Genomic DNA, 57671 nt, shown 5'->3' with positions numbered 1-57671 from the left:
TCCAGGCGAAACGCTGGCGACGGCAGTTGGAGTCCTGGCGGTTCATCGGCTGGCCCAGGGGCCAACAGATCGCCGCCACCCCCACCGACGCCGGCACCGGCTCGACCGGCACCTCGATGCCGCGCTGGCTGTCGCGATTGCTCAGCAAGTCGTGTACCTGCAGCATCAGCGGCGCCGCCGAGGCCAGGCCGAACTGGCCCGGCACCGGGGTGCCGTCGGGGCGGCCGATCCACACGCCAATCAGGTAACGCGGGCCCACGCCCACCGACCAGGCATCGCGAAAGCCGTAGCTGGTGCCGGTCTTCCACGCCAGTTGCGGGCGCTGCACCAGTTCGGCATGGGGGTCGCGGTCCGGCCGGGCCAGGCCGCTGAGGATGCGCCGGGTGATCCAGGCCGAGCCCGGCGACAGCAGGCGGCGCTCCACCAGGGGATCCTGGGGTTGCAGGCGAATCTTCGCGCTGTTGCCGCCACGGCCGAACGCGGCATAGCCACCGACCAGGTCCTCCAGGCGGCTGCCCGCGCCACCGAGGATCAGCGACAGGTTCGGCTCGGCCAGCGGCGGCAGCACCAGCGGCATGCCGCCCATGCGCATCTGCGCGGCGAAGCGTTTCGGGCCGTAGGCCTCGAGTAACTGCACCGCCGGCAGGTTGAGCGACAGCGCCAGCGCCGAGCTGGCCGACACCGGGCCGCTGAAACCCATGGAAAAGTTGCCGGGACGGTAGTCGCCATAACGCCGGGGCACATCCTGCAGCAGCGATTCGGAATGAATCAGGCCGTCGTCCATGGCCATGGCATAGAGGAACGGCTTGAGGGTCGAGCCCGGCGAGCGCAGGGCATGGATCATGTCCACATGGCCGAAGCGGCGCTCGTCGCTCAGGTCGATGGAGCCGAGATAAGCGCGCACCGCCATGCTCTGGGTTTCCACCACCAGCAGCGCCGCCGAGGTGCGCTCGGGCAGACGCGCGCGCCAGCCCATCAGCAGGTCTTCGAGGCGGCGCTGCAGGGCGGCGTCGATAGTGGTACGGATCAGCGGCGGGCTGTCCGGCGTGTTCAGGCGCCGGGCCAGCAAGGGCGCCAGTGCCGGCTCCTGGCGCGGCGCCAGCAGCAGCGGCTCTTCACGGGCCTCGTCGATACGCTGGGCTGGCCACACCTGGTATTCGGCCAGTCGCTGCAGCACCTTGTCCCGGGCGCGCTGGGCACGCTCGGGATGACGGTCCGGGCGCAGGCGGCTCGGCGCTTGGGGCAGGACGGCGAGCAGCGCAGCCTCGGCGGGGGTCAGGTGCTTCGGCGACTTGCCCAGGTAGGCCCAGCTTGCCGCGGCCACGCCCTGCAAGGTGCCGCCGAACGGCGCCCGGTTGAGGTACAGCTGGAGGATCTCGGCCTTGGACAGGTGCCACTCCAGCTGCGCCGTGCGCCACAGTTGGCGCAGCTTGCCGGCCAGGGTGCGGTCGTGCGGGTCGAGCAGGCGCGCCACCTGCATCGACAGGGTGCTGCCGCCGGACACCACCCGCCCACCGCGCAGGTTGAGCCAGGCCGCCCGGGCCAGGGCCATGGGGTTGACCCCTGGGTGGTGATAGAACCAGCGGTCCTCGTAGGCGAGCAAGGCTTCTAGATACAGCGGCGAGACCTCGTCCGGGCCGACCGGGTAGCGCCAAACGCCGTCGGCGTCGGCGAAGCGCCACAGCGGCGTGCCGTCCTCGGCCAGCACCACCCGCGCCAGGTCGTCGCCCGGCATGGGCAATGGCCAGATGCGGTCGGCCAGCCACAGCAGGGCGATGGCCGCCAGCAGGGTGACGGCGCCACGCCGCAGCAGCTTGAGCAGACCTGGGCGCGCTAAGCTTGGCATCGGGAACCGACCGGGTCAGATGATGGCCAAAGGCTGGGAATCGCCGATTCGTTGATCAGGAAGCGACTATGCATGTAGAAGGTTTTTTCGAGTGGCTGGGCCAGGTACTGGGTTCGGTGATCCGTTTCATCGTCGACGGCCTGAGCGGGTTGTTCAACCTGCTGGCCAACGCCGGTGGCAATTTCATCGACGGCCTGGCGCGCACGCTGGGCATGGACACCTCGCTGGTCAGCATCCTGGCGCTCGTCGTTGGCCTGATGCTGCTGTACTCGGCGGTGCGCGCGTTCATGCGGGCGTCGATCATCCTCGGGATCATCTGGGCGTTGCTGGGGTTGTGGGTGTTGAGTTGGGTAGTGCATTGAAAACCCTGTAGGAGCGGCCTTGTGCCGCGAAAGGGCTGCGTAGCAGCCCCGGCGATTCTCGCGTTGACGTCGAGATCGGGGGGCCGCTGCGCGACCCTTTCGCGGCACAAGGCCGCTCCTACATCGGGCGTGTGGACTCAGCGGGCGCGTACCACCATTTCGCCCTGGCTGTCGCCGATCGCCTGCAGGTTCGGCCGGTACATCGACTCTACCTGCGGCGGCGGGATGCGGTAGCTGCCCGGGGTCACCGCGCGGGCCAGGTACAGCAGGTGGGTGGTGCCGTAGCTGTCGAGCTTGAGCGCGGCCACGTAGCGGTCGTCACGGTATTCCTGGTGCACCACGCTGGCGTTCTGCATCGACTCGCGCCACTGCTTCACCGCGCTGCTGGCGTTGTCCAGGCTGGCGGCGCTCTGCGCCAGGTTCTGGTTTTCCAGCTCCAGGCCCGCCGGCAGCAGATCGACCACCAGGGCGTCCGGCACCTGGTCCTGGGCCTTGAGCGCCAGGTGCACCAGCACCAGGTCGCCGCTGCGCAGGTTACGCACATCCAGCGCCTGGCCGTTCATCCCCAGGTACTCGCGGCGGATCTCCATGCCGTTGCCGCTGGCGGCCGGGGCCTGGCGCGGGTAGCCAGACAGGGTCAGCTGCTGGTACAGGGTGTCGCCACTCTGGTTCTGAAGGGTCAGCGGCGAGGCCAGCAGCGGGCCTTCGAGTTTCATGCCCGAGTCGTTGTTGTCGAACTCACGCACTTCACCGGCGCTGTCGAAGCGGGCTTTCCAGTTGCCCTCCGGCTTGCCCAGCAGGCCACGGCCGGCGAGGAACAGCGCGTTGCGCTCCTGGGTAGACAGCCAGCGGTTGGCGGCCAGCTCGTCGGACAGGCCGAACAGACGCTGGTCGACCTGGTTGCCGGCGAGGTTGTTCTCCTGCAGCAGGGCAAGGATCAGCGCCTGGTCACGCAAGGCGCTGCCATAGTCGGCCATCCAGCCTTTACTGCGGGTCACGGCCAGGCCAGCCTGCAATGCCTGCTGCGAACGCTGCTTATCGCCCATCTTGTCCAGCGCCACCGCCAGTTGCACCAACGGCAGGCCGGAGCGAGCGTCGGCGCGGCGCTCGAACAGGCTGCGCAGGGCGCCCAGCGGCGCCTGTTGGCTGCGCGCCAGCACCAGGCCGGCGTAGGCCTGCACGGCGAAACGGGTGTGGTCGGCGTTCTGGCTGTAGTCGACTTCGATCAGGTTGCGCTCCTGCACATACCGCAGCAGGCGCTCGCTGGCCTTCTTCAGCACTTCGGCCGGTACGCCGTAGCCTTGCTCGCGAGCACGCAGCAGGAAGTCGGTGACGTAGGCGGTCAGCCAGTACTCTTCCTCGCTGTCCGAGCTCCACAGGCCGAAGCTGCCGTTGTAGCGCTGCATGCCCAGCAGGTGCTCGATGCCCATCTCGATCTTGCGCTTGCGCACATCGGCCGGCTCGCCCTTGATGCCCAGGCGCTTGAGGCTGTCGGCATCGGCGTACAGCGACGGGTACAGGCCACTGGTGGTCTGCTCCAGGCAGCCGTAGGGATAGGCTTCCAGGGCGCGGATCTGCTCGGCCAGGTTCAGCGGCGGACGGCTCGACAGCGCCAGGCTCGCTTCAAGGCCCGCGGGTTCGAACTCGGCCAGGTCGCTCTCCGGCAGGCTCCAGGGTTGGTCCTTGAGGGCCACGCGGTAGTGCTTGAGCATCGCCGGGTAGGCCGGGCGCACGCCCAGGGTCCACTCGCGCTCGAAGGTGTTGGCTGGCTCGCCCGGCAGTTGCAGGCCATTGACCTGCACCCGCACCTTGCCCTGGCCCAGGCCGCCCTGGGCCTGCACCGGAATCATCAGCGTGGTGCGCTGGCCTTCGGCCAGGCTGAAGTTCTGCTGGGCACCGCCGACCAGGCTCAACTGTCCTTCGGCGCTCAGTTGCACGCTCAGTTGCTGGGCACGGCCGGACAGGTTGGCCAGGTCCAGCGCCAGGCTGGTACGGTCGCCACCCGCCAGGAAGCGCGGCGCGGACAGCTCGGCGATCAGCGGCGCGGCGACCACGGTCTTGCCTTCGGCCATGCCGAAGTGTTCCTCGGTCCAGGCCTGGGCCATCAGGCGCAGTTCACCGTTGAAGTCGGGGATCTCGACGGTGGCCTGGCCTTCGCCCTTCTCGTCGAGGGTCACCGGCAGGCTCTGCTGGGCCACGATGGTCACCGTGGTGTTCGGGCGCTTGCCACCCTTGGCCATGGCGGCGTCACCACCGAAGGCAAGACTGGCCAGGCGGCCCTGGCCGGCCTCGATCAGTTGACCGTAGATGTCCAACTGGTCGGCGCCATAGGCCTTGCGGCCGAACAGGCTGGCGAACGGGTCGGGGGTCTTGAAATCGGTGATGTTGAGGATGCCCACGTCCACGGCGGACAGCAGTACGTGCACCTGCTTCGGCACGCTGCCGTCGGCGTTGACCGCCTTGAACTTGACCGTCAGCGGCTGCTTGGGTCGCATCTTCTCCGGCGCCTGCAGCGACACGGCCAGCTTGCGCTCGGCGCGGTCCAGCGGCAGGTGCAGCACGCCCACGGCGCGTTTCGGCGTGGCATTGGCCTTGCGCTCGCCCGGGCGGATCACCAGGGCGCTGATGTACAGGTCGTGGCGCGCCCACTTCTTGTCCAGCTCGACATCGAAGGTCTTGCCCTCGGCGGGTACGTCGATCTCCTGCCACCACAGCGGGCCATCGGCGGACTCGATCATCAGGTAGCCGCTGCCAGCAGCCGGCGGGGTGACGGTGACCTTGGCGGTGCCGCCTTCCTTGTAGGCCGGCTTGTCCAGGGCGATCTTGACCTGGTCGGGGCGCACGGCGCCGCCCTCGGCGTTGTCCTGGGCGCGGTAGCCAGCCCAGAAGCGCGCGCTGGAGACCAGGCCGGTCTGCGGGTCTTCCACCTCGACGCGGTACGGGCCCCACTCCACCTGGAAGTTCAGCTTGGCGGTGGAGCCGGCCTTCACACTGACGGTCTCCTCGGCCTGGGTGAGGAATTTTTCGTTGTAGTTGTAGCTCCAGCCGTCGCTCTGCGAGTAGTTCCAGTAGTAGTCGCGGCGCTCGCGGATCAGGCGCACCTTCAGGTTGTCGGCGGCCAGTTTCTTGCCGTTGCGGTCGGCCACCAGGAACTCGAATTCCACCGGGCCGTCGCCGTCGGTCTCTTCGCCGTCGAACAGGCCGCGCAGGCCCGGCAGGCGGTCGGCGGGCCAGATCGGCTGCTCCAGGCGCCGGGTGATCGGCCGGCCGCCGGACTCCTGCAGGCTGGCCTGCACGGTCAGTTGCAGCGGCGAGCGGGCTTCGGCCCAGCGGCTTTCGATATCGATGCGGGCCTTGCCGTTCTGGTCGAGGGTGACTTCGTCCAGTTCCAGGTCCTGGTTCAGGTCGGTCTCGGTGACCGCGCCGAACTGGTAGCCCGGCAGCGCCTTCACCGCTTCGCGCAGCGGGCGCACGTAGGCCTGGCCGCTGAGACGATTGCCGGCGGCCGGCGCGCCGTAGAGGTAACGGCCATTGACCTGGATGGTGGCGGTCTCATCCGGCGCCAGCGGCGTGCTGCTGCCCTTGAGCTCCAGCGCCAGGCGCTCGGGGAGGAAGTCCTCGACGAGGAACTCGTAGACCTGCTTGCGGCCACCGCCCAGGTCCAGCAGCAGTTGCCAGCGGCCGGTCGGGGCCTCGGTGGCCAGTTGCAGCTGGTACTGGAACAGGCCGTTCTTGTCGGCCTCCCAGACGAACTTGCGGCTGACCTGTTCGTCCGGGCGGCGCACTTCCACGCTCACCGGCTGGGCCTTGACCGGCTTGCCGTCCTGGTCGCGCAGCAGGCCGTTGAGCAGCACGGTCTCGCCCGGGCGATAGAGGTCGCGTGGGCCGAAGATAAAGAACTGCAGCGGGTTGGCCTGGGGCCCGGTGATGTCGAACTCGGCCAGGTCCAGGGCGGCGGTGTTCAGGCGCAACAGGGTGGTGTGCACGCCCTGGGTGGCGATCAGGGTATCGGCCTTGGCGGTGATCGGCAGCTGGGCATGGCCATCGCCGTCGGTCTTGGCCTGGGCCAGCAGCTTGCCCTTGTCGTCGTGCAGCTCGAGGGTGACGTCCTTGAGCGCCTTGCCGCCTTCCAGGGCCTGGGCGAACACGTCCAGGCGGTCGCGGTAGCGGTGGGCGGAGACGCCGATGTCGCTCAGGGTGAACAGGGTCGCTGGCTGCGAATAGTCATAGGTACCCGAGGCGCGCATCACTGCCAGGTACACACCCGGCTCCTGCAGCGGCTTGATCCCGGCAATCGGCAGCAGCACGGTCTCGCGGGTGTTGCGCGCGGGGTTGAGGTCGAAGCGGCCGCTGTAGACCAGCTCGGCCATCTCCAGGGTTTCCTTGGACTGGTAGTAGTACAGGCTTGAGTTGCGGCCCCAGTTGACCAAGAAGCTGGAGAGCATGTCCGGCTTGATGCGGAAGAACTCGACATCGACCTTGTCGACGTTCAGGGCGATCACCGGCAGGCCTTCGGCCAGGCGCGTGGGCAGCAGTGAACCGCGGCTGGCGAAGCCCACGGTGGGCTGCATGTCGCGGGTCTCGAAGCGACTGACCGATTCGGCTTCAAGCTGATTGCCGTTGACCGAGAGCAAGCCCTTGTCGATGGTCAGGACCATCTTGCGCTGCGGTTCCAGGTGGCGCAGGCGCAGCTCCATCTGGTTGTCGGAGAGTTCCCAGGCACCGTCGACCTTGCCCTTGACGGTGTCGACCAGGTGCAGCTTGGCGGCGAAGTCCTGGTTGGCGTCCAGCGGCGCGGAGACGCTGACCGACAGGGTGCTGGCGCCGTCGAGCTGGACTTCCGAGACGTCCAGCACGGTCAGCTCGCGGCCGGCGTAGCGCTTGGCGAGCACTGCCGGGTCTTCGCGCTTGGCCGCCTTGGTTTCGGCGGGCGCGACGGCGGTGGCGGCATCGGCAGGCGCCGATGGCTTGTCCGGCGTGGAGGAATCACAAGCACTGAGCAGGGCCAGCGCGCAGGCCAGCAACAATCCTTTGTTGAGCATTTGAGAGAGAACTCTTCGGCAGCGTGTACGTGAGGGGGGCAACTATAGCGCAACGTCGCGGGGCTTACCTGGCGATACGCGGCAAGTGAGACCCTGTTCGCGCCGATTGGTTGCCGGGCCGGTACAATCCGTTCGGCAATCGCGGGGCAAGCCCGCTCCCACGTGATGAAGTGCACTTGCGTGGGAGCGGGCTTGCCCCGCGATTGCCCAATTTGCATCCCCCGCTGGAGCCCGCATGTCTTCACTGTCCACCGCCTGGCGCGACCGCCCCACCCACCACAAGGTCTGGGCCCTGGCCGCGCCGATGATCCTGTCCAACATCTCGGTGCCGCTGGTGGCGCTGGTCGACAGCACGGTGATCGGCCACCTGCCCCACGCCCACCAGTTGGGCGCGGTGGCCGTGGGCGCCACCCTGTTCACCTTCATGGCCGGGCTGATGGGCTTCCTGCGCATGGGCTCCACCGGCTTCGCCGCCCAGGCCGCCGGCCGCGCCGACGGCGCCGCGCTGCGTCAGGTGCTGGTACAGGGGCTGCTGCTGGCGCTGGCCTTCGCCCTGCTGATCGGCCTGCTCGCCCTGCCCTTCAGCCAGCTGGCGCTGCACGCGATGCAGCCCAGCGAGGCGCTGCATGCCTCCACCGAGGCGTTCTTCCACACCCGCCTGCTCGGCCTGCCGGCGGCGCTGGCCAGCTACGCCCTGGTCGGCTGGTTCCTCGGCACGCAGAACGCCCGGGCGCCGCTGGCGATCCTGCTGACCACCAACCTGCTGAACATCGCCCTGAACCTGTGGTTCGTGCTTGGCCTGGACTGGGGCGTGGTCGGCTCGGCACGGGCCTCGGTGATCGCCGAGTGGTGCGCCGCCCTGCTCGGCCTGGCCCTCACCCGCCCGGCGCTACGCGCCTACCCCGGGCATATCGCCTGGACTGCGCTGAAGCGCTGGCAGGCCTGGCGGCCCCTGCTGGCGGTGAACCGCGATATCTTCCTGCGCAGCCTGGCGCTGCAGCTGGTGTTCCTGCTGCTGACCGTGCAGGGCGCACGACTGGGCGAAGCCACGGTGGCAGCCAATGCCCTGCTGCTCAACGGGCTGATGCTCACCGCCTACGCCCTCGATGGCCTGGCCCATGCGGTCGAGGCCCTGTGCGGGCATGCCATCGGCGCCCGTGATCGCGGTGCCCTGAAGCGGGCGCTGGTGGTGGCCTGCGGGTGGTCGTTGATCGTCAGCCTGGGGTTTGCGGTGCTGTTCCTGCTGGGCGGCCATCTGTTCATCGACCTGCAGACCGATATCGCCAGTGTGCGCGAGGCGGCGTATCCGTACTTGCCTTATCTGGCGGTGCTGCCGTTGGTGGCGGTATGGAGCTATCTGCTCGATGGGTTGTTCATCGGCGCCACGCGGGCACGGGAGATGCGCAATGCGATGTTGGTGTCGGTGGCGATCGCGTTGCCTGTGGCGGTTGTCATGCGAGGGTTCGGCAACCATGGATTGTGGCTGGCGTTTCTGGGGTTCATGGCGTTGCGGGCGGGGACGCTGGGGTGGGTGGGGTGGCGGTTGCAGGAAAAGGGACGTTGGATTCAGTGACGTTGGGGCCGCTTTGCGGCCCTTTCGCGGCACGAGGCCGCTCCTACATGGGATCGCGGTCTTCTGTAGGAGCGGCCTTGTGCCGCGAAATGAGGGCGCAGCCCTCACCTGCCGGGTTACAGCCACACACAATCCCAATGTGAATACTCACCAGCACGCTGAACCAGCCCGGCACGAATGGGGTTGGCGATGATATAGCGGGCAGCGGCCTTGACGTTATCGTCTCGACGCAAAGCCCGATCATGAAAGCCGGGTTGCCAGACACGTTGACGATCCACTCCGACACGAAAGAGTGCGCAACTGCTTCAGGATTTGAACACACGCATCAGACTGCTCAAACTGCCTTGCCTGAGTTCGACCAGCCAGTGCAGGTGATCAGGCATGAGTACCCAAGCCAAGGACTGGCAAGTGCCTTCCTGCTCGCTCAAGCGAAGTTGCTGGATAACTGCCCTGGCGAAACGCAGGTCAGTAAACAGTGCAGTGCGATTGCGGGTAGTGGTTGTAAGCAGGTACGGACGACCTGCCTCTGAAAAGCGCCCTCTACGCAGGCGGTGGTTACCTTGATGCACCATGAGTCACTCCCTTGAACATTGCATTCAAAGGTAGTCGCATGGGGCGGACAGCTTTTGAAGAAAGCGTTTCAGATTGTGCTTTCGGTGAGGCCCTTTCCGGCCGGTCCGACGCCTCGGCAAGGCCGCTCCTACAGGGGTGTGCATTCTCCCTGTAGGAGAGGCCTCGTGCCACGAAAGGGCCGCAAAGCGGCCCGGCGTTTATGAAGACAGGTACGAAGACCGGGTCAACCCAAGCCGCAACGCATCAAGGAACTGCGTGCGCTCGCGCGCGCTGATCCGTGCGCTGGCCACCTTGTCGCGGTAGTGGGTCATCAACTCCTCCGGCGACAGGTGCACGTAGCGCAGCATGTCCTCGATGGTGTCGTGGGTCTCGATGCCGGCGTGGTACACGCTGCCGTCGGCGTTCTGGTAGATGTTCACCGAGTCGGTGTCACCGAACAGGTTGTGCATGTCGCCGAGGATCTCCTGGTACGCGCCCACCAGGAACACGCCCAGCAGGTAGTCCTCGCCTTCCTTGACCGCGTGCACCGGCATGCTGGTCTCGATGCTCTGCTCGTCGACGTACTGGTTGATCTTGCCGTCGGAGTCGCAGGTCAGGTCCTGCAGCACGGCGCGGCGCAGCGGCTCTTCGTCCAGGCGGTGCAGCGGGATGATCGGCAGCACCTGGCCGATGGCCCAGGTGTCCGGCAGGCTCTGGAACACCGAGAAGTTGCAGATGTACTTGTCGGCCAGCTTGTCGTTCAGCTCGTCCAGCACCTGGCGGTGCGAGCGCTGGCGGGCCTTGAGCGAGTTGTGCAGGCGGCGGCACACGGCGAAGTAGCACTGCTCGGCCAGGGCCTTTTCAGCCAGGGTCAGCTTGCCGTCGGCGTACTGCGCGGCCACGTCGCCCATGTAGTGGGTGGCGCGCCAGTAGGTCTCGGTGACCATCTCGATGTCGGTGGGACCGAGCAGGTCGGCCAGCCACTGCACGGTCTCGGGCAGCGACTCTTTGTTCTCGATGGTCGGCATCTCGTCGTTGTGGCTTTCGACGTCGGTCACCTGGATCACCAGCATGGCGTGGTGCGCGGTCAGCGAGCGGCCGCTTTCGGAGAAGATGTGCGGGTGCGGCAGGCCCTGCGCGTCGCAGAACTCCTTGAGCATCCCGACCACCACGCCGGCGTAGTCGTCCATGTCGTAGTTGATCGAGCTGGCGTTGCGCGAGTGGGTGCCGTCGTAGTCCACGCCCAGGCCGCCGCCGACGTCGATGTGATCGACCGGCAGGCCCAGGGCACGCAGCTCGCCGTAGTAGCGGATGGCTTCCTTGAAGCCGTGCTGGTAGTCGGCCAGGTTGGCGATCTGCGAACCCATGTGGAAGTGCAGCAGGCGGATGCCCTGGTCCAGGCCTGCGTCACGGAAGCGCTGCACCACCGAGATCAGCTGGGCGGCAGACAGGCCGAACTTGGACTTCTCGCCGCCGGTGTCGGCCCACTTGCTCGAGGCCAGCGACGACAGGCGAACGCGCAGGCCGACTTGTGGCTTGACCTTCAGCTCCGCGGCTTCCTCGATCACCAGGGCGACCTCGGATTCCTTCTCGATGACGATGAACACGTTGTGGCCGAGCTTCTGGCCCATCAGCGCCAGGCGGATGAACTCGCGGTCCTTGTAGCCGTTGCAGACGATGGTGCCGCCCTTCGGCGCCAGCGCCAGCACCGCCAGCAGCTCGGGCTTGGAGCCGGCTTCCAGGCCGATGGAGACGTTCTGGGTGGCGATGATGTTCTCGACCACCGCTTCCTGCTGGTTGACCTTGATCGGGTACAGCGCGGTGTACTGGCTCTGGTACTCCAGGCGCGCGATGTTGGCGTCGAAGGCGCCGGTCAGCTGGCGCACGCGGTCCTGCAGGATGTCGGGGAAACGAACCAGCAGTGGCAGCGACAGGCCGCTCTGGCGCAGCTCCTGGACCTGCTCGAACAGGTCGATCGGCGCGCTGTCCGGGCCGTTGGGGCGCACTTCGACGCGCCCGGCTTCATTGATGGCGAAATAACCAGCGCCCCAATGGCGGATGCCATAAACACTGCGGCTGTCGGCCACGGTCCATTGGCTACCATCGTCTTTGCGTGTGCGTCGTACGGACATTCAAGTCCCCTATAGATAAGTCCAAGACACTGCCCCGTCAGGTGGCGGGCGCAGTGTAGAAGCTGAAAATGACGAATCGTCCGTGCCCCCGGATAGACCCTGGCCACGGCATCGAGTTTAGAAAGCGCTGGGCGAAAAGTCGCGCGACGGCCTCAGCCGCCGGATTTCTTCGCCTTGAAGCCCTGTTTGATCAGCTCGCCGAGCAACAGTTCGACGTGGTCGCCCTGAATCTCGATGACCCCGTCCTTGAGCGCGCCGCCGGTGCCGCAACGACGCTTGAGCGTGCTGGCGAGCTCCTTGAGCTGTTCGAGGGGCAGCGGCACGCCGGTGATGGTGGTCACGGTCTTGCCGCCGCGACCTTTGCTTTCACGACGCACACGGGCAATGCCATCGCCTTCTGGGATGACCTGCTGCTTGCAGATGCAGGCGTCCACCGGCTGGCCGCAGTCGGGACAGTGCCGACCGGCATCGGTGGAATAAACGAGACCGCCAAGGGCGGCGAAGGAAGAAGCTTTCTTGGCCACTTTTGTTCCTCTGTGCCGAGGACAAAAAACTGGTCGGCGGGAGCCGACCGCGAAGCCCCACTCTGGCAGGGGCGGCGCTACTGCCGCAAGGTCATGCGACAGCCCGAAAAGGGCGCGCAGTGTAACGATAAATCTGGCTGTTGCTAAGTACAGGATTGCGCCATTTTACGAAAGTTTTGCGACCTTTGGGCCCCAGGGTCTGCTTCGCAGCCCTTTCGCGGCACAAGGCCGCTCCTACAAGGGATCGCGAATCCCTGTAGGAGCGGCCTTGTGCCGCGAAAGGGGCGCAAAGCGCCCCCATCAGATCAGGCCAGCCTGGTACCGCTGCAACGCCACCAGCGAATCCGGGCAATACGGCCGCTGCGCGCTTTCGGCCTGGGCCTGCTCGACGCTGATGAACCGCGCCTCGATGACCTCCTCGGGCTGCAAGCGCAGCGCCCCGTCCCACACCGCCGAATACACCGCGCACCACAGGCGGCTGCCCGGCTGCTCGAAGTAGAACGTCTCGTGAAAACGCAACTCGACGCCACTCACCCCCAGCTCCTCGGCAAGCTCCCGGGCCGCCGAGTCGGCGTAGGACTCCTGCACCCCGACCATGCCGCCGGCCGCCACATCCCAGTAACCGGGATACAGCGCCTTGCTCAGGGTGCGCCGGTGCACGCACAGCTCACCCGCGCCGTTGAACAGCAGGATGAAGGTGCAGCGCCCGATCAGGCCGCGCTCGCGCAGCTCGGCCCGTGGCAGGGCGCCGAGCAGTTGGTCATGCTCGTCCACCCAGGCCACCAGCTCGGCGTCGGAGGCCGCGCGGTGCGCGACCTCGGCAGGATTGACCGGCATCTCAGCCCTGGGACAGCAGTTGGCGCAGGTCGATGACCGCGGCGTTGGCCCGGGAGATGTAGTTGGCCATCACCAGCGAGTGGTTGGCCCACATGCCGAAGCCGCTGCCGTTGAGCACCATCGGGCTCCACAGCGCTTCCTGCGAGGCTTCCAGCTCGCGGATGATCTGCCGAACGCTGACCGTGGCGTTCTTCTTCGCCAGCACGTCGGCGAAGTCGACCTCGATGGCGCGCAGCAGGTGCGACAACGCCCAGGCCTGGCCGCGGGCTTCGTAGAACACGTTGTCGATCTGCAGCCACGGGGTCTCGACCACTTCCTCGTCGACCTGCGGCGCCTGGCCAGGGGCCACGGCCTCGGTCTTCAGGGTGTTGTTCAGCTTGACCCGGCCGACGCTGGCCGACAGGCGCTGCGACAGCGAGCCCAGGCGGGTGGCCACGTCGCCCAGCCAGTTGTTGAGGTTGTCGGCGCGGGTGTAGAAGATCGCGCCCTGGTCACCCTTGGCCAGACGGGTCTGGTAACGGTTCAGCGACTTGATGCCCTCTTCGAACTCCGACTCGCTCGACGGCAGGATCCAGCTCTTGTTGTCGAAGTTGAAGCGCGGCTCGGCCTTGGCCAGGTCGGCGTCCTCGGTCGACTGCGACTGGGAGCGGGCGAAGTCCTTGCGCAGGGCGCGGGACAGGTCACGTACCTGGACCAGCACGCCGTATTCCCAGCTCGGCATGTTGTCCATCCACAGCCCTGGCGGGAAGCGGTCGTTGGAAATGTAGCCGCCGGGCTTGTCGAGCAGGGTGCCGGCGACGGTCTTGAGGGTCTCGACGGTGGTATAGCCGACCACCATCTGCTGGCCGTTGCGCTCGGCGGCGGCCTGGGCGTTCTGCTGCACCGGGAACAGCTCGGGCTCCTGGCTCCAGTACCAGCCCAGGCCGATGCACACCAGCAGGTACAGGCCGATCAGGGTGCCCAGGGCACGGCTCCAGAGGCCGCCGAGGTAGCTACGGGTGGCGGCGCCGCGGGTTTCGACCCGCTCACGGGGCTCGGCCTTGGCCTCGCGGTTTTTCCAATCCAGCATGGCATTGTCCTTAATCAGTCACGAACGGTTCAGGGCTTGGACCACAGGCCTCGGCCAGGGTGCCACGACAAGCCCGCATGCCAGCACTATAAAGCAGACGCCGCCATTCGTATAAGCGACCATCGGGTCGGCAACTGAATGACGGTCCCTGAACACTTTGTTGACCCCAGGCACTCGCTTGTCGGAAAAGCAGTGCTAGCATAGAGCCATCATTGAACCTGCGCCCTCCCACTCATAAGTAGTCAGGACATGACCCAGCCAGCCGAGCCGAGCCACGAACGCCTCAAGCAGCACTTTGCCCAGCGGGTGATCCACCAGGCCCGGCAGATCCTCGAGATCTGGCAGCGCCTGCAGCGTGGCGAGTGGTCCAGCGGCGACCTGGGCGACTTGTGCGAGGCCAACCTGCGCCTGCAGCGCTACGCCGAACGCTTCGAGCAACCCGAGCACGGCAGCCTGTCGACGGCCATCGGCCAGACCCTGCGCGCCATCGAGGCCAACAGCGCGCGGCTCAACTCCGAGCTGATCAGCGAACTCAACCGCCTGATGCAGCGCCTGTCGCGCACCGGCCTGCGCAAGGGCGACCAGCTCGACAACGTGCCCCTGCCGCCACTGCGCAAGCCGGTGTACATCGTGCTGCAGGACCACGACCGCGCCGAGCGCCTGGCCCAGCAGCTGGAATTCTTCGGCCTGACCGTGCAGGCGCTGTGCAGCGCCGAGGCGTTCCAGGCGTCGATGAGTGAGCGCCTGCCGTCGGCCATCGTCATGGACGTGGACTTCACCGGCGCCGGCGTCGGCCTGCAACTGGCGGCCCAGGCCCAGCAGGGGCTGGAGCAGCCGGTGCCGCTGCTGTTCTTCTGCCTGCACGAAACCGACACCCCGACCCGCCTGGCCGCCGTGCGCGCCGGCGGCCAGGAGTTCCTCACCGGCACCCTGGACGCCTCCAGCCTGCTGGAAAAACTCGAGCTGCTGACCAGCGCCACCCAGTACGACCCGTTTCGCGTGCTGGTGATCGACGACTCCCGCGCCCAGGCCCTGCACACCGAGCGCCTGCTCAACAGCGCCGGGATCATCACCCGCACCCTGACCGAGCCGATCCGTACCATGAGCGAGCTGGCCGACTTCCAGCCCGACCTGATCATCCTCGACATGTACATGCCCGAGTGCACCGGCCCGGAGCTGGCCAAGGTGATCCGCCACAACGACCGCTACGTCAGCGTGCCGATCATCTACCTGTCGGCCGAGGACGACCTGGACAAGCAGCTCGACGCCATGAGCGAAGGCGGCGACGACTTCCTCACCAAGCCGATCCGCTCGCGGCACCTGGTGACCACCGTGCGCAACCGCGCCGCCCGCGCCCGCCACCTCAAGGCGCGGATGGTCCGCGACAGCCTCACCGGGCTGTACAACCACACCCACATCCTGCAACTGCTCGAGGACTGCAGCTTCCGCGCCCGCCGCGAAGCGCAGCCGCTGAGCTTCGCCATGCTCGACATCGACCACTTCAAGAAGATCAACGACCGCCACGGCCACCCCATGGGCGACCGGGTGATCAAGAGCCTGGCGCTGTTCCTCAAGCAGCGCCTGCGCAAGACCGACTTCATCGGCCGCTACGGCGGCGAGGAGTTCGCCATCGTCATGCCCAACACCGCGCTGGAGGCGGCGCACAAGGTGCTCGACGAGATCCGCCGGCGCTTCGCCGAGATCCACTACCCGGCCCAACCGCATGACCTGCAGTGCACCTTCAGTGCCGGGGTGGTGCAACTGGACGACAGCCTCGATGCGCTGACCATGGCCAGTGCGGCGGACGAGGCGCTGTACCGGGCCAAGCATGCCGGGCGCAACTGCGTGGTCAGGGTCGAGCCGTAACTGCCGACATGAGCCGGTGTGTGTATGTAGGAGCGGCCTTGCGCCGCGAAAGGGCCGCATAGCGGCCCCGACATTCTTTGCACCGATGCACAAACCCTGGGGCTGCTGCGCAGCCCTTTCGCGGCGCAAGACCGCTCCTACAGAGAGCAACCGGCAAAACAATACAGGCACTGTGCCACTTTTTTATGGCGCCAACCCTCCGCCGTCATCACCCCGTCACAAAATCGCAATAACTTCAGGCCCCGACCTCTCCACTCCCCCTCCGCAGGAAGTTCGCGGCTATGCGCCTGAAGTGGCTGACCAATTTCAACACCCTGTTGCTGGTGACCGTGTGTATCGCCCTGGGCGCGACCCTGTGGTGGTCGCAACGCGCCCTGGAACGTCCCTACCAACTGATGGAGCGCTACCTGGGCCTGTCCCAGCAGTTCCAGAACGACGCCGCGCGCAATATCCAGGCCTACCTGGGCAGCGGCGATGCCCTGCGCCATGCCGCAGCCATGGAGGCCAACAAGCAGTTGCAGGCCGCCCTGGCCGACTGGCCCGAGGATCTGTCGGCCAAGCTGCGCCCGAGCCTCGACAGCCTGCAAGGCTTCACCGCCAACGAACTGCTCGCCGCCGGCAAGCTGGCGGGCGATCCCCAGGCCCTGCTGCTGCAGGCCGAGCGGGAGCTGGGGGCCAACCTCGAACAACTGGCCGGCTACGCCCGTGACAGCGCCAGCAGCGATGCCAGTCGTTACCTGACACCACTGCTGGAGGCCTCGCTGCACTTGGGCCGGCTGTCCCTGGCCCGCGACAAGCTGGTCAGCAGCGGCCGCGCCGAACTGGCCGCCGAGGTAGAGCGCGAACTGCAACTGATCGCCGCCCAGGCCCAGGCCATCGACGGCCTGCCGCTGCTGGGGGTGACCCGCGCCGCCGAATCCAACGCCGACGACTTCGCCGCGATGATGGGCCTGGAATCCCAGGCCAGTAGCCAGCAGGAAGACGTCGCCGTGGGCCTCAAGCGCGAGCTGCACAGCCTGCTCGGCCGCTACCCCGGCGAACTGCAGCGCACCCGCGAGCAGATCGAGCGCCGCGCCGCCCTGGCCGCCAGCACCGGCGAGCGCCTGGAAGCGGTGCAGCAGGCCATCGCCGGTCTCGAGCCCGAGGTGCGCGGCCTGCACGCCACCATCGCCGGCGAGGTGCGCCTGATCCAGGGCCTGATGATCGGCCTGATCCTGCTGATCGCCCTGCTGATCGACACCCTGCAGCGTCGCCTGGCACGTACCCTGACCGGCCTGGCGCCGGCGCTGTCGCGCTGGGCCGAGGGCGACTTCGCCCAGGCCATCGCCCTGGGCCGCACCAACCGCGAGCTGCACGATATCCAGGAATCGCTGAACCGCCTGCGCCAGTACTTGGTGGAGCTGGTCGGCACCATCCGCCACAACGCCGAGCAGGTGGCCGGCAGCAGCCATGCCCTGGCCGGCATGAGCAGCGCCCTGCACGACGGCGCCGAGCGCCAGGCCGGCGACACGGCGCAGATCCGCGACGCCCTGGGCGAGCTGGAGGCGACCATCCAGCAGGTGGCCGGCGACGCCAGCGCCGCCGCCGAGGCCAGCCGCGATGCCGGCCGGGCCGTGGAGCAGGGCCAGACGGTGATCGGCCAGAGCCTGTCCGGCCTGCGTTCGCTGGTCGACGAGGTGCAGGGCAACGCGCGGATGATCGAGCAACTGGCGGAAGAGTCGGCGACCATCGGCGGCGTGCTCACGGTGATCCGGGCGATTGCCGAGCAGACCAACCTGCTGGCCCTAAACGCCGCCATCGAAGCGGCCCGGGCCGGCGAGATGGGCCGTGGCTTCGCCGTGGTCGCGGATGAAGTACGCTCGCTGGCCCAGCGCACCACCGGCGCCACCGGCGAGATCCAGGCGCTGATCGACCGCCTGCAGCAGGCCGCCCGCAGTTCGGTGGACGGCATGCGCACCCAGTTGGAACATGCCGAGGCCACGGCCAACCAGGCGCAGTCGGCCGATGGCGCGCTGGATGCGATCGTCAGCGCCATCCGCACCATTGCCGACACGGCGGTGCGGATCGCCGATGTGACCGCGCAGCAGACCGGCGCGGTGAGCGAGATCCGCGATCACAGCGAGCGGATTCATGAGCTGGGCGAGGACAACCTGCAGCGCATTGGCGAAGGGCGTGAGCAGGGCGAGCAGTTGCTCAAGCTGGGGGGCGAGTTGAATACGGCGGTGCGCGCGTTCCGCTTGTGAGGGCCTCTTCGCGGGTAAACCCGCTCCCACAGGGGCCGCGCAGTCGCTGACACGGCGCGATCCCTGTGGGAGCGGGTTTACCCGCGAAAGGGCCGGCACAGGCGATGCACAGGCCAGCGGCCATGTGTCGCCCCTGCAGGCAACTCGACCCTAACGACGGCCAACTCCGCTATCATGCCCGCCACGTTCCACCTCGCGAGTCCGCCATGCGCCGCCTGTTTTTCCTGCTGTTCCTGCTGCTGGCCAGCCCCGTCTTCGCCACGGGCCTGCTCGACAACCGCCCCAGCGCCACCCTCGGCGTCGCCTCCAACAGCGCCGACTTCTTGCCGGTGCACGAAGCCTTCAAGCTCAGCCTGGTCCAGGCCGACGCCCAGACCGTCAAGCTGCGCTTCGTCGCCACCGACGGCTACTACCTCTACCGCCACCGCTTCCAGTTCCGCACCGAACCCGCGAACATCCGCCTGGGCGCGCCGAACATCCCCAAGGGCGAGGCCAAGCACGACGAGTTCTTCGGCGACGTCGAGGTGTACCACGGCGTGCTCGACATCGAGCTGCCGCGCAACGACCCGCGCGCCTTCACCCTGCTGGTGGGCTACCAGGGCTGCGCCGACAAGGGCCTGTGCTATCCGCCGGAAACCGCGCGGCTGAGCATCGATGGCCAAGGCGCCCCGCTGCCGGCAAGCGCCGAGCAGGGCTGGACCTGGAAATCGCTGCTGCTGTTCTTCCTCGCCGGGGTCGGCCTGACCTTCACCCCGTGCGTGCTGCCGATGCTGCCGATTCTTTCCGGTGTGGTCCTACGCGGCCAGGTTGGCGGCCTGCGCGGGCTGTCGCTGTCGCTGGCCTACGTGCTGCCGATGGCGGCGAGCTTCGCCGTGCTCGGCGCGCTGATGGGCCTGTTCGGCGCCGGCCTGAACCTGCAGGCGCGCCTGCAGTCGGCCTGGGTGCTGGTGCCGTTCGCCGCGTTCTTCGTGCTGTTCGCCCTGGCCATGTTCGGCCTGTTCGACATCAAGCTGCCGCAAGCCCTGAGCAGCCGCCTGGACCACCTCGCCCACCGCACCAAGGGTGGCTCGCTGCTCGGCGCGGCGGTGCTCGGCGTGCTGTCCAGCCTGCTGGTCTCGCCCTGCGTGTCGGCGCCGCTGGCCGGCGCCTTGCTGTACATCAGCGCCAGCGGCGACGCCCTGGGCGGCGCGCTGAAACTGTTTGCCCTGGGCCTGGGCATGGGCGCGCCGCTGTTGCTGGTGGCCACCGGCGGCGCAGCCTGGTTGCCGAAGAGCGGGCCATGGATGAACACGGTGAAGAACGCCATCGGCGTGCTGCTGCTGGGCCTGGCCATCGGCCTGCTCAGCCGCGTGCTGCCGGGGCCGGCCACCCTGCTGCTGGTCGGCCTGCTGGCCGCCGGCGTGGCGCTGTTCCTCGGCGCCCTGGAGTTCGTGGACAAGACCCCGCGCCAGCGCCTGGCGCAACTGCTGGGCCTGGTGCTGCTGGTGTACGCCCTGGCCTGCTGGTATGGCGCCCTGAGCGGCCAGGGCGATCCGCTGCGCCCGCTGCCGCCACCAGTCGCGGCCAGCGGCGTTGCGCCGACCAAGGCCGACGCCTGGCAGACCCTCACCACCCCCGCCGCCCTCGACGCGGCACTGGCCGAGGCCAAGGCCGCCGGCCAGCCGGTGCTGCTCGACTGGTACGCCGACTGGTGCATCAGCTGCAAGGTGATCGAGCACGAAGTACTCAACGCGCCGCAGGTCCAGCCGCAACTGGCCGCCTTCCGCCTGCTGCGCTTCGACATCACCGAGAGCAACGCCGAACAACGCGCCCTGCTCGACCGCTACCGGCTGTTCGGCCCTCCCGCGCTGATGTTCTTTGCCGCGAACGGCAGCGAAATGACCACCGATCGGGTCATCGGCGAGATAAACGCCGCCGATTTCGCCCAGGTATTGACGCGCGTGCGCGGCCAACTCGGGCTATAACTTCCCGCGTCCAGTGAAAAAACCCCGCAGCAGTGACCAGACTTAATCATCTGGTCACATACTTTGCGCGAATCTCGGACATCGTGCTGGCTATTGCCGGGAACTGGACACTCAGCGCCGCTTGCGGCATAGTCGCCGCGCTATGTCGAATTGCCCTACAAAACCAAGGAATCGCAGATGGCAACCCTACTGGTGCTGCACGGCCCCAACCTGAACCTGCTCGGGACCCGCGAACCGGGCCACTACGGCGCCGCCACCCTGGCCCAGATCAATCAGGACCTGGAGCAGCGCGCCCGCGCCGCCGGCCACCATCTGCAATACCTGCAGAGCAATGCCGAATACGAATTGATCGACCGCATCCATGCCGCGCGCAACGAAGGCGTGGACTTCATCCTGATCAATCCGGCCGCTTTCACCCACACCAGCGTCGCATTACGTGACGCATTGCTCGCGGTGAGCATCCCATTCATCGAAGTGCACCTCTCCAACGTGCACAAGCGTGAACCGTTCCGCCACCACTCCTACTTTTCCGATGTTGCCGTAGGGGTGATCTGCGGCCTGGGCGCCACCGGTTACCGGCTGGCCCTGGAGTCCGCGCTGGAACACCTGGCTGCCAACGCACAGCCCTGATGACACAAGGCCTTGGCCCCTTCGGGCCGAGGCTCATGAAGAAACGTTTTCGACACGTTTTAAAAATACGTCCCCGACCGAACCTTGGGAGTTGATGATTAATGGATATCCGTAAAGTCAAGAAGCTGATCGAACTGCTGGAAGAGTCTGGCATCGACGAACTGGAGATCAAGGAAGGCGAAGAGTCCGTTCGCATCAGCCGTCACAGCAAGACCCCGGCCGGCGCCCAGTACTTCGCCGCTCCGGCTCCGATGGCCGCTCCGGTTGCCGCCGCAGCACCTGTTGCCGCTGCCGCCCCGGCCGCTGAAGCCGCTGCCGCCGCGCCTGCCCTGAAAGGCACCGTTGTTCGTTCGCCAATGGTCGGCACCTTCTATCGCAAGCCTTCGCCAACCTCGGCCAACTTCGCCGAAGTCGGCCAGGCCGTGAAGAAAGGCGACACCCTGTGCATCGTCGAAGCCATGAAAATGATGAACCACATCGAAGCCGAGATCGGCGGTGTGATCGACGCCATCCTGGTGGAAGACGGCCAGCCGGTTGAGTACGACCAGCCGCTGTTCACCATCGTTTGATTCGCGGAGAACCAACGATGTCTGGGAAGCTTGAAAAAGTCCTGATTGCCAACCGTGGGGAAATTGCCCTGCGGATCCTGCGTGCCTGCAAAGAGCTGGGCATCAAGACCGTCGCCGTGCACTCCACGGCCGACCGTGAACTGATGCACCTGGGCCTGGCAGACGAGTCGGTCTGCATCGGCCCTGCATCGTCCAAGGATTCGTACCTGCACATTCCGGCGATCATCGCCGCCGCCGAAGTGACAGGCGCCACCGCCATCCACCCGGGCTACGGCTTCCTCGCGGAAAACGCCGATTTCGCCGAGCAAGTGGAAAAATCCGGCTTCGCCTTCATCGGCCCGAAAGCCGACACCATCCGCCTGATGGGCGACAAGGTGTCGGCCAAGGACGCGATGATCAAGTCGGGCGTACCGACCGTGCCAGGTTCCGACGGCCCGCTGCCGGAGGACGAAGAGGTTGCCCTGGCAATCGCCCGTGACGTCGGCTACCCGGTGATCATCAAGGCCGCCGGTGGCGGCGGTGGTCGCGGCATGCGCGTGGTGCACAAGGAAGAGGACCTGATCGCCTCGGCCAAGCTGACCCGCACCGAAGCCGGTGCCGCGTTCGGCAACCCGATGGTCTACCTGGAGAAGTTCCTGACCAACCCACGTCACGTGGAAGTGCAGGTGCTGTCCGACGGCCAGGGCAACGCCGTGCACCTGGGCGACCGTGACTGCTCGCTGCAGCGCCGTCACCAGAAGGTCCTGGAAGAAGCTCCGGCCCCGGGCATCGACGAGAAGGCCCGTCAGGAAGTCTTCAAGCGTTGCGTCGACGCGTGCATCGAGATCGGTTACCGCGGTGCCGGTACCTTCGAGTTCCTGTACGAGAACGGCCGCTTCTACTTCATCGAGATGAACACCCGCGTCCAGGTCGAGCACCCGGTTTCGGAAATGGTCACCGGCATCGACATCGTCAAGGAGATGCTGAGCATCGCCGCTGGCAACAAGCTGTCGTTCCGCCAGGAAGACGTGGTGATCCGCGGTCACTCGCTGGAGTGCCGGATCAACGCCGAAGACCCGAAGAAGTTCATCCCGAGCCCAGGCAAGGTGAAGCACTTCCATGCCCCGGGCGGCAACGGCGTGCGCGTCGATTCGCACCTGTACAGCGGCTACTCGGTTCCGCCGAACTACGATTCGTTGATCGGCAAGCTGATCACCTACGGCAAGGACCGCGACGAAGCCATGGCACGCATGCGCAATGCCCTGGACGAGATCGTCGTCGACGGCATCAAGACCAACATCCCGCTGCACCGCGACCTGGTGCGTGATGAAGGTTTCTGCAAAGGCGGCGTCAACATCCACTACCTCGAGCACAAACTGGCCAACCAGGAGTGATCGCGTTAGCGTGATGAAAAAGCCCCGGCCCCGTGCCGGGGTTTTTTATTGCCGATGTGCCCTACCCCTCTCGTGTGTAGGAGCGGCCTTGTGCCGCGAAAGGGCCGCAAAGCGGCCCCGCGATCTGTGCCCCGACGCTAATGCCCCAGGCCTGCTGCGCACCCCTTTCGCGACACAAGGCCGCTCGTACCCAACACGCAACCCAGTGATTTAGCTTGCCCCTGTGGGAGCGGGTTTACCCGCGAAGAATCCAGCGCGGTGTATGGCACCGGCTCCGCCGGTGTTCGCGGCGCCCGCTCCCACAGAGATAACAGTTCCCGACTCGACAGCGCAGCCCCAAAGGGCTGGGCGACCGCCTACAGGTATCGCCCATGCCTCAGGCCATCCAATCACCCCACCAACCCAATGGAACCCCGCCCAAACCCACACAGTCCACCGATCAGGCCCACATCCCAAGGCCTCAAAGGAGACTCCCATGAAAGGCACTGCGCTATCCGCCCTGTTCGCGGCCGCCACCCTGCTGGCCTCGCCTGTGTTCGCCGCCGACGACCTGTGCACCATGAACCTGCAGAAAATCGACGACAGCATGGCCACCGCCGGCGCCACCTCCGAAGGCCTGGACAAGGCCATCACCGAGCATGTGGACCAGGCCAAGGCCGCCCAGGCAAAAGGCGACACCAAGGAATGCATCGCCATCACCAGCAAGGTGCTCGAGCGCCTGGAGAAGACCGACAAAGGCAGCGGCTCGGCCGGTGGCAGCGGTACTTGAGCCCTGCGCCAGCGCGGGCGGCCGAACCATCTGTCGACGCCGCCCGTGTAAGCGCGTATACTCGGCCTTGCGTGCTGAAAAGCGCGTTCAGCTAGAGCTGAGTGTGGGGCCGATTAGGATTCGACGCCGGTAGCGAAACTCTAGGTGCATGCCGAGTTGGTAACAGAACTCGTAAATCCACTGTTGCAACTTTCTATAGTTGCCAATGACGAAAACTACGAGGGCTACGCTCTCGCTGCGTAAGCAGCTGAGCCCGCTCTCCTGGTAGCTTCGGCTCCAGCAATCATCAGGGGATGCCTGTAAACCCGAAATGATTGTCATACAGAACAGGATCGTCGTGCAGCACGTTGGGGGCGAAGCGACTAAAAATTACCCAACTCATCCAAAGCACCCTGCCCGTCGGGCGGCTGCGGATTAAATCAGTAGACACGGCTAAGCATGTAGTACCGACAGCGGAGTACTGGCGGACGGGGGTTCAAATCCCCCCGGCTCCACCAAATCCGAAAAAGAAGACGCCCAATGGGCGTCTTTTTTTGTGCCTGAGATTCAGTGCCTCAGCGGCACCTACACCACGCCGTCACCTTCCCTCCTCCCCCTTAATCGCCTCCAGCTTGCTGAACTGCTCGCTAGCCAAACGGCTGATGATGCGGATCGCCTGATGAATCCCCGCCGTGTTGCGAAAGCTCAGCTGCGGGTTGTGCTCGCACTCGAGTACCTCGTCATGCTGCACCAGCGCCTCGCCGAGCAGTTCAAGGGTCCAGACGTAGCTCTGGAGGGTAGACAGCCGTTCATGGTCAGACATGGGGCACCTCCCGGTTGACGCGTGTGGCGAGGGACTGGCTGTCGATCGGGTAGAAGGTTGGGGATGGGCTGGCCGCGGGGGTTGGGCGGCGGAGAGCGGATGCGAGGATCCTGCTCAGAATGCGAATAAGCATGCATGAGACTCCAAGTTTGAGATTGGAGCTACCACGATCCTTCCTACGGGATTGGGTGGCAGCTATGTGTGGGGTAGGAATACCGGGAAACTTGGAACCCGGCCAGGCCGAAGCCTGCCCACACACAGCCGCACGAAAGGTTTTAACCAGTTGTTAGACGTCAATTAGCTACGGGAGGAAAGGACAGTAGCCATGCTTTTTATCAAACTCAAGACCTTTGGATATTTCAAAGCTGCCGTGGAGATAGTGCTTGCGATCCTCTCCTTGTGCTAAGCGACAACCTAAGCGCTCAACCATTGGACTGATTCCCGCATGCTCATCGATCCACTCGCTATATCCAGAAATTGATGGTCCGCCTACATTTATGACGAACTCGACGCCATAGAAAAGAAAGCAAAAAAGTGTTTCCTGCCGCCTGTTCATAAAAAGTCCAAAGCCAAAGCCGGCTTGAACCCATTCATTCGTGAGAGGGTGTTGCATCAATGTATCGTGGGGGAACACGCGTCTCTGCGAAAATGGCCATTCTTTAAAATTGCTTCCATACCGAGCGTATTCGCGAACGTTGTCAAAGAAAGGCTCGTTACTCAAATGATATGGGCCTTGGGGGCTTTCGCAGAACAACTCTGCAACCGCCTCGTAAGCCATTTTGCAAAGAAACCTCGACATTTCCCGTTGTGGTGGATCATCGTTGAGTGTGAAAATCAGTAGCCGCTCAAATTCATCAATAACAACTTCAGAAAGAGCAGACTTGTCGTTACCTTTTTCCGTATTTAGGTGAAACATCCCACCTGACGAGCGGCGCATATTCACTGCGATATCGGTACCAGCAATGTGGCCGATCAGAGATGGGTATGTTCCTTTCTTATTTGGAACTTGCTCCCATGCACGAACATTTCTCATCCATGAGTGAGTTAGAATCGACTGCTCAACTCTGCGCGCAAAGTAGTTATTGCATTTATCACAGACAACACCAACCGGCAATACACGTTTTTTGTTTCCAGCTGATTCTGGGATGATGTGTTCAACACTACGTGAGCTTGTTGAGTCGCATTTGCAGAAGATACATCGCATAGGCTTTTAGTAACTGGTTTCTAATGTTTGAGGACCAGCTTCAGCCAGTCCCAAGTTGGCGAGCGAGCGATGAGGTGACCGTCATGGCATTTGTAGGTACATACCGGCAGCCAGCCCTACATCCATGCCTCACAGAGCGTCTCAGCCTGCGCCAGCACTAGTTGTGCCGCCGCCTCCTGCTGATCCGGCGGATACTTATATTTACGCAGGATGCGCTTGACCAGAAGCCGCAGCTTGGCCCGCACACTGTCACGATTACTCCAGTCCACGGTCACGTTCTGGCGCAGGCTATCTGTCAGCTCATGGGCGATCTTGGCTAGGATCTCATCGCCCAACTCTCGCACCGAGGCCTCGTTATTGGCCAGCGCATCGTAGAAAGCCAACTCGTCATCATTCAGGCCCAGCACATCTCCACGCTTGCTCGCTGCGGCAAATTTCTTGGCCATCTCGATCAGCTCTTCGATGACCTGGGCGGTCTCGATGGAGCGGTTCTGGTAGCGCTTGATCACGCTATCGAGCAGCTCGGAGAACTTCTTCTCCTGGGCCAGGTTGCTGGCGAACTTGCTCTTGATCTCACCCTCCAGCAGGCGCTCCAGTAGCTCAACCGCCAGGTTTTTCTCCGGTAGGTTGCGCACCTCGGCAAGAAACTCGTCATCGAGCAGGCCGATGTTGGGCTTGTCCAGACCGACCGCCTCGAACACATCCACCACCTCGCCGGAGACTACGGCATTGCCGATAATCTGGCGGATCGCCAGCTCACGTTCTTCGTCGTTTTTCTTTTGGGCGCTAATGTCACGCTTGGTCAGCAGCACCTTGATGGCCTGTAGGAAAGCGACTTCCTCCCGAACGACTTTGGCCTCGTCCAGGGTGCAGCACAGGGTAAAGGCCTTGCTCATGGCCAGGGCATTGTCGGCAAATCGCTTCTTGCCATCCTCCAGCCCCAGCACATGGTTGGCGGCACCGGCCAGTAGCTTGTGCCCGCCAGTCAGGAAGTCGCCGTAATCGAAACCATACAGCAGGCTACGTAGCACATCGAGCTTTTCCTCCAGCACCGCATAGGCTTCATGGGCATCGACGGTGGGCCGCCCCCTGCCATTGCTGGCGGTGTATTCCTTGAGCGCCGCCTTCAGCTCGTTGGCAATGCCGATGTAATCCACTACCAGGCCGCCCTGCTTGTCCTTGAACACCCGGTTCACCCGGGCGATAGCCTGCATTAGGTTATGGCCCTTCATCGGCTTGTCGACATACAGGGTATGCACGCAGGGCGCATCGAAACCGGTCAGCCACATATCGCGGACGATCACCAATCGCAGCGGATCGGCAGGGTCCTTGAAACGTTTCTCCAGGCGCTTCTTCACCTGCCCCGGGTAAATATGCGGGCGCAGCAGTGCCTTGTCCGATGCGCTACCGGTCATGACGATCTTCACCGCGCCCTTCTCCGGATCCTCATCGTGCCATTCGGGGCGCAGGGCGATGATCTCGTTGTACAGGTGCACGCAGATCTCACGACTCATGGCCACCACCATGGCCTTGCCGTTTTGCGCCTGGTTGCGTTCCTCGAAGTGCGCCACCAAATCGGCCGCCACGTTCTTGATACGCGGCTCGGCTCCCACGACTTTTTCCAACGCGGCCCAGCGCGACTTCAAGCGTGACTGCTGATCCTCTTCCTCATCCTCGGCCAGCTCGTCGACCTCGTCGTCGATATGCGCCAGCTCCGAGTCTTTGAGCGACAGCTTGGCCAACCGCGACTCGTAGTAGATGGCCACGGTGGCGCCATCTTCCTTGGCCTGCTGCATGTCGTAGATGTGGATGTAGCCGCCGAACACCACACGGGTATCACGATCTTCGCTGGACACCGGCGTACCGGTAAAGGCCACGAAGGTAGCGTTGGGCAGAGCGTCGCGCAGGTGCTGGGCATAACCCACCTGATAGCGAGCACTGACCTCGGCCACCTTCAAGTCCTGCACCTTCAGCGAAGCACTGAAGCCATATTGGGTGCGGTGCGCCTCGTCGGCCACCACCACGATATTCGAGCGCGTGGACAACACCGGGAAGCTGTCTTCATCCTCGCCCGGCATGAACTTCTGGATGGTGGCGAAGACAATGCCGCCACTGGGGCGGTTGACCAGTTTCTCGCGCAGATCACCGCGGGTAAGCGCCTGTACTGGCTGTTCACGCAGCAGATCCTGCGACAGCGAGAACACGCCGAACAGTTGGCCATCCAGGTCGTTGCGGTCGGTGATCACTACGATGGTCGGGTTCTCCATCGCCGCTTCCTGCATCACTCGGGCGGCGAAGCAGGTCATGGTGATGCTCTTGCCCGAGCCCTGGGTATGCCAGACCACCCCGCCCTTGTGCGTGCCGCCGGGGCGCGAGGCGATCACCGCTTGCTGGATCGCCGCACGCACGGCATGGAACTGGTGATAGCCGGCAATCTTCTTCACCAGCCTTCCGTCATCCTCGAACAGCACGAAGTAGCGTAGGTAATCCAGCAGCATCGCCGGCTGCAGCACGCCACGCACCAGCGTCTCCAGCTCGTTGAACTCACCCAGCGGATCCACCGTGACCCCATCGATGGTGCGCCAGCGGGCGAAGCGCTCGATATCTGCAGACAGTGAGCCCATGCGCGCCTCGCTGCCATCGCTGATCACCAGAATCTCGTTGTAGTGAAAGACGTCCGGAATCTGCTCCTTGTAGGTCTGTAGCTGGTCGAACGCCTTTACCAAATCGGCATTCACATCCGCCGGGTTCTTCAACTCCAGCAGCACCAGTGGCAGGCCGTTGACGAACAGGATGATGTCCGGCCGGCGCGTATGTTTCGGCCCCTGGATGCTGAACTGGTTGATCACCAGCCACTCGTTGGCCCGCACATCTATCCAGTCGATCAACCGCACGAAATCGCCGCGGGTCTCGCCGTCCTTCTGGTATTGCACCGGCACACCGCCGACCAGCAGACGATGAAACAGGCGGTTGGCGGACAGCTGCACCGGCACGCCCAGCTCCAGCACCTGGCGCAAGGCGTCCTCACGCGCCGCCAGTGGGATCTGCGGGTTTAGCCGGGCGATGGCCGTGCGCAGGCGCATGGTCAACAGCACGTCGCGATAGCTCTCGCGCTCGGGGTTATCGCCGTCATGGGCAATGTCCGGCCCATAGAGGTGCGCGTAACCCAGCTCAGTGAGCCAGCCGAGGGTTTCCTGTTCCAGTTGGTCTTCGGTCATATCCGTCCTTAACGAGCCTTACCTGGCATCTCTGCAAGCTCAATGCGATCCACTTAGTCGATTACAGTTGCGATAACGGGCTATCTACCCCAAATCAGCGGCTGCCGTGACTACCCCATCAACCACTTGCAGCCGCCCTTGAGCAGCAAGCGCGCCTAGCTGGCGCGAGCAAATGATTCAAGGCTCAAAGGCAAAGTCGCTTTCTCCACATCTACCAAGGACTCAGCATCCAGATCAAAAGGCAAAACCCATAACTGCATACCCTTGCCGTAATCAAACAGCGGTAGCGCTTTCTGGAGTCCAGACCAATACGGATAAATCAGCACCAGCCCCGGCACCTCATCGCCTCTTTGGTATTTGTGTCCATAGGCAAACAGCTGATAGAAATCGCTCTGACTCAGGTCATAGTTCTTCTCAGGTTTACCGGCATCGATACGCTTCCACTTGGTATCAAGAATCCAGCGATGCTCCGCTGTATCGATCAGCAAATCAGGCTTCAAGCAGAACATCCGATCACTGCTATGTGCACACAAGTACTGGCTAGCTGACTGCGCTTTCAAACGAGCGCTGGGCAGCAGTTTCTGATGCAACCAGCCTTCCACATACTGCTCGAACAGCTTTTCCATCGGGAACAGCAGGCTCACGCCGCGCCACTCACCTCTCACGGCTATCGGCATCTGCTGATTGAGGATCAACTCACACCAGGGTTTGATCGCCTGGTAATGCGCCATCAGCCGGTCGCGGCTCCAGGCGCGCAAATCCTGGCTCACCTGCCGGCTGGCAGACACCTCCGCCAGCATGGAGCGCAACTCATTGGCCAGGCGCCAATTGGCGGCATCCTGTGTGCTTTTTGCCACCTGCTCCAACGCCAACTTGAGCAAGCGATTCTCTGCCCGATCCGGCAGGAATACATCGTGGCGAATCTGGAAGTGATGCTGCCGCCCAGGCGGCTGGCGCATCTGTGCCACCACATTGAGCTGGCCACGGAGAAAGCGCTGCTCCTCCTCGATTCGCTGATAGTCGAAGCGCACTCCACGCTTCACCAACAAATCCAGCTCCGCCAGGAACTGCCCCATCACCCACTCGCTGAGTGGCGCATCGAACAGCTCAAGGCTGGCTACCGAACCCTCACGAGGCTTGAGTTGCAGAGCCTGCTGAATGAGCTTGCGCAGCAACAGGCGGCTCTTGACCAGGCAATCGTCCTGCTCATGGTGCTTGGGCAGAATCTCCAGCCGCGTGCCACAAGGCGTTTCCAATACGCCCACGTAGGAATCCCACTTAAGAGTACGCCGACCTTCAACCTGCAGCAGAGTCGCACCGCTGCGATTGAAGCTAGCGCTCAGATCACACAGCCAGTCGAAGGCACTTTCGGAAATCTGCGCACAATCGAGGTTGCCGGACGCAACCGCTGCCGTGGTCAGACGCGCATATTCACGCACGGTAACGAATACGCTCACGCACCCGCCTCTTCTACTGGAACCTCAGCCTTGGCCCGAACCGCAATCACACCGGCATACGCAGAAACTCGCTGGAATGCAGCCGCATTGATCCGCCAAACCCCACCTTGCGCCGGCACGCTAATGTTGCCAAACAAAGCATCCACATCTTGCGTGTCCTGCTCCACGAAACGGTCTGCCGCAGGCTTGCGGTGGTCATTAAGCACCCACTGGATACGCTGCCAATCCTCGAAGAAATACTCCTGCAGCAGCGGCAGTATCTGATTGCGGAAAATCACCTCCAGCTGCGGCAACGAGTCTCCACTCTTGAGGGACATGAAATAGGCATGTCCGAGGCAATGATCACGATCGAGCAGCATCTCGATACGCTGGTTCATTACCGCCAAAAGCTGACCAATGTCGATGCCCTCCAACACCACGCCATTGAGCAAAGAGGGATTGGGCATCATTTCCTTGAAGATAAAACGGCGACGCAAGGCGATATCCAGCCCAGCCAGCGAACGGTCTGCAGTGTTCATGGTGCCGATCAGATAGACATTATCCGGCACCGTGAAACGCTCCTTCGAGTACGGCAAGGTGACAGACAAACTCTCCGTCGCACCATCTCGCTTAGAGGTTTCAATCAATGTGATCAGCTCACCAAAGATGCGCGAAACATTGCCCCGATTGATCTCATCGATCACCAGCACATAAGGCAGCCTCTCGCCATTCGACTGCCCAGCTCCGTCGTTCTCCAGCTTGCCGCGCAAGTGCTCGGCGATCCCTCTCACATAGCTTTCGCAATAGACCGACGCAGGCTTCTCGCCACGCATGAACAAGCGCACATGCTCGATGTTGGCCGGCAGCTCCAGCGCATTTTCCGAAGCCTTGGTCTGACAGGTGAAAGTCCCATTGCCGGGCCTGTAGCGGACATCAAAGGACTTGCCACGCACCGTAGTAAGCGTGACGGGGCCCTCGGTGACCTCTTCCAGAAACGCATTGAGCACATCATCTTCTGTCTGCGCTCCTTCTTGGTGCCGTGCGTCGTCACACAGCAGTTTGAAAACACCAGGCTCAACCTTGTAATGCAGCTGCCCGCCCTCTGATACGGCTCGCAAACCTTCAACGAAATCTTCGTAGCTGAAGCTTTGGTGGAAAGTGACGAAACGCACTCGACCTTCCATCACCAACTGATCGAACGCGCTCTTCCAAGTCTCGCGCGTGGGCGTCTCCAGCACCTCTGGTGCCAGAATCTTCAGAGCCTCCTCCACGACGGAAAACGTCTTGCCCGTTCCCGGTGGACCGAAAAGAATCTGATTCAGCGGAATATCTTTGGCGGCCACCCTGGCATCTCCCCCTTGAGCGTCTTCAAGTACCTCGTCTTTGGCACCCTGCAGCGCCTCTAGCAACTGCCACATGGCAATGTTGTTTGGCAGTACGGAATCTGTATCCAGCCCAGCCAGACTCATGCACGCCATGATCTGCTCATTCAACGCACACCAGTCCTGCTTTTCCTGAGTCACATCCAGCTGAAAAAGCTCACGCAAACCCTGCAATAGTCGCTGGCAATCTTCAGGCTTGAGCAGTGTGGTGAACCGCTCCGGCGCAAAAGCGGCAAACACTCGATTGACCATGGCAGGTCGATTGGCGCTGAACTGCTTGCTCTCAACCGCCAGACGCCAATCCTTCATCACCTGTGCGTGAGTCTGCGCCGTAGGCGCATCCATGATGCGCTGCGTGATTTCCCGAATAACGGCTTGTTGTTCATTGAATTCATCTCGAGAGAACAGCCCCAGCTTCAAGCTGGAAATCCCGTTCTCGCGCTCAATCCACAAACGTACAAGAGCGGAATGATCCAGAGGCGTCTGACCAGTGCACAGGACCTTGGCCAGCGATGTGACCTCCTGATAAATATTCAGCCATCCAGGGCAGGACTCCTTACGATCCGCCGAACTCCAGGACACGTACTGTCTCAGGCTATGCAGCCCTTCGCCCGCCTGCCAGAGCAGCTCCAGTCGGGCCGCGATGGCCGGGGCAATCTCGACGCCCGAACTCTGTGGGTTCCAGCGCTGGGTAGGCATGGCCTTGTTGAGCAGCAACATGGGCAACAAGCCGCGAGCACAGTCAGGACGATGCTCATCGATGCGAAAGCGGATGTAGTTGCGGGTTTTGCTCGAATCCTTCCAGTCAGGCCCGTCATGCGCCCCCTCCGTCACTAGGCCGCGCGCTACTATGCCCCGTGGTTCCTGCCCCAACCGCACCAGATAAACCACATCGCCCGGTTGCGGATGTTTCGAATGGCAGCTCCAATCAATCTCCTGCCCCAACTCTACGCCGGCGTCTCCACCCAGTTTGAAATGAGCTGGATTCCAGGTAAGCAGGTAGCTTGCTCCCCCTGGCTGAATATCCTCCTCAGACTCAGGCTTAGCAGGTCTTAACCCCAGCTCCTCGCTGTACAGCCCGCGCATAAATCCATAAGGGCTAAGACCTGGCACCGACTCACAAGCAAGTTGGTAGTACTCGCGCAACTTCAGCATGCGCGCCACCGGCATCTTCGGCGACGGGATAAGCGCTGATGGGCAACCCACCATCTGCAGGAAATGCCCCAGATGATCGCTGGAGGAAATCGGCAATGTCTGAGCCGTGTGATAACAGGCCAACAAGCGTAGCTTGCGCCCTGCGCCGATCGTGACACGCGGTTCTAAGCCGGCCCGGCGGTAGATTTCCTTGTCGTCATCCACCCAGAGCAGATCAGCGGGATCGGCTGCAGAGATGGTGCTTTGGATGCTCAGCGTGTAGCGCAGCGCCTCTTCATCACCGAGATCCAGCAGACGGCGATTCTTGTACAGGCTGCCATCTTCCTGAAAGTACAGGAGATGGCCTTTAGCGGTGCCGGGCATATAGCGACCCAGCACCGGTACCAGGCCGCGCTCGATCCACCAGCAGAAGGATTTCCCATCGCCCTTGCCCACGCAGTATTCATCCAGCGTTAACTGGTTCAGGCGGCTCAGAGGAAAGGCCAGCAGAAAGTCCTGGTACTGCTGAGAATCCTCAGTGCGCTTTTGTACAGCAGCGCCTTGCGCCTTCAGGTAGTCCAGCAGCCGAAAGAAATCAGCATTAACACTTAGACTCATACCGCCTCCTAGATCAGCACTTCAGCCTCAGGCAAGCGCAGTTGGCCGGAGATCAGACGGGGTAAGAGAGTGTCGCGGAGCTGGGTGAGTGTGTGAGCTCGATGAATGCCATCAGTCATTCGTGCCAAAAGTGGATGTATCGCCTCATTCAGCTTTGCTGCGATGTCTGATGACGGAACAACAATTGGATATTCTGCCAAATCTTTCCAGTTCACGCGGGGCATCTTTGCACCATTCGAGAGACGGTCCGCATAGCTGATCAAAGTCTCACTAAACAAGTGCATTGCTACCACGCCAAAATACTCTCTCTCCTTGGGCTGGCAGACCAAAATATCCGTCGAGCAGACCCCAGAGAACGGGGCGAGGACCACCTTGTGGAAATATGGGCGAAGCTTGCCGAACAGTATGTCCCCCTCGGAAAATGCAGACTTTGTGCTCTCCAAACCGTCGGCATTACCCCAACTGCTTAAGCTCAGCGACTTTCGAGGAATGTGCTCTAGCCCAACGTAGCGCACACCAGCATGTAACTCAGAAGCTTGAATTTGCCGCCTTACAATCTGCGCAATGACTCCCAAGCTCCCAACCGCCCACCCCTTCGGCACCAAACCCAGTTCGGAATCTTCGAAGCTATTGGGGAAAAGCGCGGCGGTGGTGGCGTCCATACCTTCCGGCTGGCGGCCTTCGGCCTTGGCGCGCACGGGGTCGAAATCGACGAACCAGGATTTGAACAACGCTTGGGCGATGGCTTCCAGCGTTGCGTTGGTTTCGCGTAGCAGGGTGATGCGGTCGTCGATAGTGCCGACTACTTTTAATATTTCACTTTGCTCTGCAAGAGGCGGCACGGCAACTTGCATTTTATCTACACGAGTAATGTAGATGTGCTTAATCGTAGAACCATCAGAATCGTTCTCCATCACTCGCTGGTAATGCGGTGAAATAAGGAGATATTTCAGGAACTCAGGATTGATATTTTTCTTTGGACGAAGCAAAGCTACAGATTGATGCAGACTCCATCTCGATCAACTACTGCAACCCTGCCAATGGAACCGTCTTTCGTGAGCAGGACATCGCCCACTCTTGGCCGACTTTTATCAGTGAGCTTTCTTTTAAATGCCTCAATCGTTGTCCGTCTAGCCGTGCCGTAATTAATCCGTCCATTCACGATATCCTTGGCGGTGAGTTTCCACGGCCCCTCATCGGAGTCAGGCATAGGATTTGTGAAGCCGTATGTTATCAAGTCGAGGAAGTAACGAAGTTCCTCAACATCCCAGGCTTCAGGAACGATACCTACGTCTGCCGTTTTAAAACTCATACCCCAGCCCCCCCAGCTTCTGCAGGATCAACTGGTCGAGTTCCGCGCCCCTCTTCATCTGTTCACCCAACTGCCGAGTCAGCCGCTGCATCTTCTCGGCAAAGGCTTCGTCGTCATCCTCCACCTCTTCGGCACCCACATAGCGGCCCGGAGTCAGCACATGGCCGTGCTCGGCGATCTCCGAGAGGTTGACGCTGCGGCAGAAGCCGGGGATATCGGCGTATTCACTGACCTGCCCGCCCTCATCCAGCGCCTCGCCACGCCAGGCAGCCACGGTGCTGGCGATGCGTTCGATATCGGCATCGGTCAGTTCGATCTGTACACGGCTAACGCTGGTGCCCAGCTTGCGCGCATCGATAAACAGCACCTGGCCGCTGCGGTCGATGCCGCCGGAGCTCAGAGCATGGCGCTTGTCCTTGGCGAGGAACCACAGGCAGGCAGGAATTTGGGTGTTGAAGAACAGTTGGCCGGGCAAGGCGACCATCACCTCCACCACATCGGCCTCGACCATGGCGCGGCGGATATCGCCTTCGCTGTTCTGGCTAGAACTCATCGAGCCGTTTGCCAGCACGATGCCGGCGCGGCCATTGGGCTTGAGATGGTAGAGCATGTGTTGCAGCCAGGCGTAGTTCGCGTTGCCCGTAGGCGGCGTGCCATAGACCCAGCGCGGGTCGCCTTCAAGGCTTCCATGCCACCAGTCGCTAATATTGAACGGCGGGTTGGCCAGCACAAAGTCGGCACGCAGATCGCTGTGCTGGTTACGCACAAAGGTGTCTGCCGGCTCCTTGCCAAGGTTGAAGTCGATGCCACGAATGGCGAGGTTCATCGCCGCCAGACGCCAGGTGGTGGGGTTGGACTCCTGCCCGTAAATGGAGACATCACCCAGCTTGCCGCCGTGGGCTTCGATAAACTTCTCCGACTGCACGAACATGCCGCCACTGCCGCAGCAAGGGTCGTAGACCTTGCCGTGGTGCGGGTTGAGCACTGCCACCAGGGTTTTGACGATGCTCGCCGGGGTGTAGAACTGCCCGCCCTTCTTGCCTTCAGCACTGGCGAACTGGCCTAGGAAGTATTCGTACACCTGGCCGAGCAGGTCGCGGGCCTTGCTGCTGTCGTCACCAAAGCCGATGGTGGAGATCAGGTCTACCAGCTCGCCCAGCTTGCCGTCCGGCAATTGCGCACGGGCGTAGCGCTTATCGAGGATGTTCTTCAGCCGAGGGTTTTCCGCCTCAATCGCAGCCAGGGCCTCGTCGATGCGCTTGCCGATATCCACCTGCTTGGCGGCGGCGCGGATCGACTCCCAGCGCGCCACTTCCGGCACCCAGAACACGTTGACCTCGCGGTAATAATCGCGGTCTTCCAGTTCGGCGTTGAGCGCATCGGGATCGTCATCGCCCAGATAGTAGTCGTCGTTTTCGTCGGTGAGTTTGCGCTCCAACTCAGCACGGCGGCCGGCGAAGCTGTCGGAGACGTACTTGAGGAAGATCAGCCCGAGAACGATGTGCTTGTACTCGGCGGCATCCATATTGGCGCGCAGCTTGTCGGCTGTGGCCCAGAGGGTTTTCTCCATGGCCTCGATACTGGTGGCAGCCTGTACTTTGACCGCCTTGGCCTTACTGGTTGCCGCTTCGACGACATAGCTGGTGGATGCTTCGGCCACTGCCGGCTCGAAACGCTCACGCGCCTTGCTCAGCGCCTGCGCCGCCAGGCTGGCACCTGCGGCCTGGGCGCGCAGCACGGAGCCGCCACGCCCGCGGCCTTTGACCAGCACACCCTCACCGATCAGCACGTCGCGCGATTCCCAGAATTGCTCTTCACTCAGGCCGGTGAACTGGCTCTTGAGTCGCTCATAAAGGGCCTGATTGCCGATGCTGCCGCCATCTTCCGGTACTGCAGCCAGCAACGCCTGGGCCAATTCACTCATGCACAACACTCCCATACCGTCCACAATCAGATGGGCCGGCCAATACTCAAACGGGCAATTAACAAACGAGAGGGAACCTGAGATAGCCTCAAAACAGCGCTTGAATGCACCGCTTCATTCAGGGAGCCATCCCTGGACCACGCAAGCTGCCATCATTTTACAATGCGCGCCACCTTATCGGCTGGCAGAGCACGGGTAAAGCGGTGGCCTGATTTCCAGGGGTATTTCTGAAACACCACACTAGGAGCCCCAGACCTACGAGCCCAGGAGCAACAATCAGCAGCGCGTCCATTTGCTTGATAGATTCGGCCCCGATTCGTTTTTGGAGGCGGTTCTCAAAACGCACCGTCCATCGGAATCCAGACCACGCAGCGTTCCAACTGGTATTCCAAGCAAGTTATCTAATCGATTATTAATTAGACAAAACAACTAGATACCGACTTGTTTCAACTCACCCCGGCCCACCAAATCCTAAAAAGAAGACGCCCAATGGGCGTCTTTTTGTGCCTGGCATTCAGTGCCTCAGTGGCACCTACACCACGCCGCCACCTCTCCCCTCCTCCTTCATCGCCTCCAGCTTGCCGAACTGCTCGCTGGCCAACCGGCTGATGATCCGGATCGCCTGATGAATCCCCGCCGTGTTGCGAAAGCTCAGCTGCGGGTTGTGCTCGCACTCGAGTACCTCGTCATGCTGCACCAGCGCCTCGCCGAGCAGTTCAAGGGTCCAGACGTAGCTCTGGAGGGTAGACAGCCGTTCATGGTCAGACATGGGGCACCTCCCGGTTGACGCGTGTGGCGAGGGACTGGCTGTCGATCGGGTAGAAGGTTGGGGATGGGCTGGCCGCGGGGGTTGGGCGGCGGAGAGCGGATGCGAGGATCCTGCTCAGAATGCGAATAAGCATGCATGAGACTCCAAGTTTGAGATTGGAGCTACCACGATCCTTCCTACGGGATTGGGTGGCAGCTATGTGTGGGGTAGGAATACCGGGAAACTTGGAACCCGGCCAGGCCGAAGCCTGCCCACACACAGCCGCCATGACATCGCAGCAGACGCAAAAAAGGCGCCAGCCGTTGTGATGGGGCGCCTAGTGCGAGCGCCAAGTTTACCAGCAGGTTCCTACACCTGGTCGCAGATTTTGCTGCGACCTGAGGAATGTAGCCCTAGACAGGATCTATTCACAACAGGTAGCGCAGTGGGAAATTTCTCAAAACTTTGGAGGGAAAGAACAGAAAACATGCTGCCGAAAAACTCGGAAACATTAATGGCCTCAAAACCGTAACTCAAAGCAGAACAAAGATTAAACATGCAGACTTTGAAAATCTTTTTTGTGCCTGCCAATTCAGCTTAACTACGCGACAGCGTAGCCCAAAGGGCTGGGTGATCTCCTAAAGCGACCGCCAGCGTTTACGCGCATGGACATAAGCCGCCAGGTCACTGTAGCCAAGCTGTGCAGCGATCTGCGCTCGGCTATCTCCCTGCATCTCCAGATACTGCTCCAGCTCGGCACGCACTCGGTCGAGCAGCACACGAAAACTGGTCCCCTCATCCTCCAGCCGCCGACGCAAGGTACGCGCACTCTGGTGAAGGTCCTGCGCCTGACCCTCCAGGGTAAGCGACCGTCCCGTGATAAGGCCTTGGCGAATGCCCTGGGCCACCCGGGCCGACCAGCCACTAAGCTGGGACTGCTGCGCCAGCCGACGCTCCAGCTCCTGGCTCACCACCTCCATCATCCCGGCATGCTGGGTCAGCAATGGCATGTCCAGCTGGGTACGGTTGAAGTACAGGCGGTTGTACCCGCAGTCGAACTGGATATCTTCACCAAACCACTCGCGGTACTCCGGGTAGTACGCTGGCCGACGGTGAGCGAAGCACGCCCGCTGCGGCACGACCGCCGCGCCCATCCCCACGCGCATCACACTGAGGGACATCACGCTGTAGTGCTCGACCATATAGCGCACCAGGCTGGCTGGCGCATCGATACGCAGTTCCACCCCGAGGGAATCACCCTCCTCGACCAGCGCCAGGGTATCCATGTCCGATGCCAGCCGTGCATAGCGCGCCCAGAAGCGGATGGCCTCGGCCAGCGTGGTGCTGTACAGGCAGCCCTGGGCCAGCACGTGCCAGTCCTGGCGGCTGAAGTTCGAGAACAGGTGCAAGCCGATTGCCGGATCATGACTGGCCGCCTTGGCCCAAAGCTGCTCCAGCGCAAGCATGCTGTAGTTGCTGCGCGCCTTCAGCGAATGCGTCTGCAGGTAGCGCTCCAGCACCCGCCCGAGCGGGCCGCGGTGGAATCGCTCGGGCGATGGATTGGCCGGTTCTCGGGTGATTCTGTCCGTTTCGCGCATATCGTCTGACGGCTTCGTGAATTCTTATGGGTGGGCACCGCCTTGATCGGCACCCACCGGAGAATGCCATGAGCACAACAATAACAAACAGCCCGATACCGATTATTCTCGCCATCCTGATCGGCTTCATCCTCCTCGAAATCACCTGCGCCTGCTTCCTTCAGCCTCGCGGCAAACGCCGGGACGCGATCATCGAGATCGTCGGCAGCGCCCTGCTGATGGTGGTCACCCTGCCGTTGGTCACGTTCCTCAGCAACAGCCTGCTGGAACACTTCGCGCCGCAACTGAAGGGCAGCCTCGCCGGCCTGCACTGGGTGCTTGGGCTCGTCCTGTTCCTGGTGCTGGACGACATGACCCAGTACTGGTGGCATCGCCTCAGCCACAAGGTGCCCCTGCTCTACTCGCTGCACCGTGCGCACCATTCAGCGCCCTACATGAGCATCCGCATCGTCTACCGCAACAACAGCTTCTATTACCTGCTGATGCCCGGTCTGTGGTTCAGCGGGGCCCTGATCTACCTGGGGTTGGCGCCTGTGTACTTCGGCTACCTGATCGTCAAGATGCTGGTCATCTTCGGCGCCCACAGCAGCGTGCCCTGGGATGACAAGCTTTACCGCATACGCGCACTGCGGCCCGTGATGTGGCTGCTGGAACGGACCATTTCCACCCCCGCGACCCACTCGGCGCATCACGGCCTCAGCGCCGATGACGGGGTGACGCATTACAAGGGCAACTTCGGCAACCTGCTGTTCTTCTGGGACGTGCTGTTCGGCACGGCAAAGATCACCCGCCGCCGCCCGCAGCATTACGGTATCGAAGGCATGCGTCCGGTCAGCTGGCAGGAGGAGCTGTTCTGGCCGCTGGTGCGCGGCAAGTCGACCAGCATGTCGACGGAATCGGACCAGGAGCTGGCCAAATGAGCCTGAATATCGTACTCGTGGCCGGCTCCAGCCAGCCGGACAGCCAATCGGCGAAGGTCGCTGCCTTTCTCGCCCACCGCCTGCAGGCATTGCAACTGAGCACGCTGCCGAGGGTGATCGATCTGGGACGTGCGCCGCTGCCGTTATGGCCTGCCAAGGATGAACACGGACTCTGGGCCGAGTATGCAGCCCTGCTGCGTGAAGCCGATGCCCTGGTGGTGCTGACCCCGGAATGGCACGGCATGGCCTGCCCGGCGCTGAAGAACCTGTTCGTCTACGCCGGCTACCGCGAGCTGGGGCACAAGCCGGCACTGCTGGTCGGGGTGTCCTCTGGCCAGGGCGGCGCCTACCCACTTTCTGAAATGCGTGCGTCCAGCTACAAGAATTGCCGCATCTGCTACCTGCCCGAGCAGTTGATCGTGCGCCAGGTGGAGGACGTGATGAATGGGCCGGAAAGTGCCAGCACGCAAGACCTGCGTATTCGTCGCCGGGCCGACTGGGCGCTTCAGGTACTGGGCGAATATGCCAGGGCGCTCAGGGGGATGAATGAGCGCGTCGACATGCAGGAGCCGGAATTCGCCAACGGGATGTGAGGGTTGATGGCCGCTATCGATCGATAGCGGATGCCTCGGCCTGCGCCCGCTTAACGCCTCGCTTCAATGAGATGACGGGTCGAATGCGCGACAAAAGGTTCGCCCTGGCGCATCTGGCTATCCAGGGCCAGCAGTTCAGCGTGGTACTTATCCACAGAGAAGTCCGGCACCCACCATACGCATTTGCGAAGAATCCACACGACGGCGCCGACGTCATGGAACAGCATGCGGCAATGGGCTGTGCGCAGGTCAGTCACCGTCAACCCGGCTGCCTGCGCGGCTGCCACTTCGTCCTGCGGATCGCGCAATTGCCGCTCACGTGGCAATGGCCCGAGGAAATGCTCGATCAGCTCGAAGGCCGAGGCTGGCCCTACGTGCTGGGCGAAGTAATGCCCGCCAGGCCGGAGGACGCGATGAATCTCGGTCCAGTCCGGTTGCACCGGGTGGCGTGAGGTGACCAGCTCGAACGAGGCGTCGGCGAATGGGAGTGCGGTACCGGGCGCGACCTGCACGACTTCAACGCCGCGCGGCCCCAGACGCTCGTGCGCCTTGCGGGCGTTGGGGGGCCAGGCTTCAGTTGCGCACATGAGGGGTGGAAAGTGCAGTGCCTCATCCAGTACCTCTCCGCCGCCGGTGTCGAGATCCAGCGCGGCGCAGACGCCCTGCAGACGCTGCGCAAGGCGCTGGACATAGCCCCAAGGCGGACGCTGCTCGGAGGCGCGTCCTGCCAGCCAATCGAAGCCCCAGCCGGTCACATCCGCTGCGTTGGCCTCGGCTATCAGGTCGTCAAAGGGTTTCATTCGATGGTCCAGGTTAATGCTTGTGGTCGGGCCAGTATAAGTCGTGTAGGGGCGGCCTTGTGCCGCGAAAGGGCTGCGTAGCGGCCCCGGGATTTGTGCATCAAGCTGATATCGCCGGGGCCGCGTTGCGGCCCTTTCGCGGCGCGAGGCCACTCTCATGGAACAAAACATAATTCTTTGATTTGACTGAAGCAGCGTGGGAGCGGGCTTGCCCCGCGATGCGGCGTTGGCACCGGCTTCGCCGGTGATCGCGGGGCAAGCCCGCTCCCACGCTGGAACCCTGTTCCCTGCACGACAGCGCAGCCAGGAAGGGCTGCGTAATCTCCTACAGGATCGCGCAAACGCTGAATCGAGCGCTGTACTTGTGGGAGAACCACTCCCGCAGGTTCCGTGCTATACAGGTGCCACCCCTCCCCGCTGCGGACCCGCCTCCATGCTCCATGAGTTGTTCAGCGTCTACCTGAAGATGCTCGTGCTCTACAGCCCGTTCTTCGTGCTGTCGTGCTTCATCGGCCTGACCCGCGGCCACTCCAGCAAGGAGCGCAAGCAACTGGCCTGGCGCGTGGCGATCGCCACGCTGGTGGCCAGCGTGCTGCTCTATCTGTTCGGGCGGGTGATTTTCGGCGTGTTCGGCATCACCGCCGACGCCTTTCGCATCGGCGCGGGCTCGGTGCTGTTCATCTCGGCGCTGGGCATGGCCCAGGGCAAGTCGGCGGTGCAGACCGACAACGTGCAGCAGGACGTGACCATCGTGCCGCTGACCATTCCACTGACAGTCGGCCCGGGCACCATCGGTGCGCTGCTGGTGATGGGGGTGGGCCAGCCGCACTGGGACGACAAGCTGCTGGCCATCGTCAGCATCGCCCTGGCCAGCTTCACCGTCGGCCTGGTGCTGTACCTTTCGCACCGTATCGAGCGACTGCTCGGCGACCAGGGCCTGCAGATCGTCAGCCGCCTGATGGGGCTGTTCGTCTGCGCCCTGGCGGCGCAGATCATCTTCACCGGGATCAAGGGCTACCTGCTGCCCTGACCCCGGCTGCGCTCAGGGCTTGGCGGGGTACCAGCGCGGCGTGTACACCCACTGGCCGCCATCGGCCCGGGGGAAGGTGCAGGTGGTCGAGGAGCCGACCAGCACCATGGTGCGCATGTCGACCATCTCCGGCAGCAGCTCGCCCAAGGTCACTACCCGCAGTGTCTGCCCCGGCCGGCCGATATCACGGCCCAACACCACGGGGGTGCCTGCATCGCGATGACGGCGTACCACCTCCAGCGCCACGCCCAGCTGATGAGGCCGGGCCTTGGAGATCGGGTTGTAGAACGCCATCACCAGATCCGCCTGGGCGGCCAGGTCGAGGCGTTTTTCGATGATCGACCAGGGCTTGAGGTTGTCCGACAGCGACATCACGCAGAAGTCGTGCCCCAGCGGCGCCCCCGCTTGCGCGGCGGTGGCCAGCGAGGCCGAGACGCCGGGAAGAATCTCCAACTCGACGCGCTGCCAGGCCGGGTCGCTGGACTCGTGCAACGCTTCGAGCACTGCGGCGGCCATGGCGAATACGCCCGGATCACCCGACGACACCACCACCACCGAACGGCCCTGTGCCGCCAGCTCGAAGGCATGGCGGGCGCGCTGCATCTCTTCGCGGTTGTCGGTGCAGTGCAGCACTTGATCGTCGCGGAAGGGGCCGGCCATGCGCACGTAGGTTTCGTAGCCGAGCACATCCTGGGCACGCGCCAATTCGGCCTTGACCGCCGGCACCATCAGCTCGGCGGCACCAGGCCCCAGGCCGATCACGGCCAGGCGACCCCGACGACGGCCAACGCGGTCGATGTCGACCGGTGCCGGGGCAACGGCGTGGGCGAGCCCCACGGACGAACCCACACGCGCTTGCGGCAATGCATCAGCCAGCATCCGCTCCAGGCTCTCGGCAGCCGGGGCAAAGCGCAGGGCGACGTTCAGCGCCTGGGCAGCCTCGTGCAGGGTCGGCTCCGCCATCTCGGTTTCGCTCGCCAGCAGGCAGGCCAACGCGGGCTCGGCGATGTTCGCTCGCAGCAGTTCCTCCCGCACCTGTTGCACCAGGTCAGCGCTGCCGGCCGTGACCGCCACCACCACGCAACGCGCATGGATCAGCAGTTCGTCACGGTTGCTCGGGCGAAGCGCACTCCCCACATGGATGGTGCGCCGCGCATCGTCACCTGCAGGCAACTGCGCATGCTCGAGCCACGGCGCGTCGCCTTCGACACGCACGGTTTCGCCCGCCAGCAGGTCGGAGACGAAGCGCTTGCCCTGCTCCAGGTCCGCCAGCGCATAACCCTCGGGCGGATTGAGCAGGCAGGTGCCGAAGCGCAGCTCGCCACTGGTGGTGATCGCCGCGCTGACACCCAGTGCCTCGCCAATTTCGCGGGCCATGACGTTGACACCGCCCAGGCCACCGAGCAGCGGCACCACGGCGCTGCCATCCTCGGCCACGGCCAATACCGGCGGCTCGACGCCTTTTTCGCTCAACAGCGGCGCCAGGGTGCGAATGACGATGCCCGCCGCGCACAAGGCGATAATCGGCGTGTCTTGCTGATACAGCTCGCGCAGGGTGTCGCCGAAGGCTGCGTAGTAACGGTCGGCACCCTCCACACGCCCTTGCAGGCCATGGATCACGGCCTGTGGATAACGTTGCTGGATACGCTGCGCGGTGGCCAGGCTGCCCGGGCCGAGCAGGACGATTGCCGGTGCCTTGATCATCCCTGCCATTTCTCACCCGGCACGATGATCAGCGAGAAGTACGGCGAGGACTGCGGGTCGACCTCGTCCAGCGCGACGATCTTCTGGTTGGCCATGGTGGCCCGCTCCACGTACAGCGCACGGCTATCCAGGCCCAGCTCGCCGAGCACCTGGCGCACCTTGGGGAAGTTGCGCCCCAGCTTCATGATCACTGCTGCGTCGGCAGCGGCCAGGCGCTGCTTGAGCTCTTCATGGGGCAACACGCCGGAGAGCACGGTGAGGGTCTGGTTGCGATAGACCAGCGGCGCACCGAGTACCGAAGCGCCACCGAGCATCGAGCAGACACCAGGGATCACCTGCGCCTCGTAGCGCGAGGCCAGGCGATCGTGCAGGTACATGTAGGAGCCGTAGAAGAACGGGTCCCCTTCGCAGATCACCGCCACGTCGCGGCCGGCGTCCAGGTGCGCGGCAACCTGCAGGCTGGCTTCGTCGTAGAAGTCGCTGATCACCTGCTCATAGGAAAGCGGCGCGGGCAGCGCCTCGGTGGTCACCGGGTATACCAGCGGCAGCAGGGTCTGTTCGGCTTGCAGGTGCGCTTCGATGATACCGAAGGCGTTGCCGCGCTTGCCCTTGGCCACGAAGTACGCCACCACGGGGGCCTCGCGCAGCAGGCGCAGGGCCTTGACCGTGATCAGTTCGGGATCGCCCGGGCCCACGCCCAGGCCCAGCAGTCGTCCGCGTGCGTGCATCATTCCACCTCCGTGGCCAGGGCGTTGACCGCGGCGGCGGCCATCGCGCTGCCGCCCAGGCGGCCCTGCATGATCACGAACGGCACGCCGCGGCTGTCGGCGGCAAGCATGGCCTTGGATTCGGCGGCGCCGACGAAGCCGACCGGGAAGCCGAGGATCAGCGCCGGTTTCGGCGCGCCGGCATCGAGCATTTCCAGCAGGTAGAACAAGGCGGTCGGCGCGTTACCGATCACCACCACGCTGCCTTCCAGGTGCGGGCGCCACAGTTCCAGGGCCACCGCCGAGCGGGTATTGCCCTCGGCCTTGGCCAGGTCCGGCACGCTCGGGTCGCGCAGGGTGCAGATGACCGGGTTGTTGGCCGGCAGGCGGGCGCGGGTGATGCCTTCGGCGACCATGTGCGCGTCACAGAGGATCGGCGCGCCCTTGGCCAGGGCCTCGCGGCCGGCGCTACCGGCGCCTTCGGAGAACTGCAGGCCATCGATGGCCTCGACCATGCCGCAGGCATGGATCACGCGCACGGCGAGCTTTTCAAGATCGGCGGGGATCCGCTCGAGCCGGGCTTCCTCGCGGATGATCCGGAAGGAATTGCGATAGATCTCCTGACCATCGCGGATGTAGTCAATCATCAAGGTGCTCCGTCGGCAGGTCGAGCATGGCGCCTGCTTCTTCTGGGGTAAGGTTGGCGGCGCGCAGCCTGCCGAAGCCTGGCAGGCGCGCGTCGCGCAAGTAAAGGTCATAACGGCCCGGGGCCCGAGCCAACAGAGTGGCCGGGGCGGCATGGGCCAGGGCGCAGGAACGTGGGCAGGCTGTCAGGTGCACGCTGCCTGGGGCACCGTGGTGCAGCAGGGCGGCCAGGGCAATGGCGTCGGCCTTGGTGTCGGCCTGGGCCTTGGCGCAGCCGCTGGAGCCGGTGCAGGCGACGACCCGCGCCAGTGGATGTTCGTTGTGGCAGAGCATGCCGGATGCCGCCAGCTGCGTGCGTGCGTTTTCCAGCTCGGTCGGTGCGAGGGAGGTCAGCACCAGGCTCTGCCAAGGCGTCAGGCGCAAGCTGCCATCGCCCCATTGCCGGGCGATGCGGGCGGCACTGCGAAGCATGGCGGGGGTCAGACGCCCAAGCGGTGGCGCGACGCCCAGGGCCACACCCTGGCGCTGGGGCAGCACGCCCAGCCACGGACTTGTCGTCGCCGGGCGCTGCCAGGCCATCGACGTGGTATCGATCTGAACCGCCAGCCCTTCCAGGAAGTGCTCCACCGGGCACACCTGCAGCAATTGACGCATGCGCGACTGCTCGGGCGCAGCAAGATCAAGGAAGCGCTCCAGCACCGCGCGCACCAACTCCAGCCCCTGCTCCACCAGTACCGCACCCAGCGCCTGGCCATTCGACAGGCTGCTCGCAAGGCCGAACCGCAACCAGATGTGCCCTTCGCGATGCATCGCGGACAGCCACAGGTCATGGGCGTGGTCGAGCATCGCCAGCGCTTCGCCGCCATCGAGCTGCACGGCGAACTTGGCCGAGAGCTTGTGGAACCTGGGTGTGCTTTCCAGCAGGTCGAGGATCTGCCCGGCTAAGGGTCGGGTGTCGAACAGCATGGCCGGATCGAGCCCGGCCAGTGGGCTGAGCATGAGATTGCGCACATCGTCGCCCGCCGCGTCACGCGGGCCGAGCCCGGCGGCCAGCAGATGCTCGACCAGCCCGCCGTGATCCTGGCCAATGCCACGGATCTGCAGGTTGGCCCGATTGGTCGCCTCGATCACCCCGCCGGCGAAGCGCTCGGCAGCGTCGGCCACGGCATCGGCCTGGTCGGCCAGCAGCAGGCCGCCAGGCAGCTTGATCCGACAGATGCCACCGTCGCGCGCGGCGACGATGCGCCACAACCCCGGACAGGCCGAGGGACGGGGCGAAACTTCGGAGGGTGGGGGCTGCGTCAAGGGAGCATCCGGCAATCGTGAAAGTGCGCTTCAGTGTAGAAGGCGCGGTATTATGCCTGCTTTGTCCGGCGGCATGAAAAACCGGTGGTCGAACGTTCAATTTCGGGGCTGCTACGCAGCCCTTTCGCGGCACAAGGCCGCTCCTACAGGGTTCGCGCTGCACCTGTAGGAGCGGCCTTGCGCCGCGAAAGGGGCACGTAGTGCCCCCATGCGGTATCAAAGAGGACCCAATGGCCCCCTGGCTGACAGTAATAGGCATCGGCGAAGACGGTTTCAGCGGCCTGGGCAAGCAGGCCCGGCATGCCCTGCTGTCGGCCACGCGAATCATCGGTGCACCACGCCAGCTGGCACTGCTGCCCCGCTGCGTGACCGCCGAGCAATTGCACTGGCCCAGCCCCTTCTCCCTGGCCCCGGTCCTGGCCCTGCGCGGCGAGCCGGTATGCGTGCTGGCCAGCGGCGACCCGATGTTCTATGGCGTCGGCGCCAGCCTGGCGCGCCAGCTGCCCGCCGAGGAACTGCAAGTGCTGTCGATGCCCTCCTCCTGCGCCCTGGCCGCCGCCCGCCTGGGCTGGCCGTTGCAGGATGTGCAGGTAGTCTCGGTGGTCGCCCGTCCGCTGGCCGCGCTCAATGCCCATCTGCACAGCGGCGTGCGCCTGCTGGTGCTGAGTAACGATGAAAGCAGCCCGGCGGCCATTGCCGCGCAGCTGCGCGAACGTGGCTTCGGCCCCAGCCGTCTCCAGGTGTTCGAACACCTTGGCGGCCCACAGGAGCGAACGCTGAGCGGCACCGCCGACGACTGGCCACACACCGACATCGCCACGCTCAACCTGGTCGCCATCGAATGCCAGGCCTCGCCTGATACCCCGCGCCTGCCTCGCGTGGCCGGCCTGCCCGACAGCGCCTTCCGTCACGATGGCCAGCTGACCAAGCGCGACGTGCGAGCGATCACCCTGGCCCGCCTGGCTCCGCAACCGGGCGAACTGCTGTGGGACGTGGGCGCCGGTTGCGGTTCCATCGGCATCGAGTGGATGCGCGCCCATCCCAGCTGCCGCACCCTGGCCATCGAAGCTGACGAAGGCCGCCAGGGCTACATCGAACACAACCGCGACACCCTTGGCGTGCCCGGCCTGCAGCTGATTCGCGGCAAGGCCCCCGAAGCCTTGGTTGGGCTGGAACGTCCGGACGCGATCTTCATCGGCGGCGGCGTCACCCGCGAAGGCGTGCTCGAGCTGTGCTGGGAGCGCCTGCTGCCGGGCGGACGCCTTGTTGCCAACGCCGTCACGCTGCAAAGCGAGGTCGCCCTGGCGCAGTTCCGCGAGCAGCACGGCGGCGAGCTGACCCGCATCCACATCGCCCACACTCAACCACTGGGCAGTTTCGACACCTGGCGCCAGGCCCTGCCAATCACCTTGCTCGACGTGGTGAAACCCCTCGATGCGTGAAGAAACCCGCGAACAGGCCGCGCCACTGCGCAGCGGCCTGACCACTGGCAGCTGCGCCACCGCCACCAGCCTGGCGGCGGCGCGCCTGTTGCTGAGCGGGCAACGGCACGACGCGGTGGAGATCACCCTGCCCAAGGGCAAGGTGGTGCAGATGCGCCTGGAGTTCTGCCACCTAAAGGGCGACATGGCCGAGGCCGGCACCTTGAAGGATGCCGGCGACGATCCCGATGTCACCCATGGCGCCCTGCTCTACAGCCAGGTGCGCCTGCGCACCGAGCCCGGCGTACGCTTCATCGCGGGCGTGGGCGTGGGTACCGTGACTCGCCCGGGGTTGGTGCTGGCAGTCGGTGAACCGGCCATCAACCCGGTACCGCGCAAGATGATCAGCGACCATCTGCTGCAACTGGCGGGCGATTGCGGATACCACGGCGGTTTCGAAGTGACGGTCAACGTGCAGGGCGGCGAACAGCTGGCCCTGAAGACCATGAATCCGCGCCTGGGCATCCTCGGCGGGCTGTCGATCCTGGGCACCAGTGGCATCGTCCGGCCATTCTCCTGCTCGGCCTACATTGCCTCGATCCACCAGGGCATCGACGTCGCCCATACCAACGGCTACACCCATATCGCCGCCTGCACCGGCAACGCCAGCGAAGACACCATGCGCCGGGTCTACAACCTGCCGGAGATCGCCCTGATCGAGATGGGCGACTTCGTCGGCGCCGTGCTCAAGCACCTGCGCAAGGTGCCCGTGCCGCGCCTCACGCTATGCGGCGGCTTCGGCAAGATCAGCAAGCTGGCCGCCGGGCACATGGACCTGCACAGCCGCCATTCGAGCATCGACCTACCGCAGTTGGCGGGCTGGGCGGCGACCATTGGCGCGGACACGGCGCTGCAACAGGCGATCGTCGCCGCCAACACCAGCCAGCAGGCCCTCGCCCTGGCGCATGCCGCCGGCATCGCCCTGGGTGACGAGGTGTGCCGCCATGCCCTGGTCTTCGCGCGCAGCGTGGTGCCGGCCCAGGTGCAGGTGGAAGTATTCGCCATCGACCGTCAGGGTGGCATCGTCGGCAAGGCGGGCGTGGCATGAACGGGCGCATCCTGCTCCTCGGCGGCGTCACCGAAGCCCTGGCCATCGCCCGCCAGCTGGGTCCGCAACATGTCTACAGCCTCGCCGGCATCGGCCGCATTCCTCAGGACCTGCGCTGCCAGGTGCGAGTCGGCGGCTATGGCGGCGCCGAAGGCCTGGCCGAGTACCTGCGCACCGAAGGCATCGACCTGCTGATCGACGCCACCCACCCCTATGCCGCGCAGATCAGCCGTAACGCCGCCCTCGCCGCCCGCAGCGCCGGCATTCCCTGCTGGGCCCTGCGCCGCCCGGCGTGGCAGGCGCAGCCCGGTGATGACTGGCGCGAAGTCGAGGACTGGGCCGGGCTGATCGAGGCGCTGGCCCCATTCCAACGCCCCTTGTTCACCCTTGGTCGCGAACCTATGCAACATCTGGACGAAATCCCGCCACACCAGTTCTGGACCCTGCGCGCCCTCGAGGCGTGCCCCGGCAATGACCGCTGCGAGGTGATCGGTGCTCGCGGGCCGTTCCTCATCGACGATGAACGTGCCCTGTTCGAACGTCGGCAGATCGACGTGCTGGTGAGCAAGAACAGCGGCAGCACGGCCACCGAGCCGAAGCTCGAGGTGGCGCGGGAGCGCGGAGTTCCAGTGCTGGTGCTCAAGCGGCCGGTGCTGCCGGAAGTGGATCGGGCGTTTCACGATGCAGGGTCACTGCTAGAGGCACTCGGCCTGTTCAAGGCCTGATTACGCTACGTATATCCCATTGACATATCCACTCCCGGAATTAAACTCCGGACATACATTTGCGCTTTCAAGGAGGCCCATCATGGAGCAAGGTGCAGTCTTCAAAAGCAACCGCAGCCAGGCTATCCGCATGCCAAAAGCCCTCGCCCTTCCAGAAGACGTCACCCGCGTGGACATCGTCGCGGTGGGCCGTTCCCGTATCATCTCGCCTGCCGGCGAAAGCTGGGACAGCTGGTTCGAGGGTGACGATGTGAGTGCGGACTTCATGGCGAGCAGGGAACAGCCAGCCGACCAGGAGCGCGAAGGATTCTGATGCTCAGGTACATGCTCGATACCAACATCTGCATTTTCACCATCAAGAACAAGCCACAAGTGGTGCGCGAGGCGTTCAATCGGTACCACGGCCAGTTGGCCATCAGTACGGTAACCCTGATGGAGTTGATCTACGGTGCGGAAAAGTCCGCCGCGCCGGAACGTAATCTGGCCATTGTCGAGGGGTTCGCCGCACGGCTCGATGTGCTTGACTACGACATTCAGGGCGCAGCGCACACCGCGCAGCTACGTGCGGAGCTGGCCAAGGCCGGCACGCCCATCGGCCCATACGACAGAATGATTGCCGGCCACGCCCGCGCTCGTGGCCTCACGCTGGTGACCAACAACCTGCGCGAGTTCCAGCGTGTTCCGGGGCTGCGTGTGGAAGACTGGGTGACACACCCACGCTGACGGTCACGAGATGGCCCTGTGCCTTGATCCTGCCGTAGAATCACCTCTCCCCTTCTGGAAGGCTCCACCCATATGGAAATGCAATGGTGGATCTGGCTCGTCTTCGGCGTAGCCCTGATCCTGCTGGAACTGGTGCTCCCCACCTTCTTCATCCTCTGGTTCGGCATCGGTGCCGTGCTGGTGTCGCTCGTCTCGCTGCTCGCCCCCAGCCTGCAACTCGATATGCAGGGTTTGCTGTGGGTGGTGTTCTCATCGATCACCACCGTGCTCTGGTTCAAGGTGTTCCGCCGCAAGAAGCCGGACGTGCGCTGGACCGCCGACAGCGTGATCGGCGAGGTCGGCCTGCTGACCGCCAACGTCTCGCAGTTCCAGAAAGGCCGGGTGCGCTTCCAGAAGCCCATCCTGGGCAACGAGGAATGGACCTGCGTCGCCGACAACGACATCCCCGCCGGCGAGCGCGTGCGCCTGGCCGCCATCGAAGGCAACACCGCCCGGGTCATCCGGGCCTGAATCCGCACTAAAAGGAAGTTCGCAAGCATGACCAGCCTGATCGTCGTCGCCACCCTCGCCGTATTCGTCCTGATCACCGTGTTCAAGGGGGTGCGCATCGTGCCCCAGGGCGAGGAGTGGATCGTCGAACGCCTGGGCCGCTACCACAGCACCCTCAAGCCGGGCCTGAACATCGTCATCCCGTACATGGACGTGGTCGCCTACCGCCTGCCGACCAAGGACATCATCCTCGACGTGCAGCAGCAGGAGATCATCACCAAGGACAACGCGGTGATCGTCGCCAACGCCCTGTGCTTCGCCAAGGTGGTCGACCCGCAGAAGGCCTCGTACGGCGTGCAGAACTTCTCGTTCGCCGTCACCAGCCTGACCATGACCTCGCTGCGCGCCATCGTCGGCGCCATGGACCTGGACGAAGCGCTGTCCAGCCGCGAGCAGATCAAGGCGCGCCTGCGCGAAGCGATGTCCGAGCAGACCGAAGACTGGGGCGTGACCGTGCGCTCGGTGGAGATCCAGGACATCAAGCCATCGCCGAGCATGCAGACCGCCATGGAACGCCAGGCCGCCGCCGAACGTGAGCGTAAAGCCGACGTGACCCGTGCCGAAGGCAACAAGCAGGCGGCGATTCTCGAAGCCGAGGCGCGCCTGCAGGCGGCCAAGCTGGATGCCGAGGCCCAGGTCAACCTGGCCGAGGCGTCGGCGCGGGCGATCACCCTGGTCAAGGAAGCGGTGGGCAGCGAAACCGTGCCGGCCATGTACCTGCTGGGTGAGCGTTACATTGGGGCGATGGAGAACCTGGCGGGTAGCGACAATGCAAAAGTCGTGGTGCTGCCGGCTGATCTGCAGGAGACCGTGCGCGGGCTGCTGGGGCGTGGCAAGGCCTGATACCCCCAGCCCTGTGTGAGCGGGCATTGTGGGAGCGGGCTTGCCCCGCGATAGGGCCCGCCCAGGCAACATCATTCCCAGGCCTGGCCCTATCGCGGGGCAAGCCCGCTCCCACGAACCCACGTCTCTGGCGCGGCATGCTCTACTTCAGGTGCGGCACTTCACCGCACCCCGGCATTTTTACCTATACTCCGCCGTACAATAGCCATCACGATTCCTGACCGGATCTCTCCATGCCCCCACGTCGGCACATCGCCTGGATAGCCTGCCTTGCAGTGCTGTTCAACCTGCTGGCCATGCCGCTGTCTTCTGCCGCGCCCAAGGGCCCGGCCGAGCAGCTGCTGTGGGGGGCTTTCTGTTCCAGCATGGCCAACAAGGCCAAGGTCGATGTCCAGGCCCTGGCCAAGATCGACCTCGGTACGCAAAGCGACGACAGCGCCAGCATGATGAACTGCTGGTGCTGCCTGGGTGCCGCGCCCTTGCTGGCCCTGCCCGGCTACCCGCCGCAGTTGCACAATCCGCCCGTGCTGCCTGCCGGCCACCCGCCGCAACTCGCCAACTATCAGCCCACGCCGCGCCAATTATGGCCCGCGCTCAATCCCCGTGCCTCTCCCCTGGTTTGAGTTCACTACGCTGTCTGCCTGAACCTCAACAGATCGGAGACTCACCCATGCTCAAGCAAGTCCTCGTCCTGGCCGCCCTGCTGCTGCCCGGCGCCTATGCCAACGCCCACGAATACAGCAAAGGCGATCTGCACATCGCCCACCCCTGGTCGCTGGAGCTGCCGCCGAACGCGCCCAACGTCGCGGCCTATTTCGTCGTGCACAACAACGGCAAGACCGACGACCGCCTGCTCTCGGCGGACACGCCAATCAGCGCCGACGCCCAGTTGCACGAGCATGCGATGAGCGCCGCCGGCGCCATGAAGATGCAGCAGGTGCAAAGCGTGCTGGTGCCCGCCGGCAAGGACCTGACCTTCGCCCCCAGCGCCTACCACGTGATGATCATGCAGCCCAAGGACCGCAGCCTGCTGACCGACGGCAAGCGCTTCCCGCTGACCCTGCACTTCGAGAAAGCCGGTGACATCACCGTCGAGGTCGCCGTGCAGAAGCAGCCACCGGCCGAGCAGGCCGCAGCACACGAACACGCGCACTGACCTGATCGACTGACAGGCGCTCGCCATGAGCCTGCCGCGCTACAGCTCCGTCCGCACTACCCGCCCTGATCGCAGGCGCGTCGGTGGCGGCTGGCTGAGCCTGTTCGCCATGTGGATGATCTTCATCGGCCCGCTGGTTTCCCAGTCGATGCCGATGGAGCACCACGCCGGCATGTCCATGCCCATGGACATGTCGATGAGCATGCCCATGGCGCACGGTCACGACGAGCACCACGGCCACGGCAACGATGGCCAGCTGCATGTCATGTGGGAAAAGTGCGGCTATTGCAGCCTGCTGTTCAACTGCCCCGCCCTGCCCCAGACCCTCAGCCCGCTCAGCGCAGGCAGCGTCACCCCACCCACCCACCTCACCATCGCCACGCGCCAGGGCCATGCCCGGCAGGCTGTATTCCCCGGCGCCCGCAGCCGCGCGCCGCCCCGCTCGATCGTCGCTTGAACACAACACGCTAAACGCCCGAAGCCAGGAGGCTTCGCGCTGACTCACGACTGATCGACTGGAATCATTATGTCCGGCTGCACCCCTGTTTTTGCCCTTTCGCTGCGCGGCACCATCGCCGTGCTCTGCGGCTCGCTGCTCGCGCCACTGGCCTTTGCCGCCGAAACCGGCCACGAAGGCCATGTGCACGACCCGGCCGAGCTGAGCCCGACGGTGATCACCGCCATCGCCCCGAGCTCGCCGCTGACCGTGGTCACCAACCCCAAGGACCCGCGCCAGCCCGTACCGGCCAGCGATGGCGGTGACTACCTCAAGACCATCCCCGGCTTCTCGGTGATCCGCGCCGGCGGCACCAACGGCGACCCGGTGCTGCGCGGCATGTTCGGCTCGCGCCTGAACATCCTCACCAACGGCGGCATGATGCTCGGTGCCTGCCCTGGCCGCATGGACGCCCCGACCTCGTATATCTCGCCGGAGACCTACGACCGCCTCACGGTAATCAAAGGCCCGCAGAGCGTGATCTGGGGCCCGGGTGGCTCCGCTGGCACCATCCTCTTCGAGCGTGAGCCGGAGAAGTTCGGCGAGCTGGGCAGCCGGGTCAACGGCAGCGTGCTGGCCGGCTCCAATGGCCGCTTCGACAAGGTGCTCGACGCCGCGGCCGGCGGCTCGCTCGGCTACGTGCGTTTCATCGGCAACCAGTCGCACTCGGACGACTTCGAGGACGGCAACGGCGACACCGTGCCGTCGCGCTGGGACAAGTGGAACGGCGACGTCAGCCTCGGCTGGACCCCGGACGCCGACACCCTGCTGGAACTGACCGCCGGCAAGGGCGACGGCGAGGCTCGCTCCGCCGGGCGCGGCATGGACGGCTCGCAGTTCAAGCGCGAAAGCCTGGGCCTGCGTTTCGAAAAGTCCAACCTCGGCGAGGTGCTCGACAAGGTCGAGGCGCAGGTCTACTACAACTACGCCGACCACGTGATGGACAACTACACCCTGCGCTCGACCGTCGGGATGCCGATGGCCAGCAACGTCGACCGCCGCACCCTGGGCGGGCGGATCAAGGCCACCTGGCGCTGGGCCGATGTGCAACTGATCAGCGGTATCGACGCGCAGACCAACGAGCACCGCAAGCGTAGCGGCATGGGCATCGATACGTACAAGGCCAAGCCCTGGGACAAGGACGCCGACTTCCACAACTACGGGCTCTTCGGTGAACTGACCTGGTACGCCACCGGCGAAGACCGGTTGATCACCGGTGCCCGCCTGGACCGCGCTTCGGCCCGCGATTTCCGCAAGGGCATCGCCACCAGCGGCAACACCCGGGCCGATACCTTGCCCAGCGGCTTTGTGCGTTATGAGCACGACCTGGCTGCGGTACCCGCCACCACCTATATCGGCCTGGGCCACACCCAGCGCTTCCCGGACTACTGGGAGCTGTTCTCGCCAACCCTGGCACCCACCGGCTCGGTGAATGCCTTCGACGGCATCAAGCCGGAAAAGACCACCCAGCTCGACTTCGGCATCCAGTACCGCGACGAACGCCTGGAGGCCTGGGCTTCGGGCTACGTCGGGCAGATCCGCGACTATATCCTGTTCGATTACGTGCCAGGCATGGGCGGCATGAGCAACCGGCTCGTTTCCCGGGCACAGAACATCGACGCCCGCATCATGGGCGGCGAACTGGGCGCGGCCTACAAGCTGACCGAAAACTGGAAGGCCGACGCCACCCTGGCCTACGCCTGGGGCAAGAACAGCAGCGACGGCAAGGCCCTGCCACAGATGCCACCGCTGGAAAGCCGCCTCGGCCTGACCTACAGCCGCGACACCTGGAGCGTCGGTGCCCTGTGGCGCCTGGTCGCCGAGCAGAACCGCATTGCCAAGAACCAGGGCAACGTGGTCGGCAAGGACTACGACACAAGCTCAGGCTTCGGCGTGTTCTCGCTCAACGGTGCCTACAAGATCAACAACAACCTCAAGCTCAGCGCGGGCGTCGACAACCTGTTCGACAAGGCCTACGCCGAGCACCTGAACCTGGCCGGGAATGCCGGGTTCGGCTACCCGGCCAGCGCCACGGACCCGGTGAACGAGCCAGGCAGGACCTTCTGGACCAAGGTCGACTTCAGCTTCTGACAACAACAAACGGGCGCGGGACCTGACCGCGCCCACTTGAGGTCTACGGGAGGCTCCCATGAGCAAACCAAACGTTTCCTTCTACAACCTTGCGTGGCGCTGGCATTTCTATGCCGGACTGTTCGTGGCGCCGTTCATGATCCTGCTGGCGATCACCGGGATCATCTACCTGTTCAAGCCGCAGCTCGACCCGCTGGTGTACCGCGAGCTGATGGTGGTCGAGGCCGGTCATCACCGACAGGGCGCCGACACGCTCCTGGCCAACGTGCGCCAGGCTTATCCACAGGGCCAGGTGGGGCAGTACCTGCCACCGGTGAGCGCCGAGCGCAGCGCGCAGTTCGTCGTGCACGATGGCGGTCGCGAGCTGAACGTGTTCGTCGATCCGTACAGCGGCAAGGTGCTGGGCGAACAGGACGGCAAACAGAACCTGCAGGCCATCGCCCGCGCCCTGCATGGCGAACTGATGGTCGGCACGGTCGGTGACCGGCTGGTGGAGCTGGCGGCCGGCTGGGGCATCGTCCTGATCGTGTCCGGCCTCTATTTGTGGTGGCCACGCGGGCGCAGCAGCGCAGGCGTTCTCTGGCCACGCCTGAGCGCACGCGGCCGGGTGCTGTGGCGCGACCTGCATGCCGTCACCGGCTTCTGGGGTTCGGCCTTGCTGCTGATGATGCTGATCAGCGGCATGACCTGGACCGGGCTGTGGGGCAAGCAGTATGCCGACCTGTGGAACCGGTTCCCGGCGGCCATGTGGAATGACGTGCCCAAGTCCGATAAACAGGCAAGCGAACTGAATGAAGCCCACCGCCAGACTGTGCCGTGGGCCATGGAGAACACCCCGATGCCGGTGTCAGGTGCCCATGCCGAGCATGCAGGGCATCACATGATGGATCACGCTCCCGCAGCGCCGCAGGTGAGCCTGCAGCAGGTCGAGAACATCGCCGATCTGCGCGAGGTCGAGCCGGGCTACAGCATCACCCTGCCGACCAGTGCCGACGGGGTGTTCACCATCGCGGTGTTCGCCGACGATCCGCGCAACGATGCCACCCTGCATGTGGATCAATACACTGGAAAGGTGCTGGCCGATGTGCGCTGGCAGGACTACAGCCCGGTGGCTCGCGCCACGGAGCTGGGGGTGATGCTGCATGAAGGGAAGATGTTTGGGCCGCTGAACCAGATCGTCATTCTGCTGGTGTGCCTGATGATCCTGCTGGGTTCGGTGAGCGGGCTGGTGATGTGGTGGAAGCGCAAGCCGGCTGGTGGGCTGGGGATGCCGCCGCTGCGTCATGACCTGCCGCGCTGGAAGACGGCGGTGGGGGTAATGGTGGTGCTGGGCGTCGCCTTCCCGCTGGTGGGGATTTCGATGGTGGTGATGTGGGTGGTGGATAGCCTGGTGGTGAGACGCCAGATCATGGTCAGGGCCTGATATCGCAATCGCGGGGCAAGCCCGCTCCCACGCCTGCCCTGTGAGATCAGCGTGGGAGCGGGCTTGCCCCGCGATGAGGCCGGCACCAACAACCATTGATTCCCGTCATGTCGAGCACCGCGCTGCACCGCCAAGATCGTGTCGATCTGCCACGCCCGCGATCGGAACGCGACGTGATAGCCTACTCGGCTTTCGCTCAAAAAAGACTGACCCTCAATGGAATGCAGCCTATGACCCGGACCTCCCAGACACCCTCTGAAGAGCAGCACCTGCAACGCAACCTGACCAACCGCCACATCCAGCTCATCGCCATCGGCGGCGCCATCGGCACCGGCCTGTTCATGGGTTCGGGCAAGACCATCAGCCTGGCCGGCCCGTCGATCATCTTCGTCTACATGATCATCGGCTTCATGCTGTTCTTCGTCATGCGCGCCATGGGCGAGCTGCTGCTGTCGAACCTCAACTACAAGTCGTTCATCGATTTCTCCGCCGACCTGCTCGGCCCCTGGGCCGGCTACTTCACCGGCTGGACCTACTGGTTCTGCTGGGTGGTCACCGGCATCGCCGACGTGGTGGCGATCGCCGCCTATACCCAGTTCTGGTTTCCCGACCTGCCACAGTGGATACCGGCGCTAAGCTGCGTGGCGCTGCTGCTGTCGCTGAACCTGGTGACGGTGAAGATGTTCGGCGAAATGGAATTCTGGT

At 64.0% G+C, this 57671-nt stretch carries 46 protein-coding genes, 1 other RNA gene and 1 pseudogene (2 of these 48 running past the window's edge); 26 read left to right on the top strand and 22 right to left on the bottom strand.

The genetic code is table 11. The features are described from left to right. Positions 1 to 1846, bottom strand: partial view of a peptidoglycan glycosyltransferase PbpC gene (gene pbpC / locus K2O50_RS03445; RefSeq protein WP_050703609.1) — the 5' portion only. Its footprint begins 503 nt before the window's first position; only the first 1846 of its 2349 coding nucleotides appear in the window; the start codon lies at positions 1844 to 1846; its stop codon lies beyond the left edge, outside the window. Positions 1847 to 1914: 68 nt separating this feature from the next. Here pbpC and K2O50_RS03440 point away from each other — a divergent pair, with 68 nt between their 5' ends. Then, the gene (locus K2O50_RS03440; RefSeq protein ID WP_050703608.1) at positions 1915 to 2208 is read left to right on the top strand and encodes a hypothetical protein; all 294 of its coding nucleotides are present in this window, start codon (positions 1915 to 1917) and stop codon (positions 2206 to 2208) included. Positions 2209 to 2345: 137 nt separating this feature from the next. Here K2O50_RS03440 and K2O50_RS03435 read toward each other — a convergent pair whose 3' ends face one another. Then, positions 2346 to 7250: an alpha-2-macroglobulin gene (locus tag K2O50_RS03435; RefSeq protein ID WP_050703607.1), complete on the bottom strand. Its 4905-nt coding sequence runs from the start codon at positions 7248 to 7250 to the stop codon at positions 2346 to 2348. Between the two features lie 235 nt (positions 7251 to 7485). Between K2O50_RS03435 and K2O50_RS03430 the strand changes: the two genes are divergently transcribed. Continuing rightward, positions 7486 to 8823, top strand: a complete 1338-nt coding sequence (locus K2O50_RS03430; protein WP_220689972.1) for an MATE family efflux transporter — start codon at positions 7486 to 7488, stop codon at positions 8821 to 8823. A gap of 116 nt (positions 8824 to 8939) precedes the next feature. Here K2O50_RS03430 and K2O50_RS03425 read toward each other — a convergent pair. The 5 genes and pseudogenes from K2O50_RS03425 to K2O50_RS03405 all read right to left on the bottom strand — a co-directional run bounded on the left by K2O50_RS03425 (position 8940) and on the right by K2O50_RS03405 (position 13937). Then, positions 8940 to 9395, bottom strand: a pseudogene (locus K2O50_RS03425) (REP-associated tyrosine transposase). A gap of 198 nt (positions 9396 to 9593) precedes the next feature. Then, on the bottom strand, positions 9594 to 11507 hold the full coding sequence (speA, locus tag K2O50_RS03420; protein ID WP_050703606.1) for an arginine decarboxylase: 1914 nt from the start codon (positions 11505 to 11507) through the stop codon (positions 9594 to 9596). Between the two features lie 152 nt (positions 11508 to 11659). After that, complete coding sequence (locus tag K2O50_RS03415) at positions 11660 to 12031, bottom strand: translation initiation factor Sui1 (RefSeq protein WP_050703605.1); 372 nt, start codon at positions 12029 to 12031, stop codon at positions 11660 to 11662. Between the two features lie 300 nt (positions 12032 to 12331). After that, positions 12332 to 12868, bottom strand: coding sequence for an NUDIX hydrolase (locus K2O50_RS03410; RefSeq protein WP_050703604.1), 537 nt, complete (start codon positions 12866 to 12868; stop codon positions 12332 to 12334). Position 12869: 1 nt separating this feature from the next. After that, complete coding sequence (locus tag K2O50_RS03405) at positions 12870 to 13937, bottom strand: DUF2333 family protein (RefSeq protein ID WP_050703603.1); 1068 nt, start codon at positions 13935 to 13937, stop codon at positions 12870 to 12872. Positions 13938 to 14186: 249 nt separating this feature from the next. Here K2O50_RS03405 and K2O50_RS03400 point away from each other — a divergent pair, with 249 nt between their 5' ends. The 8 genes from K2O50_RS03400 to ssrA all read left to right on the top strand — a co-directional run bounded on the left by K2O50_RS03400 (position 14187) and on the right by ssrA (position 23848). Then, positions 14187 to 15803: a diguanylate cyclase gene (locus tag K2O50_RS03400; RefSeq protein ID WP_050703602.1), complete on the top strand. Its 1617-nt coding sequence runs from the start codon at positions 14187 to 14189 to the stop codon at positions 15801 to 15803. Between the two features lie 281 nt (positions 15804 to 16084). Then, a complete protein-coding gene (locus K2O50_RS03395) occupies positions 16085 to 18046 on the top strand; it encodes a methyl-accepting chemotaxis protein (protein WP_050703601.1) in 1962 nt (653 codons plus the stop codon). Between the two features lie 206 nt (positions 18047 to 18252). Further along, a complete protein-coding gene (locus tag K2O50_RS03390) occupies positions 18253 to 20010 on the top strand; it encodes a protein-disulfide reductase DsbD (RefSeq protein ID WP_050703600.1) in 1758 nt (585 codons plus the stop codon). A gap of 177 nt (positions 20011 to 20187) precedes the next feature. Next, positions 20188 to 20640 carry a type II 3-dehydroquinate dehydratase gene (gene aroQ / locus K2O50_RS03385; protein WP_011535870.1) on the top strand — a complete coding sequence of 151 codons (453 nt, stop codon included), beginning with the start codon at positions 20188 to 20190 and terminating at the stop codon, positions 20638 to 20640. Positions 20641 to 20741: 101 nt separating this feature from the next. Next, entirely contained in the window at positions 20742 to 21209 is a 468-nt protein-coding gene (gene accB / locus K2O50_RS03380) for an acetyl-CoA carboxylase biotin carboxyl carrier protein (RefSeq protein WP_028691198.1), read from the top strand. Positions 21210 to 21226: 17 nt separating this feature from the next. After that, on the top strand, positions 21227 to 22582 hold the full coding sequence (gene accC / locus K2O50_RS03375) for an acetyl-CoA carboxylase biotin carboxylase subunit (protein ID WP_028691199.1): 1356 nt from the start codon (positions 21227 to 21229) through the stop codon (positions 22580 to 22582). A gap of 475 nt (positions 22583 to 23057) precedes the next feature. After that, complete coding sequence (locus K2O50_RS03370; protein WP_050703599.1) at positions 23058 to 23351, top strand: hypothetical protein; 294 nt, start codon at positions 23058 to 23060, stop codon at positions 23349 to 23351. Positions 23352 to 23456: 105 nt separating this feature from the next. Beyond that, positions 23457 to 23848: a transfer-messenger RNA gene (gene ssrA / locus K2O50_RS03365) on the top strand. Positions 23849 to 23928: 80 nt separating this feature from the next. On the opposite strand, the gene K2O50_RS03360 is transcribed toward ssrA, so the two are convergent. The 10 genes from K2O50_RS03360 to K2O50_RS03320 all read right to left on the bottom strand — a co-directional run bounded on the left by K2O50_RS03360 (position 23929) and on the right by K2O50_RS03320 (position 38727). Further along, positions 23929 to 24153, bottom strand: coding sequence for a hypothetical protein (locus K2O50_RS03360; RefSeq protein WP_050703598.1), 225 nt, complete (start codon positions 24151 to 24153; stop codon positions 23929 to 23931). A 301-nt stretch (positions 24154 to 24454) separates the two neighbouring features. Continuing rightward, on the bottom strand, positions 24455 to 25357 hold the full coding sequence (locus tag K2O50_RS03355) for an HNH endonuclease (RefSeq protein ID WP_082337621.1): 903 nt from the start codon (positions 25355 to 25357) through the stop codon (positions 24455 to 24457). Positions 25358 to 25473: 116 nt separating this feature from the next. After that, positions 25474 to 28575 (bottom strand): type I restriction endonuclease subunit R, encoded by a 3102-nt coding sequence (locus K2O50_RS03350; RefSeq protein WP_050703597.1) that lies wholly within the window; start codon positions 28573 to 28575, stop codon positions 25474 to 25476. 155 nt (positions 28576 to 28730) lie between these two features. Next, entirely contained in the window at positions 28731 to 30032 is a 1302-nt protein-coding gene (locus tag K2O50_RS03345) for an McrC family protein (protein ID WP_050703596.1), read from the bottom strand. Continuing rightward, a complete protein-coding gene (locus tag K2O50_RS26570) occupies positions 30029 to 33145 on the bottom strand; it encodes an McrB family protein (RefSeq protein WP_050703595.1) in 3117 nt (1038 codons plus the stop codon). Before K2O50_RS26570 ends, K2O50_RS03345 begins: the two co-directional genes overlap by 4 nt. A gap of 8 nt (positions 33146 to 33153) precedes the next feature. Next, positions 33154 to 34134 carry a restriction endonuclease subunit S gene (locus K2O50_RS03335; protein ID WP_259470167.1) on the bottom strand — a complete coding sequence of 327 codons (981 nt, stop codon included), beginning with the start codon at positions 34132 to 34134 and terminating at the stop codon, positions 33154 to 33156. Positions 34135 to 34136: 2 nt separating this feature from the next. Next, positions 34137 to 34457 carry a hypothetical protein gene (locus K2O50_RS26565; protein ID WP_259470166.1) on the bottom strand — a complete coding sequence of 107 codons (321 nt, stop codon included), beginning with the start codon at positions 34455 to 34457 and terminating at the stop codon, positions 34137 to 34139. Then, positions 34447 to 36381 carry a class I SAM-dependent DNA methyltransferase gene (locus tag K2O50_RS03330; RefSeq protein WP_050703594.1) on the bottom strand — a complete coding sequence of 645 codons (1935 nt, stop codon included), beginning with the start codon at positions 36379 to 36381 and terminating at the stop codon, positions 34447 to 34449. The genes K2O50_RS26565 and K2O50_RS03330 overlap by 11 nt, the downstream gene beginning before the upstream one ends. A 532-nt stretch (positions 36382 to 36913) precedes the next feature. Then, positions 36914 to 37150 (bottom strand): hypothetical protein, encoded by a 237-nt coding sequence (locus K2O50_RS03325; RefSeq protein ID WP_220689971.1) that lies wholly within the window; start codon positions 37148 to 37150, stop codon positions 36914 to 36916. Between the two features lie 617 nt (positions 37151 to 37767). After that, positions 37768 to 38727, bottom strand: coding sequence for an AraC family transcriptional regulator ligand-binding domain-containing protein (locus K2O50_RS03320; protein ID WP_050707085.1), 960 nt, complete (start codon positions 38725 to 38727; stop codon positions 37768 to 37770). 68 nt (positions 38728 to 38795) lie between these two features. On the opposite strand from K2O50_RS03320, the gene K2O50_RS03315 reads away from it, so the two are divergent. Together K2O50_RS03315 and K2O50_RS03310 are read left to right on the top strand one after the other, a co-directional pair. Further along, positions 38796 to 39647 carry a sterol desaturase family protein gene (locus tag K2O50_RS03315; protein ID WP_050707086.1) on the top strand — a complete coding sequence of 284 codons (852 nt, stop codon included), beginning with the start codon at positions 38796 to 38798 and terminating at the stop codon, positions 39645 to 39647. Further along, complete coding sequence (locus tag K2O50_RS03310) at positions 39644 to 40240, top strand: NADPH-dependent FMN reductase (RefSeq protein WP_050707087.1); 597 nt, start codon at positions 39644 to 39646, stop codon at positions 40238 to 40240. Before K2O50_RS03315 ends, K2O50_RS03310 begins: the two co-directional genes overlap by 4 nt. Before the next feature lie 50 nt (positions 40241 to 40290). Here the strand turns inward: K2O50_RS03310 and K2O50_RS03305 are convergent, their stop codons facing one another. After that, positions 40291 to 41040 (bottom strand): class I SAM-dependent methyltransferase, encoded by a 750-nt coding sequence (locus tag K2O50_RS03305; protein ID WP_050707088.1) that lies wholly within the window; start codon positions 41038 to 41040, stop codon positions 40291 to 40293. Between the two features lie 433 nt (positions 41041 to 41473). Between K2O50_RS03305 and K2O50_RS03300 the strand changes: the two genes are divergently transcribed. Next, positions 41474 to 42070: a MarC family protein gene (locus tag K2O50_RS03300; RefSeq protein WP_028691281.1), complete on the top strand. Its 597-nt coding sequence runs from the start codon at positions 41474 to 41476 to the stop codon at positions 42068 to 42070. A 12-nt stretch (positions 42071 to 42082) separates the two neighbouring features. Here K2O50_RS03300 and cobJ read toward each other — a convergent pair whose 3' ends face one another. Genes cobJ through cobG form a run of 4 tightly spaced genes read right to left on the bottom strand, consistent with a single transcriptional unit; the run spans position 42083 to position 46446 of the window. Further along, entirely contained in the window at positions 42083 to 43774 is a 1692-nt protein-coding gene (cobJ, locus tag K2O50_RS03295) for a precorrin-3B C(17)-methyltransferase (RefSeq protein ID WP_050707089.1), read from the bottom strand. Further along, positions 43771 to 44505 carry a precorrin-2 C(20)-methyltransferase gene (locus tag K2O50_RS03290; protein WP_177330861.1) on the bottom strand — a complete coding sequence of 245 codons (735 nt, stop codon included), beginning with the start codon at positions 44503 to 44505 and terminating at the stop codon, positions 43771 to 43773. Before K2O50_RS03290 ends, cobJ begins: the two co-directional genes overlap by 4 nt. Next, positions 44502 to 45128, bottom strand: a complete 627-nt coding sequence (locus K2O50_RS03285) for a precorrin-8X methylmutase (protein ID WP_046854044.1) — start codon at positions 45126 to 45128, stop codon at positions 44502 to 44504. Before K2O50_RS03285 ends, K2O50_RS03290 begins: the two co-directional genes overlap by 4 nt. Then, positions 45121 to 46446 (bottom strand): precorrin-3B synthase, encoded by a 1326-nt coding sequence (gene cobG / locus K2O50_RS03280; RefSeq protein WP_050707091.1) that lies wholly within the window; start codon positions 46444 to 46446, stop codon positions 45121 to 45123. Before cobG ends, K2O50_RS03285 begins: the two co-directional genes overlap by 8 nt. A gap of 215 nt (positions 46447 to 46661) precedes the next feature. Here cobG and K2O50_RS03275 point away from each other — a divergent pair, with 215 nt between their 5' ends. From K2O50_RS03275 to cycA, 13 genes are all read left to right on the top strand, one after another. Next, positions 46662 to 47873, top strand: coding sequence for a bifunctional cobalt-precorrin-7 (C(5))-methyltransferase/cobalt-precorrin-6B (C(15))-methyltransferase (locus K2O50_RS03275; protein ID WP_050707092.1), 1212 nt, complete (start codon positions 46662 to 46664; stop codon positions 47871 to 47873). Then, entirely contained in the window at positions 47866 to 48960 is a 1095-nt protein-coding gene (locus tag K2O50_RS03270; protein ID WP_050707093.1) for a cobalt-precorrin-5B (C(1))-methyltransferase, read from the top strand. The genes K2O50_RS03275 and K2O50_RS03270 overlap by 8 nt, the downstream gene beginning before the upstream one ends. Beyond that, positions 48957 to 49685 (top strand): cobalt-precorrin-6A reductase, encoded by a 729-nt coding sequence (locus K2O50_RS03265; protein WP_050707094.1) that lies wholly within the window; start codon positions 48957 to 48959, stop codon positions 49683 to 49685. The genes K2O50_RS03270 and K2O50_RS03265 overlap by 4 nt, the downstream gene beginning before the upstream one ends. A gap of 82 nt (positions 49686 to 49767) precedes the next feature. Further along, positions 49768 to 49998 carry a type II toxin-antitoxin system VapB family antitoxin gene (gene vapB / locus K2O50_RS03260; RefSeq protein ID WP_011535889.1) on the top strand — a complete coding sequence of 77 codons (231 nt, stop codon included), beginning with the start codon at positions 49768 to 49770 and terminating at the stop codon, positions 49996 to 49998. Beyond that, positions 49998 to 50408, top strand: coding sequence for a tRNA(fMet)-specific endonuclease VapC (gene vapC, locus K2O50_RS03255; protein WP_050707095.1), 411 nt, complete (start codon positions 49998 to 50000; stop codon positions 50406 to 50408). Before vapB ends, vapC begins: the two co-directional genes overlap by 1 nt. Before the next feature lie 72 nt (positions 50409 to 50480). Beyond that, entirely contained in the window at positions 50481 to 50918 is a 438-nt protein-coding gene (locus tag K2O50_RS03250) for an NfeD family protein (RefSeq protein ID WP_050707096.1), read from the top strand. Positions 50919 to 50945: 27 nt separating this feature from the next. Beyond that, positions 50946 to 51800: an SPFH domain-containing protein gene (locus tag K2O50_RS03245; RefSeq protein WP_050707097.1), complete on the top strand. Its 855-nt coding sequence runs from the start codon at positions 50946 to 50948 to the stop codon at positions 51798 to 51800. Positions 51801 to 52033: 233 nt separating this feature from the next. Continuing rightward, positions 52034 to 52423: a DUF2946 domain-containing protein gene (locus tag K2O50_RS03240; protein ID WP_050707098.1), complete on the top strand. Its 390-nt coding sequence runs from the start codon at positions 52034 to 52036 to the stop codon at positions 52421 to 52423. A 47-nt stretch (positions 52424 to 52470) separates the two neighbouring features. Then, on the top strand, positions 52471 to 52956 hold the full coding sequence (locus K2O50_RS03235) for a copper chaperone PCu(A)C (RefSeq protein ID WP_050707099.1): 486 nt from the start codon (positions 52471 to 52473) through the stop codon (positions 52954 to 52956). A 25-nt stretch (positions 52957 to 52981) separates the two neighbouring features. Beyond that, entirely contained in the window at positions 52982 to 53413 is a 432-nt protein-coding gene (locus K2O50_RS03230; RefSeq protein ID WP_220689970.1) for a DUF2946 domain-containing protein, read from the top strand. A 69-nt stretch (positions 53414 to 53482) separates the two neighbouring features. Further along, positions 53483 to 55543: a TonB-dependent copper receptor gene (locus K2O50_RS03225; protein WP_050707101.1), complete on the top strand. Its 2061-nt coding sequence runs from the start codon at positions 53483 to 53485 to the stop codon at positions 55541 to 55543. A gap of 58 nt (positions 55544 to 55601) precedes the next feature. Then, complete coding sequence (locus K2O50_RS03220; protein ID WP_050707102.1) at positions 55602 to 56966, top strand: PepSY domain-containing protein; 1365 nt, start codon at positions 55602 to 55604, stop codon at positions 56964 to 56966. Between the two features lie 230 nt (positions 56967 to 57196). Further along, positions 57197 to 57671 carry the 5' end (the start) of a D-serine/D-alanine/glycine transporter gene (gene cycA, locus K2O50_RS03215; protein ID WP_028691296.1) on the top strand. It continues 941 nt past the right edge of the window, so 475 of the gene's 1416 nt are visible here — the first part of the coding sequence; the start codon lies at positions 57197 to 57199; the stop codon falls past the right edge of the window.

This window comes from Pseudomonas sp. 2hn (genome assembly GCF_019646095.1).
Lineage (GTDB): Bacteria > Pseudomonadota > Gammaproteobacteria > Pseudomonadales > Pseudomonadaceae > Aquipseudomonas > Aquipseudomonas peradeniyensis.
This window is presented reverse-complemented; position numbering and strand designations above follow the sequence as displayed.

Coding starts and splice junctions, on each gene's coding strand:
- K2O50_RS03440 (WP_050703608.1), top strand. CDS start 1,915: ATGCATGTAGAAGGTTTTTTCGAGTGGCTGGGCCAGGTACTGGGTTCG.
- K2O50_RS03435 (WP_050703607.1), bottom strand. CDS start 7,250: ATGCTCAACAAAGGATTGTTGCTGGCCTGCGCGCTGGCCCTGCTCAGT.
- K2O50_RS03430 (WP_220689972.1), top strand. CDS start 7,486: ATGTCTTCACTGTCCACCGCCTGGCGCGACCGCCCCACCCACCACAAG.
- speA (WP_050703606.1), bottom strand. CDS start 11,507: ATGTCCGTACGACGCACACGCAAAGACGATGGTAGCCAATGGACCGTG.
- K2O50_RS03410 (WP_050703604.1), bottom strand. CDS start 12,868: ATGCCGGTCAATCCTGCCGAGGTCGCGCACCGCGCGGCCTCCGACGCC.
- K2O50_RS03405 (WP_050703603.1), bottom strand. CDS start 13,937: ATGCTGGATTGGAAAAACCGCGAGGCCAAGGCCGAGCCCCGTGAGCGG.
- K2O50_RS03400 (WP_050703602.1), top strand. CDS start 14,187: ATGACCCAGCCAGCCGAGCCGAGCCACGAACGCCTCAAGCAGCACTTT.
- K2O50_RS03395 (WP_050703601.1), top strand. CDS start 16,085: ATGCGCCTGAAGTGGCTGACCAATTTCAACACCCTGTTGCTGGTGACC.
- K2O50_RS03390 (WP_050703600.1), top strand. CDS start 18,253: ATGCGCCGCCTGTTTTTCCTGCTGTTCCTGCTGCTGGCCAGCCCCGTC.
- aroQ (WP_011535870.1), top strand. CDS start 20,188: ATGGCAACCCTACTGGTGCTGCACGGCCCCAACCTGAACCTGCTCGGG.
- accB (WP_028691198.1), top strand. CDS start 20,742: ATGGATATCCGTAAAGTCAAGAAGCTGATCGAACTGCTGGAAGAGTCT.
- accC (WP_028691199.1), top strand. CDS start 21,227: ATGTCTGGGAAGCTTGAAAAAGTCCTGATTGCCAACCGTGGGGAAATT.
- K2O50_RS03370 (WP_050703599.1), top strand. CDS start 23,058: ATGAAAGGCACTGCGCTATCCGCCCTGTTCGCGGCCGCCACCCTGCTG.
- K2O50_RS03360 (WP_050703598.1), bottom strand. CDS start 24,153: ATGTCTGACCATGAACGGCTGTCTACCCTCCAGAGCTACGTCTGGACC.
- K2O50_RS03355 (WP_082337621.1), bottom strand. CDS start 25,357: ATGCGATGTATCTTCTGCAAATGCGACTCAACAAGCTCACGTAGTGTT.
- K2O50_RS03350 (WP_050703597.1), bottom strand. CDS start 28,575: ATGACCGAAGACCAACTGGAACAGGAAACCCTCGGCTGGCTCACTGAG.
- K2O50_RS26570 (WP_050703595.1), bottom strand. CDS start 33,145: ATGAGTCTAAGTGTTAATGCTGATTTCTTTCGGCTGCTGGACTACCTG.
- K2O50_RS26565 (WP_259470166.1), bottom strand. CDS start 34,457: ATGAGTTTTAAAACGGCAGACGTAGGTATCGTTCCTGAAGCCTGGGAT.
- K2O50_RS03330 (WP_050703594.1), bottom strand. CDS start 36,381: ATGAGTGAATTGGCCCAGGCGTTGCTGGCTGCAGTACCGGAAGATGGC.
- K2O50_RS03325 (WP_220689971.1), bottom strand. CDS start 37,150: ATGTCTGACCATGAACGGCTGTCTACCCTCCAGAGCTACGTCTGGACC.
- K2O50_RS03320 (WP_050707085.1), bottom strand. CDS start 38,727: ATGCGCGAAACGGACAGAATCACCCGAGAACCGGCCAATCCATCGCCC.
- K2O50_RS03315 (WP_050707086.1), top strand. CDS start 38,796: ATGAGCACAACAATAACAAACAGCCCGATACCGATTATTCTCGCCATC.
- K2O50_RS03310 (WP_050707087.1), top strand. CDS start 39,644: ATGAGCCTGAATATCGTACTCGTGGCCGGCTCCAGCCAGCCGGACAGC.
- K2O50_RS03305 (WP_050707088.1), bottom strand. CDS start 41,040: ATGAAACCCTTTGACGACCTGATAGCCGAGGCCAACGCAGCGGATGTG.
- K2O50_RS03300 (WP_028691281.1), top strand. CDS start 41,474: ATGCTCCATGAGTTGTTCAGCGTCTACCTGAAGATGCTCGTGCTCTAC.
- cobJ (WP_050707089.1), bottom strand. CDS start 43,774: ATGATCAAGGCACCGGCAATCGTCCTGCTCGGCCCGGGCAGCCTGGCC.
- K2O50_RS03290 (WP_177330861.1), bottom strand. CDS start 44,505: ATGATGCACGCACGCGGACGACTGCTGGGCCTGGGCGTGGGCCCGGGC.
- K2O50_RS03285 (WP_046854044.1), bottom strand. CDS start 45,128: ATGATTGACTACATCCGCGATGGTCAGGAGATCTATCGCAATTCCTTC.
- K2O50_RS03275 (WP_050707092.1), top strand. CDS start 46,662: ATGGCCCCCTGGCTGACAGTAATAGGCATCGGCGAAGACGGTTTCAGC.
- K2O50_RS03270 (WP_050707093.1), top strand. CDS start 47,866: ATGCGTGAAGAAACCCGCGAACAGGCCGCGCCACTGCGCAGCGGCCTG.
- K2O50_RS03265 (WP_050707094.1), top strand. CDS start 48,957: ATGAACGGGCGCATCCTGCTCCTCGGCGGCGTCACCGAAGCCCTGGCC.
- vapB (WP_011535889.1), top strand. CDS start 49,768: ATGGAGCAAGGTGCAGTCTTCAAAAGCAACCGCAGCCAGGCTATCCGC.
- vapC (WP_050707095.1), top strand. CDS start 49,998: ATGCTCAGGTACATGCTCGATACCAACATCTGCATTTTCACCATCAAG.
- K2O50_RS03250 (WP_050707096.1), top strand. CDS start 50,481: ATGGAAATGCAATGGTGGATCTGGCTCGTCTTCGGCGTAGCCCTGATC.
- K2O50_RS03245 (WP_050707097.1), top strand. CDS start 50,946: ATGACCAGCCTGATCGTCGTCGCCACCCTCGCCGTATTCGTCCTGATC.
- K2O50_RS03240 (WP_050707098.1), top strand. CDS start 52,034: ATGCCCCCACGTCGGCACATCGCCTGGATAGCCTGCCTTGCAGTGCTG.
- K2O50_RS03235 (WP_050707099.1), top strand. CDS start 52,471: ATGCTCAAGCAAGTCCTCGTCCTGGCCGCCCTGCTGCTGCCCGGCGCC.
- K2O50_RS03230 (WP_220689970.1), top strand. CDS start 52,982: ATGAGCCTGCCGCGCTACAGCTCCGTCCGCACTACCCGCCCTGATCGC.
- K2O50_RS03225 (WP_050707101.1), top strand. CDS start 53,483: ATGTCCGGCTGCACCCCTGTTTTTGCCCTTTCGCTGCGCGGCACCATC.
- K2O50_RS03220 (WP_050707102.1), top strand. CDS start 55,602: ATGAGCAAACCAAACGTTTCCTTCTACAACCTTGCGTGGCGCTGGCAT.